Source organism: Streptomyces sp. NPDC047079, assembly GCF_040643755.1.
GTDB lineage: Bacteria > Actinomycetota > Actinomycetes > Streptomycetales > Streptomycetaceae > Streptomyces.
In genome coordinates this window covers 112,452-161,092 of record NZ_JBEYUZ010000015.1, presented here as the reverse complement: position 1 = coordinate 161,092, position 48,641 = coordinate 112,452, and the positions used below count along the sequence as shown (strand labels likewise).

The 48,641-nt window shown below is 71.8% G+C and carries 54 protein-coding genes (1 of these 54 only partly in view); 28 read left to right on the top strand and 26 right to left on the bottom strand.

The features are described from left to right. Positions 1-106 precede the first annotated feature (106 nt). The 4 genes from ABZ823_RS20885 to ABZ823_RS20870 all read left to right on the top strand — a co-directional run bounded on the left by ABZ823_RS20885 (position 107) and on the right by ABZ823_RS20870 (position 3,129). Positions 107-499 carry a glyoxalase superfamily protein gene (locus ABZ823_RS20885; RefSeq protein WP_361662195.1) on the top strand — a complete coding sequence of 131 codons (393 nt, stop codon included), beginning with the start codon at positions 107-109 and terminating at the stop codon, positions 497-499. 60 nt (positions 500-559) lie between these two features. Continuing rightward, positions 560-1,324, top strand: a complete 765-nt coding sequence (locus tag ABZ823_RS20880) for a VOC family protein (protein ID WP_361662192.1) — start codon at positions 560-562, stop codon at positions 1,322-1,324. Between the two features lie 318 nt (positions 1,325-1,642). Beyond that, complete coding sequence (locus tag ABZ823_RS20875) at positions 1,643-2,599, top strand: hypothetical protein (protein WP_361662188.1); 957 nt, start codon at positions 1,643-1,645, stop codon at positions 2,597-2,599. A 71-nt stretch (positions 2,600-2,670) separates the two neighbouring features. After that, the gene (locus ABZ823_RS20870; protein ID WP_361662185.1) at positions 2,671-3,129 is read left to right on the top strand and encodes a nuclear transport factor 2 family protein; all 459 of its coding nucleotides are present in this window, start codon (positions 2,671-2,673) and stop codon (positions 3,127-3,129) included. A 64-nt stretch (positions 3,130-3,193) separates the two neighbouring features. Here ABZ823_RS20870 and ABZ823_RS20865 read toward each other — a convergent pair whose 3' ends face one another. Beyond that, entirely contained in the window at positions 3,194-3,835 is a 642-nt protein-coding gene (locus ABZ823_RS20865) for a MarR family transcriptional regulator (protein ID WP_361662182.1), read from the bottom strand. Further along, positions 3,832-5,469, bottom strand: a complete 1,638-nt coding sequence (locus tag ABZ823_RS20860) for an FUSC family protein (RefSeq protein WP_361662180.1) — start codon at positions 5,467-5,469, stop codon at positions 3,832-3,834. The genes ABZ823_RS20865 and ABZ823_RS20860 overlap by 4 nt, the downstream gene beginning before the upstream one ends. A gap of 171 nt (positions 5,470-5,640) precedes the next feature. Here ABZ823_RS20860 and ABZ823_RS20855 point away from each other — a divergent pair, with 171 nt between their 5' ends. The 4 genes from ABZ823_RS20855 to ABZ823_RS20840 all read left to right on the top strand — a co-directional run bounded on the left by ABZ823_RS20855 (position 5,641) and on the right by ABZ823_RS20840 (position 8,740). Further along, complete coding sequence (locus tag ABZ823_RS20855; protein WP_361662178.1) at positions 5,641-6,186, top strand: DUF5134 domain-containing protein; 546 nt, start codon at positions 5,641-5,643, stop codon at positions 6,184-6,186. Between the two features lie 115 nt (positions 6,187-6,301). After that, entirely contained in the window at positions 6,302-7,237 is a 936-nt protein-coding gene (locus tag ABZ823_RS20850) for a M56 family metallopeptidase (protein ID WP_361662175.1), read from the top strand. A gap of 64 nt (positions 7,238-7,301) precedes the next feature. Then, positions 7,302-8,009 (top strand): phosphatase PAP2 family protein, encoded by a 708-nt coding sequence (locus ABZ823_RS20845; RefSeq protein WP_361662172.1) that lies wholly within the window; start codon positions 7,302-7,304, stop codon positions 8,007-8,009. A gap of 32 nt (positions 8,010-8,041) precedes the next feature. Continuing rightward, entirely contained in the window at positions 8,042-8,740 is a 699-nt protein-coding gene (locus tag ABZ823_RS20840; RefSeq protein WP_361662169.1) for an HAD-IA family hydrolase, read from the top strand. Between the two features lie 19 nt (positions 8,741-8,759). Here the strand turns inward: ABZ823_RS20840 and ABZ823_RS20835 are convergent, their stop codons facing one another. Continuing rightward, positions 8,760-9,005, bottom strand: a complete 246-nt coding sequence (locus ABZ823_RS20835) for a DUF2630 family protein (RefSeq protein ID WP_361662166.1) — start codon at positions 9,003-9,005, stop codon at positions 8,760-8,762. A gap of 371 nt (positions 9,006-9,376) precedes the next feature. Here ABZ823_RS20835 and ABZ823_RS20830 point away from each other — a divergent pair, with 371 nt between their 5' ends. Then, on the top strand, positions 9,377-10,066 hold the full coding sequence (locus tag ABZ823_RS20830; RefSeq protein WP_361662163.1) for a helix-turn-helix domain-containing protein: 690 nt from the start codon (positions 9,377-9,379) through the stop codon (positions 10,064-10,066). A gap of 86 nt (positions 10,067-10,152) precedes the next feature. Here ABZ823_RS20830 and ABZ823_RS20825 read toward each other — a convergent pair whose 3' ends face one another. Next, positions 10,153-10,641 (bottom strand): DUF6214 family protein, encoded by a 489-nt coding sequence (locus tag ABZ823_RS20825; protein WP_361662160.1) that lies wholly within the window; start codon positions 10,639-10,641, stop codon positions 10,153-10,155. 231 nt (positions 10,642-10,872) lie between these two features. On the opposite strand from ABZ823_RS20825, the gene ABZ823_RS20820 reads away from it, so the two are divergent. Together ABZ823_RS20820 and ABZ823_RS20815 are read left to right on the top strand one after the other, a co-directional pair. Then, positions 10,873-12,285, top strand: coding sequence for an FAD-dependent oxidoreductase (locus ABZ823_RS20820; RefSeq protein WP_361662157.1), 1,413 nt, complete (start codon positions 10,873-10,875; stop codon positions 12,283-12,285). An 18-nt stretch (positions 12,286-12,303) separates the two neighbouring features. After that, positions 12,304-13,686, top strand: coding sequence for a nucleobase:cation symporter-2 family protein (locus ABZ823_RS20815; protein ID WP_361662154.1), 1,383 nt, complete (start codon positions 12,304-12,306; stop codon positions 13,684-13,686). Here the strand turns inward: ABZ823_RS20815 and ABZ823_RS20810 are convergent. Then, entirely contained in the window at positions 13,606-13,962 is a 357-nt protein-coding gene (locus ABZ823_RS20810; RefSeq protein ID WP_361662151.1) for a helix-turn-helix domain-containing protein, read from the bottom strand. The two genes, ABZ823_RS20815 and ABZ823_RS20810, sit on opposite strands and share 81 nt — an antisense overlap. Positions 13,963-14,095: 133 nt before the next feature. On the opposite strand from ABZ823_RS20810, the gene ABZ823_RS20805 reads away from it, so the two are divergent. After that, a complete protein-coding gene (locus ABZ823_RS20805; protein WP_361662148.1) occupies positions 14,096-15,175 on the top strand; it encodes an NADH:flavin oxidoreductase/NADH oxidase in 1,080 nt (359 codons plus the stop codon). Between the two features lie 216 nt (positions 15,176-15,391). On the opposite strand, the gene ABZ823_RS20800 is transcribed toward ABZ823_RS20805, so the two are convergent. After that, entirely contained in the window at positions 15,392-15,991 is a 600-nt protein-coding gene (locus ABZ823_RS20800) for a hypothetical protein (RefSeq protein WP_361662145.1), read from the bottom strand. Between the two features lie 318 nt (positions 15,992-16,309). Between ABZ823_RS20800 and ABZ823_RS20795 the strand changes: the two genes are divergently transcribed. The 4 genes from ABZ823_RS20795 (at position 16,310) to ABZ823_RS20780 (ending at position 19,725) form a co-directional block, all read left to right on the top strand. Further along, positions 16,310-17,395, top strand: coding sequence for an exo-alpha-sialidase (locus tag ABZ823_RS20795; RefSeq protein WP_361662142.1), 1,086 nt, complete (start codon positions 16,310-16,312; stop codon positions 17,393-17,395). Between the two features lie 156 nt (positions 17,396-17,551). Further along, complete coding sequence (locus tag ABZ823_RS20790) at positions 17,552-18,229, top strand: uracil-DNA glycosylase (RefSeq protein ID WP_361662139.1); 678 nt, start codon at positions 17,552-17,554, stop codon at positions 18,227-18,229. 273 nt (positions 18,230-18,502) lie between these two features. Continuing rightward, positions 18,503-18,634, top strand: a complete 132-nt coding sequence (locus ABZ823_RS20785) for a hypothetical protein (RefSeq protein ID WP_361662137.1) — start codon at positions 18,503-18,505, stop codon at positions 18,632-18,634. 167 nt (positions 18,635-18,801) lie between these two features. After that, complete coding sequence (locus ABZ823_RS20780; RefSeq protein ID WP_361662134.1) at positions 18,802-19,725, top strand: hypothetical protein; 924 nt, start codon at positions 18,802-18,804, stop codon at positions 19,723-19,725. Positions 19,726-19,803: 78 nt separating this feature from the next. On the opposite strand, the gene ABZ823_RS20775 is transcribed toward ABZ823_RS20780, so the two are convergent. Together ABZ823_RS20775 and ABZ823_RS20770 are read right to left on the bottom strand one after the other, a co-directional pair. Beyond that, on the bottom strand, positions 19,804-20,823 hold the full coding sequence (locus ABZ823_RS20775; protein WP_361662131.1) for a lactonase family protein: 1,020 nt from the start codon (positions 20,821-20,823) through the stop codon (positions 19,804-19,806). Positions 20,824-20,900: 77 nt separating this feature from the next. Then, positions 20,901-22,388: an FUSC family protein gene (locus ABZ823_RS20770; RefSeq protein ID WP_361662226.1), complete on the bottom strand. Its 1,488-nt coding sequence runs from the start codon at positions 22,386-22,388 to the stop codon at positions 20,901-20,903. Between the two features lie 229 nt (positions 22,389-22,617). On the opposite strand from ABZ823_RS20770, the gene ABZ823_RS20765 reads away from it, so the two are divergent. After that, positions 22,618-23,094, top strand: a complete 477-nt coding sequence (locus ABZ823_RS20765) for an Lrp/AsnC family transcriptional regulator (protein ID WP_361662128.1) — start codon at positions 22,618-22,620, stop codon at positions 23,092-23,094. A 169-nt stretch (positions 23,095-23,263) separates the two neighbouring features. On the opposite strand, the gene ABZ823_RS20760 is transcribed toward ABZ823_RS20765, so the two are convergent. Next, positions 23,264-24,055 carry a LysR substrate-binding domain-containing protein gene (locus ABZ823_RS20760; protein WP_361662125.1) on the bottom strand — a complete coding sequence of 264 codons (792 nt, stop codon included), beginning with the start codon at positions 24,053-24,055 and terminating at the stop codon, positions 23,264-23,266. 58 nt (positions 24,056-24,113) lie between these two features. Here ABZ823_RS20760 and ABZ823_RS20755 point away from each other — a divergent pair, with 58 nt between their 5' ends. Then, positions 24,114-24,518, top strand: a complete 405-nt coding sequence (locus tag ABZ823_RS20755; protein WP_361662122.1) for a DUF5997 family protein — start codon at positions 24,114-24,116, stop codon at positions 24,516-24,518. 143 nt (positions 24,519-24,661) lie between these two features. Here the strand turns inward: ABZ823_RS20755 and ABZ823_RS20750 are convergent, their stop codons facing one another. The 6 genes from ABZ823_RS20750 to ABZ823_RS20725 all read right to left on the bottom strand — a co-directional run bounded on the left by ABZ823_RS20750 (position 24,662) and on the right by ABZ823_RS20725 (position 28,412). Continuing rightward, positions 24,662-25,033: a DUF6479 family protein gene (locus ABZ823_RS20750; RefSeq protein WP_361662119.1), complete on the bottom strand. Its 372-nt coding sequence runs from the start codon at positions 25,031-25,033 to the stop codon at positions 24,662-24,664. A 69-nt stretch (positions 25,034-25,102) separates the two neighbouring features. Next, entirely contained in the window at positions 25,103-25,291 is a 189-nt protein-coding gene (locus tag ABZ823_RS20745) for a hypothetical protein (RefSeq protein WP_361662116.1), read from the bottom strand. Then, entirely contained in the window at positions 25,291-26,382 is a 1,092-nt protein-coding gene (locus tag ABZ823_RS20740; protein ID WP_361662113.1) for an iron-containing redox enzyme family protein, read from the bottom strand. The genes ABZ823_RS20745 and ABZ823_RS20740 overlap by 1 nt, the downstream gene beginning before the upstream one ends. After that, positions 26,379-26,618 carry a CDGSH iron-sulfur domain-containing protein gene (locus ABZ823_RS20735; protein WP_361662110.1) on the bottom strand — a complete coding sequence of 80 codons (240 nt, stop codon included), beginning with the start codon at positions 26,616-26,618 and terminating at the stop codon, positions 26,379-26,381. The genes ABZ823_RS20740 and ABZ823_RS20735 overlap by 4 nt, the downstream gene beginning before the upstream one ends. 115 nt (positions 26,619-26,733) lie before the next feature. After that, positions 26,734-27,411 (bottom strand): HemK2/MTQ2 family protein methyltransferase, encoded by a 678-nt coding sequence (locus ABZ823_RS20730; RefSeq protein WP_361662107.1) that lies wholly within the window; start codon positions 27,409-27,411, stop codon positions 26,734-26,736. A 161-nt stretch (positions 27,412-27,572) separates the two neighbouring features. Further along, on the bottom strand, positions 27,573-28,412 hold the full coding sequence (locus ABZ823_RS20725) for an SDR family oxidoreductase (RefSeq protein ID WP_361662104.1): 840 nt from the start codon (positions 28,410-28,412) through the stop codon (positions 27,573-27,575). Between the two features lie 413 nt (positions 28,413-28,825). On the opposite strand from ABZ823_RS20725, the gene ABZ823_RS20720 reads away from it, so the two are divergent. Next, complete coding sequence (locus tag ABZ823_RS20720) at positions 28,826-29,755, top strand: cyclase family protein (RefSeq protein ID WP_361662101.1); 930 nt, start codon at positions 28,826-28,828, stop codon at positions 29,753-29,755. On the opposite strand, the gene ABZ823_RS20715 is transcribed toward ABZ823_RS20720, so the two are convergent. Genes ABZ823_RS20715 through ABZ823_RS20700 form a run of 4 tightly spaced genes read right to left on the bottom strand, consistent with a single transcriptional unit; the run spans position 29,733 to position 34,591 of the window. Further along, positions 29,733-30,902 carry an XdhC/CoxI family protein gene (locus tag ABZ823_RS20715; RefSeq protein ID WP_361662098.1) on the bottom strand — a complete coding sequence of 390 codons (1,170 nt, stop codon included), beginning with the start codon at positions 30,900-30,902 and terminating at the stop codon, positions 29,733-29,735. The genes ABZ823_RS20720 and ABZ823_RS20715 overlap by 23 nt on opposite strands. Further along, on the bottom strand, positions 30,895-33,033 hold the full coding sequence (locus tag ABZ823_RS20710) for a xanthine dehydrogenase family protein molybdopterin-binding subunit (protein WP_361662095.1): 2,139 nt from the start codon (positions 33,031-33,033) through the stop codon (positions 30,895-30,897). Before ABZ823_RS20710 ends, ABZ823_RS20715 begins: the two co-directional genes overlap by 8 nt. Continuing rightward, positions 33,030-34,022 carry a xanthine dehydrogenase family protein subunit M gene (locus tag ABZ823_RS20705; protein WP_361662092.1) on the bottom strand — a complete coding sequence of 331 codons (993 nt, stop codon included), beginning with the start codon at positions 34,020-34,022 and terminating at the stop codon, positions 33,030-33,032. The genes ABZ823_RS20710 and ABZ823_RS20705 overlap by 4 nt, the downstream gene beginning before the upstream one ends. Continuing rightward, positions 34,019-34,591, bottom strand: coding sequence for a 2Fe-2S iron-sulfur cluster-binding protein (locus ABZ823_RS20700; protein ID WP_361662089.1), 573 nt, complete (start codon positions 34,589-34,591; stop codon positions 34,019-34,021). The genes ABZ823_RS20705 and ABZ823_RS20700 overlap by 4 nt, the downstream gene beginning before the upstream one ends. 287 nt (positions 34,592-34,878) lie before the next feature. Here ABZ823_RS20700 and ABZ823_RS20695 point away from each other — a divergent pair, with 287 nt between their 5' ends. The 3 genes from ABZ823_RS20695 to ABZ823_RS20685 all read left to right on the top strand — a co-directional run bounded on the left by ABZ823_RS20695 (position 34,879) and on the right by ABZ823_RS20685 (position 36,990). Beyond that, entirely contained in the window at positions 34,879-35,457 is a 579-nt protein-coding gene (locus ABZ823_RS20695; RefSeq protein ID WP_361662086.1) for a TetR/AcrR family transcriptional regulator, read from the top strand. Positions 35,458-35,653: 196 nt separating this feature from the next. Further along, entirely contained in the window at positions 35,654-36,394 is a 741-nt protein-coding gene (locus tag ABZ823_RS20690) for a class I SAM-dependent methyltransferase (protein ID WP_361662083.1), read from the top strand. Positions 36,395-36,504: 110 nt separating this feature from the next. Next, positions 36,505-36,990: a MarR family winged helix-turn-helix transcriptional regulator gene (locus ABZ823_RS20685; RefSeq protein ID WP_361662080.1), complete on the top strand. Its 486-nt coding sequence runs from the start codon at positions 36,505-36,507 to the stop codon at positions 36,988-36,990. A 380-nt stretch (positions 36,991-37,370) separates the two neighbouring features. Here the strand turns inward: ABZ823_RS20685 and ABZ823_RS20680 are convergent, their stop codons facing one another. After that, positions 37,371-38,021, bottom strand: a complete 651-nt coding sequence (locus ABZ823_RS20680) for an NAD(P)H-dependent oxidoreductase (protein ID WP_361662077.1) — start codon at positions 38,019-38,021, stop codon at positions 37,371-37,373. A gap of 151 nt (positions 38,022-38,172) precedes the next feature. Between ABZ823_RS20680 and ABZ823_RS20675 the strand changes: the two genes are divergently transcribed. The 3 genes from ABZ823_RS20675 to ABZ823_RS20665 all read left to right on the top strand — a co-directional run bounded on the left by ABZ823_RS20675 (position 38,173) and on the right by ABZ823_RS20665 (position 40,598). Beyond that, positions 38,173-38,841 carry a nitroreductase gene (locus tag ABZ823_RS20675; protein WP_361662074.1) on the top strand — a complete coding sequence of 223 codons (669 nt, stop codon included), beginning with the start codon at positions 38,173-38,175 and terminating at the stop codon, positions 38,839-38,841. A 100-nt stretch (positions 38,842-38,941) separates the two neighbouring features. After that, on the top strand, positions 38,942-39,667 hold the full coding sequence (locus tag ABZ823_RS20670) for an NAD(P)H-binding protein (protein ID WP_361662071.1): 726 nt from the start codon (positions 38,942-38,944) through the stop codon (positions 39,665-39,667). A 304-nt stretch (positions 39,668-39,971) separates the two neighbouring features. Continuing rightward, positions 39,972-40,598 carry a GntR family transcriptional regulator gene (locus ABZ823_RS20665; protein WP_361662222.1) on the top strand — a complete coding sequence of 209 codons (627 nt, stop codon included), beginning with the start codon at positions 39,972-39,974 and terminating at the stop codon, positions 40,596-40,598. A gap of 16 nt (positions 40,599-40,614) precedes the next feature. Here ABZ823_RS20665 and ABZ823_RS20660 read toward each other — a convergent pair whose 3' ends face one another. The 3 genes from ABZ823_RS20660 to ABZ823_RS20650 are packed head-to-tail and all read right to left on the bottom strand — an operon-like array spanning position 40,615 to position 42,941. Continuing rightward, the gene (locus tag ABZ823_RS20660) at positions 40,615-40,746 is read right to left on the bottom strand and encodes a hypothetical protein (RefSeq protein ID WP_361662068.1); all 132 of its coding nucleotides are present in this window, start codon (positions 40,744-40,746) and stop codon (positions 40,615-40,617) included. Next, positions 40,743-41,546 carry a carbon-nitrogen hydrolase family protein gene (locus ABZ823_RS20655; protein ID WP_361662065.1) on the bottom strand — a complete coding sequence of 268 codons (804 nt, stop codon included), beginning with the start codon at positions 41,544-41,546 and terminating at the stop codon, positions 40,743-40,745. Before ABZ823_RS20655 ends, ABZ823_RS20660 begins: the two co-directional genes overlap by 4 nt. A gap of 39 nt (positions 41,547-41,585) precedes the next feature. Next, positions 41,586-42,941, bottom strand: a complete 1,356-nt coding sequence (locus ABZ823_RS20650) for an MFS transporter (protein WP_361662062.1) — start codon at positions 42,939-42,941, stop codon at positions 41,586-41,588. Positions 42,942-43,091: 150 nt separating this feature from the next. Here ABZ823_RS20650 and ABZ823_RS20645 point away from each other — a divergent pair, with 150 nt between their 5' ends. Next, the gene (locus ABZ823_RS20645) at positions 43,092-43,778 is read left to right on the top strand and encodes a DUF2848 domain-containing protein (RefSeq protein WP_361662059.1); all 687 of its coding nucleotides are present in this window, start codon (positions 43,092-43,094) and stop codon (positions 43,776-43,778) included. A gap of 74 nt (positions 43,779-43,852) precedes the next feature. On the opposite strand, the gene ABZ823_RS20640 is transcribed toward ABZ823_RS20645, so the two are convergent. Beyond that, positions 43,853-44,275 carry a secondary thiamine-phosphate synthase enzyme YjbQ gene (locus ABZ823_RS20640; protein WP_361662056.1) on the bottom strand — a complete coding sequence of 141 codons (423 nt, stop codon included), beginning with the start codon at positions 44,273-44,275 and terminating at the stop codon, positions 43,853-43,855. Between the two features lie 296 nt (positions 44,276-44,571). Here ABZ823_RS20640 and ABZ823_RS20635 point away from each other — a divergent pair, with 296 nt between their 5' ends. Next, positions 44,572-45,657 (top strand): NAD(P)-binding domain-containing protein, encoded by a 1,086-nt coding sequence (locus ABZ823_RS20635; protein WP_361662053.1) that lies wholly within the window; start codon positions 44,572-44,574, stop codon positions 45,655-45,657. Positions 45,658-45,677: 20 nt separating this feature from the next. Here ABZ823_RS20635 and mltG read toward each other — a convergent pair whose 3' ends face one another. Both mltG and ABZ823_RS20625 read right to left on the bottom strand, forming a co-directional pair. After that, positions 45,678-46,559: an endolytic transglycosylase MltG gene (gene mltG, locus ABZ823_RS20630; protein WP_361662050.1), complete on the bottom strand. Its 882-nt coding sequence runs from the start codon at positions 46,557-46,559 to the stop codon at positions 45,678-45,680. 43 nt (positions 46,560-46,602) lie between these two features. Further along, positions 46,603-48,405, bottom strand: coding sequence for an ABC transporter ATP-binding protein (locus ABZ823_RS20625; protein ID WP_361662048.1), 1,803 nt, complete (start codon positions 48,403-48,405; stop codon positions 46,603-46,605). A 140-nt stretch (positions 48,406-48,545) separates the two neighbouring features. On the opposite strand from ABZ823_RS20625, the gene ABZ823_RS20620 reads away from it, so the two are divergent. Then, positions 48,546-48,641 carry the 5' end (the start) of a MarR family transcriptional regulator gene (locus tag ABZ823_RS20620; protein WP_361662045.1) on the top strand. It continues 375 nt past the right edge of the window, so 96 of the gene's 471 nt are visible here — the first part of the coding sequence; it begins with the start codon at positions 48,546-48,548; the stop codon falls past the right edge of the window.

The window sequence follows — 48,641 nt, the reverse complement described above, 5'->3', positions numbered from 1 at the left end:
ACAACCCAAGACCCTTCACCTGGACGAAGACCGCTGACGAGATCTTCGAACGCCTCACCGGATATCTGAACCGAATCAAAGACTCAGGACACTAGGCTCCGTTCGCATGGTCCACGTACTGAACAGCCGCGTTCTCCTGCGCCCCGCCGACCCCGAGCGCTCCCGCGCGTTCTACGGCGACAAGCTCGGGCTCGCGGTCTACCGGGAGTTCGGTACGGGACCGGAACGCGGTGTCGTGTACTTCCTCGGCGGCGGCTTCCTGGAGGTCGCGGGCCGCGCCGACGCACCGCCCTCCCCCGCGCTGAAGCTCTGGCTCCAGGTGCGGGACGTCGCGGCCGCGCACCAGGAGCTGGCCGGCGCGGGCGTCGAGATCGTGCGACCGCCGGTGAAGGAGCCATGGGGCCTGATCGAGATGTGGATCGCGGACCCGGACGGCACCCAGATCGTGCTGGTGGAGATCCCGGCCGACCATCCGCTGCGCCACCGGCCCGGGATCTGATGCCACCGACAGGGTGGGGGCATAGCCTGCTGAGGGGGCGCGCACGGTGGGAGGCACCCCATGAAGCTCGAGAAGCCGGTGAGCGGCGGACCCTGCTGGGCCGAGCTCGGGACCAGTGACCTGGAGGGGGCGAAACGGTTCTACACCGAACTGTTCGGCTGGCGTCCGGAGACGGACACCCGGCAGGAGGCGCGCGGGTACACGGTGGCCCACCTCGGTGACGCGGCGGTCGCGGCCCTCGCCCCGCTGTACGAGGAGACGCAGCCGGTCGCCTGGAACGTGGCGTTCTCCGTGGACGACGCCGATGCGGCGGCCGAGGCGGTGGAAGCGGCCGGCGGCACGGTGATCCTGGGGCCGCTGGAGGTCCGCGACGCGGGCCGCTTCACGGTCGCCGTCGATCCGGGCGGCGCGGCCTTCCAGATGTGGCAGCCGGGGGCCTTCGCCGGTGCGGGACTGTTCAACGCACCGGGCACCCTCGGCTGGGTGGAGCTGCTGACCCGCGCCCCGGAAAGGGTCACCGACTTCTACACGACGGTCTTCGGCTGGAGCGTGAACGCCTCCCCCGAGTACACACAGTGGGGTATCGACGGCGACGACTTCGGCGGCATGACGACCATGGGAGACGTGTTCCCGCCCGAGGTGCCGACGCACTGGCTCCCGTACTTCGCGGTCGAGGACGTGGACGGCATGGCGTCCGTCGCGATGGACGCTGCCGGCAGCCTCCTCATGGAACCGACATCGGTGCAGAACGGCCCGCGCATCGCCGTCCTGAAGGACCCTCAGGGCGCGGTGTTCGGCATGTACGCGGCCGGTCCCGAGGGCTAGGGGGTTTCGTTTGGATCAGCCCGGGTCCGCGACGCCCGGCACGGCGCCTCGCCGCGTTGTCGGACCACCCGAGTACATCCAGTACGCGGGCGGCCCTCCGCCTTGCGATACACCGCACCGGACGCCGCGGCCTGATCCGAACTGACCCAAACGAAACTCCCTAGGGGGCCGCCTCCTGGCGGATCCGGAGACGACATCCCCCTCGTGATCCCCTCGCGGTCCCCCGCATGGCGGATGCGGATCCGACCTGGGCACGATGTGGCGGGGCGGGCGGTCGACCAGGGTGGGATTCCCACAGGTGCGAGAGGGGGATCCACGATGGACCGGTTGGACCGTGCGGGTCGGCTGGGTGCCTACGGGGCGGCGTTGGTGATGACGCCCTACGTCTTGATCAAAGTTTCGTGGGTGGTCGGGGCGGTCGCGGGGCTGCTGCCGATCGGTGACGGGTTCGGCCTGGCCGGGTGGGTGGTCCTCAATACGGCGACCATCGGCATGGCAGGCCTCGGGATCGTCATGGCCCTCGCTCTGGTGCGGCCCTGGGGAATGCGGTTACCGGGGCCGCTGGTGGCGTTCCTCGCCTGGGTGGGCTCGGGCTTCCTCGTCGCCATGCTGCCGTATGCCGTACTGGACTCGCTGCTGGGCGTGCAGGGCGGCGAGCAGCGACATGGCCACGACGGTGCCGCGATGCCGGGCTGGGAAGCGGCACTGATCCAGACCAGCTTCGTGGGGATGGGGCTGGGCTTGGCCGTCGCCGTGCCCGCCTATCTCCGGCGACGCTGGCCGGAGGTTTTCGCCGGCCGGGTCGGCGACGGCCGGGGAAGCCGGCGCCGGACACTTTCGGCCGTGGGCGTCGGAGCGGCGATCGGCATGGTCTGGCTCTACTGGGCGATCGGCGGCACGGCAGGCGTTGCCCACCCGGCGGACCGAGGTGCCGACTGGCGCCTGCTGTCCGGCATCTGCGGACTGTGGGCGTTCACCGCTTCCGCTGCCACCTGGGCGGTCAGCCGTGGCCGACCCACCCGGCTGCCCCACTGGGTGCCCCTCACGTTCGGTTGGCTGGGGACGGGCTCGTTGTTCGCGTGGAGCGGCTGGAAGCTGCCGCTCACGTTGTACGTGCAGCTGGGGCACCCCGCCGGCACATCGCTGCCGGAGAACCTCACGGTCGCGGCCGTCTTGCATACAGCCGCCGTGGTGGCGGGCACGGTCATGGTGTCGGCCCTCGTCCGCGCTCGTGGAGGCCTCAGGACACCTGACGGCCCCCACCCATCGGTATGACCCGTGTTCGTCCCTCACCCCACCGGTCGCGGGCTTGACCTCAAGTGCGGTTGAGGCAGAAGACTCTGCCCATGACCGCACAGAGGGATCATGCAGAGATCGGCCTGCTCGTCGACCGGTTCTTCCGGACGCTGGACGAGCGGACGTTCACAGAGGGGTGGGCCGACGACTACCTCACCGGGGGCGCGGGCATGGAGACGCCCCTCGGTACATTCCACGGAGCCGAAGCCGTCCGCGCCACCGAGGAGGCGCTCGGCCGCTACGACCGCACCCAGCACCTGGTCTCCGGGGTCGTCGTCGACACGGACACCGGAGCCGACCGGGCCACTGCCTCCTGGAACGCCCTGATGACCCATGTGCACGGTGACGCCACGCGTCGGGAGCACGGGGCCGACGCCGACCCGCTGTTCACCGTCGGCGGCCGTTTCGAGGCCGAGCTGCGACGGACCTCCGGGGGCTGGCGCCTCAGCCATGTCACGGTCCGGCCGATCTGGACCAGGGGGCGCCCGCCCGTGGGGGTGGGCAGCTAGGGGGTTTCGTTTGGATCAGCACGGGTCCGCGACGCCCGGTACGGCACCCGGCGGTGTGACGCGCTCAGCCGCGCGGCGCGCCGAGCCGCCCCTCCAGCTGGACGAGCAACTCCCCGAGCAGCGCGGCGAGTTCCGACTGTTCGTGGTCGTCGAGGCCGGAGAGGACCGCCGTCTCGTACGAGAGCTGCTCGGGCAGGACGGCGTCCACCAGGTCGCGGCCCGCCTCGGTGAGCCGGAGATGGGCGACGCGGCGGTCGCGGGTGTCGACGCGCCGCTCCACCAAGCCGCGTTCGGTGAGCTGCTTGAGGCGCTTGGTGACGGCGGCGCCGGAGGAGAACGTCTCGCGGGCGATCTCGCCGGGCGTCAGCTCATGACCCGTGCGTCGCAGCGTGCCGAGTACGTCGAACTCGGGCCGGGTGAGTCCGGCGCGGCGCAGCGGCGCGTCCTCGGCCTGCTGCAGCAGGGCGGCGCACCGGTTGACACGGCCGATGATCTCCATGGGGCCGGTGGCGATGTCGGGGCGGACGGCGTGCCACTGGCGCACGACGGCCGCGACGGTGTCGCTCGCCCGGCCGCGCCCGGCCACACCCCCGTCCACGGGCCCTGGCCCCGCGGCGCCGGCACTCGCACCGGCGGCATTCCGTCCGCCGGCCTCGTCGTCCGTGTCGCCGTCCGGCGCCGCCGCCCGCCCGTTCGCTGCCGTCATGCCCGTGCGCCTTCCGAGGTGTGCAGTCCCTGCCGTCGTACCGTCGCGGCGAGCGTACGGTGTCCCGCCTGTTCGGCGCGCAGCACCCGCTCCTCCGGCAGAGCGCGCTGCCACCATTCGCCGGCAGCCGCGTCGGCCGCGGCGCGCAGGTCCACCACCGCGGCGGCGAGGCCGCGGCGGGCGGCCTCCAGGGCACCCGGGTCGGGCCGCTCCGCGGCCACCGCGGCGGCCGCGCGCGCACGGGCCCGCTCCAGCGCGGCGAGGGCGTGTTCGATGCGATCGCCGGCGCGCCGGTTGGTGACGGCGACCGCGGCGACGAAGCCGACGAGCGCTCCGACGAGGGTGTCGAGGACGCGGTCGGCCATCAGCGCCCCGGGCTCCTGGTAGCGGGCGAACTCGGTGATGAGCAGGGCCATCGGGGTCACACAGACACTGCCGAGCCAGTAGTTGCGGCTGATCAGCGCCTCGGCGCCGAAGTTGAGGGCGACGCCGCACAGCACGAGGGTCAGCCGGCTGTGGTGGGCGAGCGGGGTGATGGCCGCGAAGAGCAGGACGCCGACGACGTTGCCGACGACGCGCTGGATGCCCCGGCTCCAGGTGAGGGTGACGTTGGCCTGGTAGAGCGAGGCGGCGGTGACCAGTGCCCAGTAGGGGCGGCCGACGCCGAAGGCGAGCGAGGCGTATCCGGCGAGGGCACATCCGAGCGCGGTGCGCAGGGCGAGGGGGGCCAGCGGGCCGAGGCTGCGGTGCAGCGGGCGCGGCGGGCTGTCGAGTTCGGCCTCCACGCCGAGGAGTTCCTCGGCGGCCTCGCCGAGGTCGTCCGGCCGCGGGACGGGTCCGGTGCCCCGCAGGGCGCGGGCCCAGACACGAAGACGCTCGGGGTCACTGTCGGCGGGCGCCGCCAGTGCGACCTCGGCGCGGACGACGAGCCGCTCCAGGGCACGCCGCGGTGCCGAACGGGCCCCGGTGGACAGCAGCGAATGCCAGGCGGTGTGCACGGCGGCCGCGGCGCCGGCCCGGGCGGCGGCCGTACCGGTTTCGGCGAACGTGGCCGCCGCGCTCAGCGCGTGGGCGGTGGCCCGGCGCTCGGGTCCGTGGGGCCGCAGCAGGCCGGGCGCCATACCGACGATCCAGGACCAGGCGCCCGCCGCGACGGCGAGGGCCAGATGACCGGGCACTTGGCCGAGGGTCCCCGGGACGAACAGGGACGCCGAGCTGACGAAGGTGAAGATCACGTTTCCCGGCGGCCCGATCCTGGTCGCGTCGCACAGCACCTTCTGCACGGCCGCGAGCAGGGCCCCCACGGTCACCAGCACCACCGCGTTCGTCGTGAGCGAGGCGGCGAGCAGGGCGACGGCGAGGCCGCCGAGCATGCCGAGGACGACCAGGGCGAGGGTGCGGGCGCGGGCCGCGTACGGGCGGTTGTGTCCGTAGAGGGCGCAGAGCGAGCCCGCCATGGTGTACGCCGCGAGGTCGAGGCGGCCGAGGGCGAGCAGGGTCAGGTTGGGCGGTGCCACCGCGGCGACCACGCTCAGCGCGGGCTTGAACCAGATGTCCGAGGGCCTGCCGAGGCGCAGGAGGCCGGACAGGGGAAGTGGGCGCACATGGGAGGTCGTGGAGGTCGCACTGCTCATGCCCACAAGCTTAACAGGTGTTTTACTAGTAAAAGGGTTGCGCACTCGCGACCCCCGACCTGCATGGCACCTCCCACGCTCCCCCGGCGTACCCCTGTGCGCTCGCTTGCGCACCGTCGGTGACGGGTATGTCCCCGGCGTCCGTCGTGGAGTCGAGCGGGGAGGTGCACAGTGCACGGACCGGCGTCGTCCGGCTGGCCGCTCGTCGCACTGTGTGCGGCAACCGGGGCTTACTGCCTGCTGCGCATGCGCAGCACCGTGGAGGAGCAGCGCCGGGCCGCGGGAGGCGAGGCGCTGATGGGATTCGGCATGGCGGCGATGGCCGTGCCCACGGCGGTCGCGGTACCACCGAGGGGGGTCTGGATCGCCTACGCCCTGGTCTTCGGCGGGGCGGCCCTGCGGGCCCTGTGGGCGGCCCGGACGGGCGCCCACCATCTGCACCACCTGGTGGGGGCCGGCGCGATGGCCTACATGGCTGCGGCGATGGCCGCCTCCCCCGGACACCACGGGCACGGCGGTCTCCCGCCGCTGACCGGAACACTATTGCTCTACTTCGCGGTGTACGTGCTGTGGTCGGGAGTACGCCTGGTGCCGGTCGCCGCGGTGGCCACGGCCGGGGGCGCACCCGCCCTGGGCTGGGGCGACCGTCCCGAACTCGCGCGCGTATGCCGACTGTCCATGGCCATCGCGATGCTGGCGATGCTCTTCGCGCTCTGAGGCGCGCGGGGGCATTGCGCCCCTTCACGGGGCGGCTCAACCAAACCGTGGTGTGCGTCACTTTGATGCGACGGTACGTATCCCGTGGCGCGTCCCGGCTCATAGGCTTCGGCCCATGATGGTCCCCGCGGCACTGTTGCTGCTCGGCGCCCTGACCGCCGTGCTCGCTCCGCGGCTGCTCGCCCGGGCGGACTGGCCGGACCGGGAGCCGGTGGTCGCCCTGTGGGTGTGGCAGTGCGTGGTGGCAGCCGTACTCGTGTGCTGCACGCTGTCGATGACCCTCAGCGCGGCCGCGGCCTGGGCCGCCGTACGGGGCCATGTGTTCGCCTCCGCGCCGCACGGTGTGGTGGACGCCTACGCGCCGGGCACCGGAAGCCCCTGGGCCGCGACGACGGCCGTGACGCTGGCGTGCGGCGGGGTGTGGAGCGCGGCGATGCTGGTCCGGGAGGTCGTACGGGCCCGGACGCGCCGTCGGCAAAGCCGCGCCGAACTGCGCGTACGAGCCCCGCAGTTGCCCGGCGAGGAGCCCGGCAGCGACCGGCTGGTGGTCCTGGAGGGGGAACGCCCGGACGCCTGGTGGCTGCCCGGCGCCACACCCCGGCTGGTCGTCACCACGGCCGCGTTGCGCCGGCTCAAGGGCAGGCAGCTGGACGCGGTGCTGGCCCATGAACAGGGCCACGCGCGGGCCCGGCACGACTGGCTGCTGCACTCGTCGGCCGCTCTCGCCAACGGGTTTCCGCAGGTGCCGGTCTTCGCCGCGTTCCGCGACGAGATGCACCGGCTGGTCGAACTCGCCGCCGACGACATGGCATCACGCCGCCACGGCCGTCTCACCACCGCACTCGCGCTGGTGGAACTCAACGAGGACCGGGGTGTGTTCGGGCCCTGCCCCACCCCGGGGGCCCATGTACCCCAGCGCGTCGACCGTCTCCTCACTCCGCCGGACCGGCTGCCGGCGGCGCAGCGGCTGAGGCTGACGGCGACCGCGGCACTGGTTCCCGTGATTCCGGTGCTGGTGGCGTTCGTGCCGGGGCTGCGGACCCTGGGGTAGCCACCGGTCGCCGGGGCCGGGCGACGGCTTGACCCGGGGCCCCACCCGTCGGCGAGGATGCCGTATGCACCTCGCGCCCGTCCAACCATCGCCCCACCCGCCGAGCAGGCGGACCGCGGCCCTCGTCGCCGCTCCCGCGGCCCTCGCGTCGGTGGTACTGACCGTCCTGGTCGCCGTCTCCTGGCATCCGCTCATGGCGCTCGACGGCACTCTGGCGCGCACCGCGCACCGCTGGGCGACCGACCACCGGGGGCTCACCCGCGCCGCCCGCTTCCTGACGGACTGGGTGTGGGACCCGGCAACCATGCGCGTCCTGTGCGCGGGCGCGGTGGTCTGGCTGCTGTGGCGGCACCGGGCGATGCGGCTCGCGCTGTGGGTGGCGGCCACCTGTGCGCTGGGCGCGCTGGTGCAGAACGCCCTCAAGGCGGCCGTCGGCAGGGCCCGCCCCGTGTGGCCGGATCCCGTCGACTCCGCGTACAACGGAGCCTTCCCCTCTGGACATGCGATGACCGCAACGGTGGTGAGCGGCCTGCTGCTGTGGCTCCTGCACCGGTACGGCGTCCGGCGCGCCGTGTGGCGTACGGCGGTGGCGGCGGCCGTGGTCTCCGTCGTGGGGGTGGGGCTGACCCGCGTGTGGCTGGGAGTGCACTGGCCGTCCGATGTGGTGGGCGGCTGGCTGCTCGGGGCCCTGCTGGTCGCCCTGGCGGTGGCGTCGCACGGGCGGTGGCAGGAGCCCAAGGAGCGCCGCGCACCGCACGGGAGCGGTCCTTGACCCGTGCGCAGGGGTCGCGAAGGATCGACCCCATGGCCTTCAAGGGTGTGCTCTTCGACTTCTCCGGGACCCTCTTCCGCGTCGAGTCGGCCGAGTCGTGGCTGCGCGCCGTGCTGACGGAAGCCGGGCTCGCCCTGCCGGAGGGGGAGTTGGTCCGCGCGGCCGAGCATCTGGAGTCGGTGGGCGCGCTGGCCGGCGGCGCCCCACCCACCGCTGGGATGCCGGACCATCTGGCCGCGCTGTGGGCGGTCCGTGACCGCAGCGCCGCGATGCACCGGGCTGCGTACACCGGCCTGTCACGTCAGGTGCCGCTGCCGGACCCGCGGCTCCATGACGCCCTGTACGACCGCCATATGACGCCGGCCGCCTGGCGGCCCTACCCCGACACGACCGAGGTGCTCGGAACCCTGCGGCAGCGGGGAGTGGCCGTCGGCGTGGTCAGCAACATCGGCTGGGATCCGCGCCCGGTCTTCCGTGAGCACGGTGTCGCCCCGTACGTGGACACATACGTGCTGTCGTACGAACACGGGATCCAGAAGCCGGACACCCGGCTGTTCGCCCTCGCCTGTGACGCGCTCGGTGTCGCCCCCCAGGACACACTGATGGTGGGGGACGACCGCCGCGCGGACGGCGGCGCGGCGGCCCTGGGCTGCGCGGTGCACTTCGTCGACCACCGCCCGGTGGCCGAGCGCCCGGACGGGCTCCGTCCCGTGCTGGACCTGATCGGCTGAGCCGGAACCCCGGCCGCTCTCAGCTCTCGTAGTCCTCCACCTGCGACTCCGGGCGGACGCGGGCGTCGTCCGGGTTCTCGCCGAACTCGGCCTTGGCGCGGCGCTGGCGCAGCAGGTCCCAGCACTGGTCGAGCGCGCGCTCCAGTTCGGCGAGCCGTTCCTGCTCCGTCGCACTGTCGATCCGACCGGACTGCAACGCGTCACGCAGGCCGCGCTCCTCGTCGACCATCGCCGAGATCCGGGTCAGGATCTGCTCTTGGTCCATCTGTGTACGCCTCCTCGGGGACTCTTGCCCACTCTAGGGACAGCTGAGTGCCACTGCGACACATGTCGCGCGGGCCACGAGGGCCGTGAGGGCGTGCAGGGTGGGGAACGGCTTGCGGCGTACGTCCGCCGCCTGCGGTATGGCCACGGCGGTGGCCGGGGCGCCGTCCCCGCCGGAGACGAACCGGAGAAGAACCGGAGAAGAACCGGAGACGGAAGCGAAAGCGGCGATCACCGGCCGTATGCCGGCGCCGCCCTGGACCATCCCCCGCGTGGCCCAGGGCAGACGCCACCCAGTACCGGCCCCGCCGGGGCACGGTCCTGATGCGCTGAGTATAGTTGGCTGACAGCCAGTCAACGCAGGAGTCCAGGATGTCCCCGCGCAGCGCCTCGGTCAATGAAGAATTGCGGCGGCGCTCCCGCGAACGGCTCCTCCAGTCCGCGGTCGAGCTGGTCAGCGAGCGCGGCTACGACGCGACGACGCTCGCCGACATCGCGGACCGCGCGGGCTCCGCCCGCGGCCTGGTGTCGTACTACTTCCCCGGCAAACGACAGCTCCTCCAGTCCGCCGTGCACCGGCTGATGCACCGCACCCTGGAGGAGGCCCTGGAGCGCGAGCCCCGCACCGAGGACGGCCGGGAGCGGATGGCGCGGGCCATCGACGCAATCCTGGGCCTGACGGTTGATCACCCCCTGCTGATGCGTCAGCACATGGCCGGGATGTTGCAGGCGCAAGGGTTCGTGCAGTGCCCCGAACAGCAGCGGCTGGCGGAGCTGTTGGGGGACACGGTCGCCCGGCACGGGTCGACGGACCCCGGCACCGATTACCCGAAGTTGCGGGCCCTGTTGATGGGCGCGGTCTACGCGGCCCTCGTGCCCGGGGCCCCGATGCCGCTGCCGGTGCTGCGGGCGGAGCTGTTCCAATGGTACGGCCTCGACCGGCGGATGGGGTCGCCGCCGGAGTACGAGGGCGGGCGCGAGCCGCACGACACGGACCTGTCGCGGTTCTTCGCGACGGAGAGCCGCAGCCCGGAGAGGAACGGCCAGGGCGACCGGGCTTAGCGAAGCGTCCCCGAGGCGCCCCAGCCATCGGCCGACGCATCCTCAACCACCGGCCGAGGCATCCTGCGCCATCGGCCGACGCGTCTTCAGCCACCGGCTGACGCGTCCGTCCGGCGCCGGGCGTGACGTGGCGTCAGGAACCCGGCGTCGCGCGCACCGCCGATCAGCTTCAGCGATCCGCGGCGGCTGCGGCCCGTCGCGGACATCACCGCGAGCACCGGGTCGATGCCCTTCCCCTGGGCCGCGAGGTATTCCTCGGCGACAAGGCGCATCCCTTCGACGCCGGGCGGCCAGGTGGGGCGGTCGCGGCTCAGGAGTGCCCCGGCGGACTCGGGCGACGGGGCGCAGTCCACGCCGCACGCCCCCAGCAGGGGCTCCTCGATCCAGTCGGCGAGCGCCGTCAGATCGTCGAGGGACAGGGGTGGCTGTGCTCTCACCTCCTCGATGGCCACACAGCCACCGGCCGCCACGGCGAGCACGTCCACCCGTCCCCCGTCGGGCAGATCGACCCGGACGGCGAACCACGACGTGACGCTCCCGCACTCCTGCACTTCCCACGCGGGCCACACGGACACCGGCCCGTCCGAAGGCAAGTCGGATCGAAAGTGATCGGAAAAATCCCCGAAGGACGCTTCCAACATATACGCAACGTAAGCGAGTGATCACATACCATGCGAAGAGCCACGCACGGCAGGGGCCTGCTCCGTACCCCGTCGGCCCAGCGCCGCGACCGCCCCCCTCCCCTCTCGCCGTGCGCGGTGCGATGCTGGAGCCACCAGCGATCTCCTCAGCGAGGGAGTTCCGCCGTGCTGAATGTCGCCGTTGTCGGCTCCGGGCCGAGCGGGGTCTACACCGCCCAGAGTCTTGTCCAGCTGGATCCCGAGGTACGCGTCGACGTCCTGGACCGGCTGCCGTGCCCCTATGGGCTCGTGCGGTACGGCGTGGCGCCCGACCACGAGAAGATCAAGTCACTGCAGAACAACCTGCGCACGGTCCTGGAGCACGAGCGGATCCGGTTCCTCGGCAATGTCGAGGTGGGCACGGGCGGGGTGCCGCCCGCCCGGCTGCGCGAGCTGTACCACGCGGTGGTCTACTGCGTCGGCGCCGCGACCGACCGGCATCTGGGCATCCCGGGCGAGGAGTTGCCCGGCAGCTGGTCGGCCACGGAGTTCGTGTCCTGGTACAGCGCGCACCCCGACTCCGCCGCCGACGGTTTCGTGCTCGGCGCGCGGACGGCCGTGGTGATCGGCGTCGGGAACGTCGCCGTGGACGTGACCCGGATTCTGGCCCGGGGGGCGACGGAGCTGAGCCCCACCGACATGCCGCAGGCGGCGCTCACGGCGCTGGCCTCCAGCAAGGTAACCGAGATCCACATGGTGGGGCGGCGCGGTCCCTCACAGGCCCGGTTCACCACCAAGGAACTGCGGGAGCTGGGTGCCCTGCCGGACACCGAGGTGATCGTGGACGAGGAGGAGCTGGCGCTGGACCCGGCGTACCGCGACCCGTCCGGACTGCCGGCCACCCAGCGCCGCAACGTCGAGGTGCTGCGCGCATGGGCCGCGGCACCCCCGCGGGGCGCTCCGCGCCGGATCCGGCTGAGGTTCTTCCTGCGGCCGGTCGAACTGCTCGCCGCGGGCGACACCTCTTTGATCGAGGGGAGCCGCGAGCTCGAAGGACGCCGGGTGGGCGCGGTCCGCTTCGAACGCACGGTTCCCGACCAGGACGGCGGGATCAAGGGGACCGGGCGCTACGAAGACCTGCAGGCCGAGCTGGTGCTGCGCTCGGTCGGCTATCGCGGGGTTCCTCTGGAGGGGCTGCCGTTCGACGTGAAGAGCGGCACCGTGCCCCATTCTTCGGGACGGGTGCTGCGGGACGGGGCCGTCTCACTGGGCGAGTACGTGGCCGGGTGGATCAAGCGGGGTCCGACCGGCGTGATCGGCACCAACCGGCCCTGCGCCAAGGAGACCGTGATGTCACTGCTCGAGGACACCTCCGGGCTTGTGGACCGTGAGGTGCCCGAGGACGCGCTCCCCTGGCTGCGGGCAGCCGGACTCAGCCCCGTCGAGTGGCCCGGGTGGCTGGCGATCGAGCGGGCGGAGGCGGAGCTCGGGGCCTCGCTCGGCCGGTCGGTGGTGAAGCTCCCGGACTGGCAGTCGCTCATGACCGCCGCGCAGTGCGACACACAGTCGCAACGGGCTCGAAATCAACAACCTGTTTAAGCCGCCTACCGTCTCTCCATGACGACAGCCGTGCATCCCGTGGACGACGTCCCGCCCCTGCGCCAACTCGCCGCTTTCGGCCTCCAGCACGTCCTCGCGATGTACGCGGGCGCGGTGGCCGTGCCACTGATCGTGGGCGGTGCGATGAAGCTCCCGGCCGCGGACCTGGCGTATCTGATCACCGCGGATCTGCTGGTGTGCGGTATCGCCACACTCATCCAGTGCATCGGCTTCTGGCGCTTCGGCGCCCGGTTACCGATCGTGCAGGGCTGTACCTTCGCCGCCGTCTCGCCGATGGTGCTCATCGGGACGAAGGGCGGCGGGCTGCCGGCGATCTACGGCTCGGTGATCGTGGCCGGTCTCGCGATCATGCTGCTCGCACCGGTCTTCGGCAGGCTGCTGCGCTTCTTCCCGCCGCTCGTCACGGGCACGGTGATCCTGATCATCGGTCTCTCGCTGCTGCCGGTCGCGGGCAACTGGGCGGCCGGCGGCCAGGGCGCGCAGGACTTCGGGGCGCCGAGGAACCTGGCGCTGGCGGCCTTCGTACTCGCGCTGGTGCTGGGGGTGCAGCGGTTCGCGCCGGCCTTCCTCAGCCGGATCGCGGTCCTCGTCGGCATCACGGTGGGACTGGCGGTGGCGGTGCCGTTCGGCTTCGCGGACTTCGGCGGGGTGCGGGACGCGGACTGGGTCGGGATCAGCACGCCGTTCCACTTCGGCACGCCGGTCTTCCACGCCTCGGCGATCGCGTCGATGCTGGTGGTGGCGCTGGTGACGATGACCGAGACGACGGGTGACCTGATCGCGGTCGGTGAGATGACCGGGCGCAGGGCCAGGCCTCGGTCGCTCGCGGACGGGCTGCGGGCCGACGGGCTCTCCACGATCCTCGGCGGTGTCTTCAACACCTTCCCGTACACGGCCTTCGCGCAGAACGTCGGCCTGGTCGGGATGACCCGGGTCCGCAGCCGCTGGGTCGTGGCGGCCTCGGGCGGCATGCTCGTGCTGCTGGGCCTGCTGCCCAAGCTGGGCGCGGTGGTGGCGGCGATCCCCGCGCCCGTGCTGGGGGGCGCGGGTCTGGTGATGTTCGGGACGGTCGCCGCGAGCGGGCTGCGGGCCCTGGCCGAGGTGGACTTCCGGGGCAACCACAATCCCACCGTGGTGGCCGTGTCGGTGGCGGTCGGCATGCTTCCGGTCGGCGTGCCGACGGTCTACGCGGGGTTCCCGGACTGGTTCCAGACCGTGATGAACAGCGGGATCAGCGCCGGCTGCCTGACGGCGATCCTCCTGAACGTGCTCTTCAACCACCGTCCTCCGAAGGCCGGTTCAGTCTCCGCCGAGGCGGACGGCCTGGCGGGCGGCGGCCGCGAGGAGGGTGTCGAGGAGCCCCGGGAAGAGATCGTCTAGGTCGTCCCTGCGCAGGCCGTTCATCTTGGCCGTGCCCCGGTAGACCTGCCGGATCACGCCGCTCTCCCGCAGCACCCGGAAGTGGTGCGTGGTCGTGGACTTGGTGACGGGCAGGTCGAAGTCCGAACAGGAGAGCTCGGCGCCGTCGGTGGCGAGCTCTCGCACGATCCGCAGCCGCATGGGGTCGGAGAGGGCGTGCAGCACGGCCTCCAGCCGGATCTCCTCGCGCGCCGGGTGCGGAAGGTCGCGGCTGAGGGTGGGGGCGGCGGGGGTCACGACGGCTCCAGTTCGTGCGGGAGTTCCTCCGGGGCCCTCCATTGTACGAGTGTCATCGTAGTTTGACATCTGCCGTACTACGGCAACTATCGTACGAGTGAACCCACCGGCCCCGCACCGAACGGAGTCCACCGTGAACGCGCTCTTCGAACCCCTCACCCTGCGCGACGTGACCGTCGAGAACCGGATCTGGATGCCCCCGATGTGCCAGTACTCGGCGGCGCCCGAGGGGCCCGCGACGGGTGCCCCCCACGACTGGCACCTCGCTCACTACGCGGCGCGCGCGACGGGCGGCACCGGGCTGATCATCGTCGAGGCGACCGCCGTCTCGCCCGAGGGCCGTATCTCCCCGTACGACCTTGGCCTGTGGAACGACACCCAGACCGAGGCGTTCCGCCGGATCACGCGCTTCCTCGCCGAGCAGGGCACGGTGCCGGGCATCCAGCTCTCGCACAGCGGCCGCAAGGCCTCCACCGACCGGCCCTGGAAGGGCGGGGCGCCGGTCGGCCCCGACGCCCACGGCTGGCAGCCCGTCGCCCCGAGCCCGCTCCCCTTCGACCAGGGCCATCCCGTACCGACCGAGCTGAGCGTGGAGGACATCCGGGCCGTCGTGGGTCGCTTCGCGGACTCCGCGCGCCGGGCCCTGGCCGCCGGCTTCGAGGTCGTCGAGATCCACGGCGCACACGGGTACCTGATCAACGAGTTCCTCTCCCCGCACTCCAACCACCGCACGGACGCGTTCGGCGGCTCGTACGAGAACCGCACCCGCTTCGCGCTCGAGGTCGTCGACGCCGTACGGGAGGTGTGGCCGGACGACAAGCCGGTGTTCTTCCGCATCTCCGCCACCGACTGGCTGGACCAGGGTGGCTGGACGGCGGACGACACGGTGCGCTTCGCGGCCGACCTCCAGGCGCACGGCGTCGACCTCCTCGACGTCTCGACGGGAGGCAACGCCACGGGCGTACGCATTCCGACGGCCCCCGGATACCAGGTTCCCTTCGCCGCCCGGGTGAAGTCCGAGACGTCCCTGCCGGTCGCCGCCGTCGGACTCGTCACCGGCGCCGAGCAGGCCGAGAAGATCCTGGCCAACGGTGAGGCGGACGCGGTGCTCCTGGGCCGCGAACTCCTGCGCAACCCGTCCTTCGCCCGGCTCGCGGCCCGCGAACGGGGCACACAGGTGCGGGTGCCGGACCAGTACCACCGCTCGGTCTGACGGGATCCGACGCCCCCCCGCCGGGGCTCCTCGTGACCCCGGCCCCGGCTCCGACGCGCCCTTGGCTCAGCCGGCGGCCGGGCGCGCATCACCGGGTCCGCCGATCGATGAGCAACTCACCGCGGGAGCGGGCGGCTGCGAGGCGCGACGGTCTGGGCCCGCGCCCTCTTCGAGCCGGCCCTGTTCTGTCCGGCCGGGTCGTGGCCGGGCCCGGGGTCAGCCCGTCTTGCGGCCCCACATCGGGCCGAACCGCGCCCAGGCCGCGTCCCACTGCGCCATGCGACGCCGTTCCAGGCGTTCCCGGAGGATGCGCCCGCTCGTGTACGGAACCGCCGCGACGCCCACGCCGACCAGCACCCCTACCATCGCCGCGCGCATCCCCGCCTCGGACCGGGAGGCGGGCCGGGTCACCAGCGAGCCGTTGCCGTCCGTCCACACGGTGACGGCCGTGCCCGTACGGCTCCCGGCGGCCACCCGTGCCTGGCCGGCGTGGGAGCGGCCATCGGTCCCGGACCAGCGCACGTCAGCCCAGACGCGTCCCGCACCGTACGCACCGGCGCCGGTCGCCTTCGGCGCGTCCTCGGTGAGCATGGCCACAACAGGGCGCCACTGGGTCCGTTCCCGTGCCAGGCCCTGCTCCACGGAGTGCGTCGCCGCCAGCCCCGTCAGCACTCCCCCCACCACGGTCACCAGCCACACCGTCAGCACGAGCCAGGCCTCCAGCGCATCACTGCGGCGCCGCAGCGGATTGCGCCGCCACCGCCACCACCACACCCTGGGACCGCGGAACGTCGTCATCGATGGCAGCAGCCGCATCGACGCCTCCTCCTCACGCAGCACGGATACCCCCCGACCGCCCTCCCATACGGGAACCGGGGCGCCGCTGCTCACGTGAGGTCCGCCGCCCGCCAATCCCCGCCGCCGGTCTCCTCCGCCGATCCCCGCCGCCGGTCTTCCGGGTCCCGAAACGCCGGCGTCGGGCTGCCGGGCCCGGCTCCACGCCCCTGCGAACCTCCCTCCGTCTTCCGGCAACACGGCCCTGACCTGCACCGACAAGGCATCCCGGGGTGACTGTCAGCGCCGGGGTGCAGACTGGCCCGTGTCTGGGACAACGACGTTTCGGAGGTGGTCGACATGGCCGAGGTACTGCTCACCGTGGGCACACGCAAGGGACTGTTCATCGCGCGGCGGCATGGCGGCGCATGGGATTTCGACGACAGTCCGTACTTCAACGCGCAGGCGATCTACTCGGTCGCCATCGACACGCGCGGTGCGGCGCCGCGCCTGCTGGCCGGAGGGGACAGCTCCCACTGGGGGCCGTCCGTCTTCCACTCCGACGACCTGGGCCGCACCTGGACCGAGCCGACCCGGCCCGCCGTCAAGTTCCCCAAGGACACCGGCACTTCCCTGGAGCGCGTATGGCAGCTGCACCCGGCGGCCGCCGAGCCGGACGTGGTGTACGCGGGCACGGAGCCCGCCGCGCTGTACCGCTCTGAGGACCGCGGCGAGAGCTTCGAGTTGGTGCGTCCTCTGTGGGAGCATCCCACCCGCGGCTCATGGGTGCCGGGTGGCGGTGGCGAGGGTCTGCACACGGTGGTGACCGACAAGCGGGACGCGGGGGCCGTGACGGTCGCCGTGTCGACGGCAGGGGTGTTCCGGACAAGGGACGGCGGCGAGAACTGGGAGCCGTCCAACTCGGGTGTGTCGGCGGTCTTCCTCCCCGACCCGAACCCGGAGTTCGGCCAGTGCGTGCACAAGATCGCTCAGGACGCGGCGGCCCCGGACCGGCTGTATCTGCAGAACCACTGGGGGGTGTACAGAAGCGACGACGGCGGCGCGCACTGGACGGACATCGGGAGCGGGCTGCCCTCCACGTTCGGATTCGCCGTGGCCGCCCATCCGCATCGCGGGGGCACGGCGTATGTCTTCCCGATCAACGCGGACGCGGATCGGGTCCCGGCCGGCCGCCGCTGCCGCGTCTTCCGGACGGAGGACGCGGGCAGGAGCTGGGAGCCGCTCACGGCGGGCCTGCCCGGCGAGGACCACTACGGCACGGTGCTGCGGGACGCCCTGTGCACGGACGACGGAGACCCCGCGGGGGTGTATTTCGGCAATCGCAACGGCGAGTTGTTCGCGTCGGCGGACGACGGCGACAGCTGGCAGCAACTCGCGTCCCATCTGCCGGACGTGCTGTGCGTACGGGCCGCGGTGATCGCCTGATCCGACACCGGCAGTGCAACAACCCTTGCGAGGAAGGACTAGCGCTCTGTCAGATCCGCCCGCTCTGTGCCGCGTTCATGACCCGTACGATCATTCCCGGTCACCCTCGGGCCACCGGTTGATCGTCGGCGCGCGCCCGGCAGTAGGGTGACGCCCGTGGCACCACGACCGTTGCATGAGATCCTCGAACCCGGCTGGGCGAAGGCCCTTGAGCCCGTGGCCGAAAGGATCGCCGAGATGGGCGACTTCCTGCGGGCGGAAATCGCCGCGGGGCGCACCTACCTCCCCGCGGGGGCGAACGTTCTGCGGGCCTTCCAGCAGCCCTTCGACGATGTCCGCGTCCTGATCGTCGGACAGGATCCGTATCCGACACCGGGACACGCGGTGGGACTGTCGTTCTCGGTCGCTCCGGACGTCCGTCCGCTACCGGGCAGCCTGATCAACATCTTCCGGGAGCTCAGCACCGACCTGGGCCTGCCCCAGCCGTCCAACGGCGACCTCACCCCCTGGACCCAGCAGGGCGTGCTGTTGCTCAACAGGGCGCTGACCACGGCCCCGCGCCGTCCCGCGGCACACCGGGGCAAGGGCTGGGAAGAGGTCACCGAGCAGGCGATACGGGCACTGGCCACGCGGGGCAAGCCACTGGTGTCCATCCTGTGGGGCCGTGACGCCCGCAGTCTGCGGCCGCTGCTGGGCGATCTGCCCTCGGTCGAGTCCGCGCACCCGTCCCCCATGTCGGCGGACCGGGGCTTCTTCGGCTCACGCCCGTTCAGCCGCGCCAACGACCTGCTGCTCAGGCAGGGCGCACAGCCGGTGGACTGGCGTCTGCCGTGACGCCCCGGCACTGGCGGGTCTGCCTGCGGCACCGGCGCGCCGGTGCCGCAGACCGTTCGCGCCGTGCACTCGGTAGGTTCCGGCCTACGGGTCGCCCCTGCCCCGTGCGACATCTGCCGGAGCAACTCCTGCCGCCGGCGGAGCGGTTGCGTCCCGACAGGCGGTGCTTCCGGAGCCCATGACGGGCGGCCCGGCGTTCGGCGTGGCTGCCCTGCGCGGGCGGAGGCGCTGACCGGCAGTCGCCGAGTCGCCCTGACCGGTGACCTGTTCCCCATGGGCGACCCGATCCTCGTACCCCCGGGAGAGGACGGCTCCGTGCGGAGCGCGCTCGCGCTCACGGACGAGGCGCCCAAACTGCCGTACGACGAACGACTGCTGTACGCCGTGACCGAAAAGGGTGAGTGATCCCCCTTGCGGGGAGTGGGGCGTTGCGATGGGTGCACGACGGGTATGTCACACGGTATCGATCACTTCTCACCGGTACGTAACTCACCAGACAAAACCGGACGGAAACCGCTCACCTGCACCCTCCCCGAACAGGGGAGCCCACAAAGCCAGTAGCATGCGGCGCCATGAGCTCCCCCACTGGGCCCGCATCCGGCCTGCCTGTACGAATGCCGCGACCCCGCCAGCCGGGGCGGCACCGCCGTCCCGAGCCGCTGGCGGCCCCCGAAGGCGCGCCCGCGCTCGTCCTCGCGGTGCCGGGCACGCCCAGCGCCGCCACGCGCAGCCTCGCCGAGGAGGTCGTGAGCATCGCGCGTTCCGAGCTGCCCGGCCTGGATGCCCGGATCGGTTACGTGGACGGGGACGGGTCCGAGTTCCCCGCGCTCCAGTCCGTCCTCACGCAGACCGCCGAGGAGCGCACCGCCCGCCACGAGCAGGCGATCGCCGCCGGCGTGGAGACCAAGGAGCCCGAGGGCCCCGTCGCCGTCGTGGTGCCCCTGCTGGCCGGGCCGGACAGCGCACTGCTGCGCCAGGTCCGCCAAGCCGTGATGGACAGCCGTGTCGCGGCCGATCTGACCGATGTGCTCGGTCCGCACCCGCTGCTCGCCGAGGCGCTGCACGTGCGCCTGTCGGAGGCCGGTCTGGCCCGCGCCGACCGGGCCCGTCTGTTCACCGTGGCGACGGCCGCGGACGGCATCATCCTCGCGTCCGTGGGCGGCGAGGAGGCCGTGCAGGCGGCCGGGATCACGGGCATGCTGCTGGCCGCGCGGCTCGCCGTGCCGGTGATGGCGGCGGCGCTCGACCAGGAGGGTTCGATCACCGCTGTCGCCGAGCAGCTGCGCTCCGCGGGTTCGCAGCAGCTGGCGCTCGCCCCGTACCTGATCGGTCCGGAGCTGGAGGCCGGTCTGCTGAACGCGGCCGCCGAGGAGGCGGGCTGCCCCGCCGCCGAGGCCCTCGGCGCATACCCGGCCATCGGCAAGCTGGCACTCGCCAAGTACATGACGGCGCTGGGTATCGCCCCCCAGCAGCCGCAGGGCGCGCCGGTCCGCTGAGCCCCGCGCAGGAGCACCTTGTACGACCAAGGGCCCGCTACCCTCACGGGGCGGGCCCTTCGCCTTGCGGCGGTCCGGTCAGCCGAAGACGACGCAGGAGGCCGCCGGCGCCTCCACCGAGCCGCCCCGCCGCGGCAGGCCCGTCTCCCGGTCCGGCGCGAACCAGGTGACGTTCCCGGACCGCTCGTTGGCGACATAGAGGAAACCCTCCGACAGGGCGAGCGCACGCGGCCATGCGCCGCCGCACGGCACCGCGGCCACCGGCCGCAGCCCGGCGCCCTCGACGGCGAGCACGGACAGCAGGTCCTGCCCCCGGGTCGCGGTCCAGACGAAGCGCCCGTCGGGTGAGACGACGATCCCCGACGGGTAGGCGTCGCCCACAGGCCGGTCCGGCAGCACGGACGTCTGGCCGACCGGCCGGAGAGCTCCGGCCCCGGCGTCCCAGCGGCAGACGGTGACGGTCGGCGTCAGCTCGTTGAGGACGTAGGCGTGGTTTCCGTCCGGATGGAAGGCCAGATGGCGCGGCCCGGATCCGGCGGGCATAGGGATCTCCCGATGCAGCCGCACGGTGCCGTCCCGAAGCGCGCACACGCGGACGGAGTCCGTGCCGAGGTCGACACTGACGACCCAGCGGCCGCTCGGGTCGGGCTGCACCTGATGGGCGTGGGGGCCCTCCTGCCGTTGCGGAACGGGCCCGGAGCCCTGGTGCCGGAGCACGCCGGACGCGCTGTCCGCCAGAGCACCACCGGCGAGGAGGGGAACGGCGGTGACGCTGCCGGAGCCGTAGTCGGCGGTCAGGAGATGACCGGCGTGCAGGCTCAGGTAGGTGGGACCCCTGCCGACGGGGACCGGCGGGCCGGAGGGTTCGAGCCGGCCGCCGTCGAGGCGGTACGCGGCGACCGCGCCGTCGGGTGCCTCGCTGACCGCGTACAGCATGTCCCCGGACAGGGCCAGGTAGGAGGGATCGGGCAGCCCGCTCAGGACGTCCAGGACGGTCAGTGCTCCGCTGTCCGGATCCACGGCCGCCGAGAGGATGCCGCGCCCTCCCGCCGTCGTGAACGAGCCGATGTACGCCCGCCGTCCACCGCCCTCTGCCACTGCCGTCCCCTCTCGCCGACGCTCTGACGGGACGACGGTAGCAGCAGGTCTAGACCAAGGGGTCGGCGGACGGGGAGTCAGGCCTGGGCCGGCGAGGCGCCGCGCAGTGGTGCGGCCAGCGCGAGCAGGGCGCGTTCCAGGCCGTGGAGGTGGCCAAGTGCCTGCTCGGCGCCCGGGTGGTGGCCGCGGGCACTCACATGCGCCGGGAGGACAGGCTCGGGGACCGCGCCGAGCAGCGCCTCCACCGCGGCCTCGACACGGAGGCAGGCAGCCGTGAGGCGGGCGTCGTGCGAGGCGTCCGGATGGGCGGCGACGGCCACCAGGCCGCGCGTCTCGCGGGCGCAGATGTCGAGCAGGGCCAGCACCTGGCGGGCCCGGGCCTTGCGGGCCCGTAGTGGACTCAGCGGGTGCACGAGCGGCGCGAGGGCCTGCCGTGCCCGCTGCAGCAGTCCTTCCAGTTCGGCGGCGCGGGGGGCGGGGTCCGCCTCCGTGTCGCCCGCGAGCCTGTGTGCCGCCGCGGCGGTGCAGCCGTGCACGGCGTGCACGGCCCGGCCCACCCATCGGTCGGTGACCGCGTGGGTGGTGATCGGCAGGACGAGCGCGACGGCGAGCGCGGCCCCGAGGGCCCCGACACCCGTCTCGGCGAGGCGCAGGACGAGCAGCCCGGGGTGCAGGACACCGAGCAGGCCGTACAGCAGGCCCGCCATGACGGTGACGAAGAACATCATCCAGCTGTAGGACGGCGCCGCCGTGTAGAAGATCCCGAACACGCAGACGGCGGTGAGCAGGGCCGTGGGTGCGGGGGCGCCGTGCAACGGCACCGCGACCAGCAGCCCGGCGACGATGCCGGTCACCGTGCCGACGACGCGCCGGAAGCCGCGGACCAGGGTCTCGCCGCGCGAGGCGGTGTTCACGAAGATCCACCACGCCGTACCGACGGCCCAGTACCAGCGCTCGTGCGACAGCACCTCTCCCATGGCGGCCGCGAAGGCGCAGGCGGCCGTCGCCTGGAAGGCCTGCCGGGTGACGGGCCGGGCCAGTCCCCGCCCGTCGAGCGGCGCGGGCACGGCGGGCAGGGGCCTACGGCGCTCGACGCACCACAGGCCGAACCGGACCGCCGCCGCGAGGGCCAGTGACAGTGCCACGGCCGCGGACAGCTCCGGCAGCAGGTCGGGCACCGCGCGCAGGAACTGTGCGGTGAAGAACATCATGAAGGCGAAGATGCCGAGTGCGTTGCCCCGCGGTCCCCAGCGGCGGGCGTACACACCGGCGAAGACCACCGCGAGCCATGCCGTGTCCCGCGCCGCCGGCAGGGCGTGCAGGATGGTCGCGAGCGCGAGGACGGGCAGTCCGACGGCGGGGAGCAGCGCGGTGGTGACCGCCTGGCCACGCACCGTCGAATCGGCGACCGTGAACAGTGCGAGGAGTGCGGCGAGCCCACCGGTGATCGAGGCGGGCAGGGGCAGTCCGGCCGACGCGCACACGGTCACGGCCAGGCCGACGCCGAGCACCGCGCGCAGTGAGACCCGCAGCCGGAACAGCCCCGGATCCGGGGCCATGAACATCTTCTTCACCGTCGGGAATCCGCCCCCTGCATGTCTACGTCTCTTCAGGACATGGGAATGGCGCCGCGGGCACGGTTTCCGGCTTCGTCACCGGTTCCTGCGCTGCGCGGCGCCATTGATACGCACAAGGAAAGCATCAGCAAGGCAGTGGCTCAAGCGGACCCTCATCCACAGAGCCATTGGTACAGTCGTGAAAGATCCAGTGGCGTGGAAGGGAGGCCAACGGACCATGGCCGTGGACGCACTCGACACCCGCATCCTGCGGCTGCTGCTTCAGCAGCCGCGCACCAGTCTTCGCGAGTACGCGCGGATCCTGGGCGTCGCGCGCGGCACACTTCAGGCCCGGCTGGACCGTCTGGAGCGCGAAGGGGTGATCACCGGCACGGGCCCCTCCCTGTCCCCCGCCGCGCTCGGCCACCCGGTGCTCGCTTTCGTACACATCGAGGTCACACAGGGACACCTGGACGACGTGGGTGACGCGCTCGCGGCTGTGCCGGAGATCGTGGAAGCGTTCTCGATCACCGGGGGCGGCGATCTGATGACACGGGTAGTGGCGCGGGACAACGAGCACCTGGAGGACGTCATCCAGACGCTGATCAGCCTGCCGGGGGTGGTCCGCACCCGCACGGAGGTGGCACTGCGCGAGCGCGTGGCGCACCGGCTGCTCCCGCTGGTGGAGTCGATCGGCCGCACGGCCACGACCTGACCGCCCCGGCCCCGCCTGCCACCACGACCTGACCGCCCCAGTCCTCTCTGCCACCGCGGCGGACCCGCCGGTGCGCGGCGGGAAGGCCCGTTTCACGGCGCGCACGGCCCGCGACCGGCCGCGGATGCGGTCCGAGGCCGAGCGTCCCAGCGGTTTCGTCGGCGTGCGTCTACGAACGGCGGCGGGGCTTGCCGCGCCGGCTGCCCTGGGTTCCGCCGGAACCGCTCCGTGTGCTCCTGCCCGGCGTCTTGCCCGTTTTCCCCGTCTTCCCCGCCGCGGGCTGGCGCCTGGCACCGGCCGCGTCGGGGCGTCCGCGTCCCTGTTTCGGCTGCGCGGCGGCCTGAGCCGGAGTGCGCCCCCGGGTGCTGTTCACCGTCCGCCCGCGGACGATCCCGATGAAGTCCTCGACCAGGTCCGTGGTCGCGTCCTCGGGCCAGGAGAGGGCGACGCCCGACTCAGGGGCGTCAACCACGGTGCGGTAGGTCAGGTCCCGGCGGTGGTACAGACGCGCCAGCGACTGCGGGACGACGAGCAGGCCCACTCCTGCCGCCACCAGTTCGATCGCGTCCTCCGTCGTGGCGGGCCGCTCGAACGCGGGAAGTCCCGGTGGCTGCTCCCAGCCGAGGACGTCGTCGAGGGGGTGGAACACGACCTCGTCGGCGAGGTCCGCGGTGGACACCTCCTCCACGGCGGTCACCACATGGTCCTTGGGGACCACGACGACCGTCGTCTCGGTGTAGAGGGGGATCGCGCTGAAGAAGGTGCGGTCCACGGGCAGCCGCACGAGCCCCGCGTCGGCCGCGCGGTCCCTCAGCACAGCGGGGGCCTCCGCCGCCGGCACCTGGAGCAGGGTCAGGGGGACGTCGGGCAGGCGCTCCTTCCAGATCCGCACCCACTTGGCGGGCGTCACCCCGGGGACGTACGCGAGCCGGAACGAGGGGGATGCTTCCGAGCCTGTCACCCCGCCAGGTTACCGGGAGTGGTCAAAGGGCCGACACACGGCCGATAGTCTGGACACCATGAAGTCGCACCAGACCACCCAGACGATGAAGCCCGCGACCGCGGCGAAGAAGCTGGGTGTGTACCTCCCCGCCACCCCCGCCGAGTTCCAGGAGGGTGTCGTCTCGCGAGCCGAGCTGAACGAGCTCCAGGCGAATCCGCCGGAGTGGCTGCGCGAGCTGCGACTCAACGGCCCGCACCCCCGCCCGGTCGTGGCGGCGAAGCTGGGCGTGTCGATCGCCGGTCTCGCGCGGGGCGGGGTCACTGAAGCGCTTACCACCGAGCAGATCGAGGCACTCAAGCAGGACCGCCCCGAGTGGCTGGAGAAGGAACGCGCCACCCAGGCCGAGGTCCGCAAGGAAGCCGCCCGGATCAAGAAGAGGGACGCCGAGCGCGCCGCGCAGGACCCCGGCGCACGTCCCTGACATCCGGCCTCGATCCCGCCTGCGTCCGTCCCGTTCCCGCCCACGCCCTCCCGGGCCACCGCCTCCCCGCGCACCGAGCGAGGGGCCCGGCGAGTGTTCGCCGGACCCCTCGCACGACCGATGCCCGCACCAGGACCCGCCGGTCAGGTGGTGCCGGAGCCGCCGCTGCCGAAGGAGCCGCCGGAGCCGCCGCTCCAACGGGGGCGCTGCTGGCCCTCGCTGCGTTTGGTCCCGGTGGAATGGAGTTCGTGCGGGGTCAGACGTTCGCTTTCGTCCTCGGCCCGGGGCACCTCGTTCGGCTCCCTGACCTCCCGGGACTCCATCACGGGACCGCCCGGCGGCGGCTTGGGCTGCTCGGAGGGCCGCGGCGGGGCGGGTTCGCGGCGACGCACCCGGATGCCGAGCCGGACCGCCCAGATCAGGGCACCGGCGATCACGAGGCCGCCGAGGAAGGCCCCGAGCACGGCCCACGCGGCATTCGAGGCGGCGAGCGTTTCCATGGAGATCGTCATCATGGCGCCCGGGTACCCGTGCCCGGCGTTTGAACACGTCACCGGCACCCGGATACCGCCGCACGCCCCTGCTCAGGGAAACAGCGCGATACCGAGGACGACCAGCACGACCACCAGGGCGACGATCGCCACGATGGCCCAGGGCCCGCGGTGCTTGGCCGGTGCCTTGGGCTTGCCCCCGCGGGGCCGGTCCTCCTCCAGAGCCGGGCGGGCCGGACGGTCGCTCCTGTAGAACTCCTCGTCGTGTCGCTGTTCCGCCATCACCACTCCTTCGCAACGTCCCCGTCTGCATCTCGCCGGGCGGGTTCCCCGACGAGGCCCGGGGAATCCGCCCGGCCGGGCGGCAGCGCCCCGGTGCGCAGAGCCGTGCGTCCACCGCGCCAGTCCGCGAGGAGGCGTGCGGCAAGCCGGTCCTCGAGGAAGCCGGTGGCCCGGATGCCGAAGACGACGTCCGCCTCCAAGCCGGGCTCACTCTCCAGCAGGCCGCCGATCACGTCGTGGCGCACGACCTGCTCGTGGACGGCGTCCGCCACCACGTGCTCGTCGTAGAAGCGCACGGCCGCCTCGCCCGCGCCGACCCGGCGCAGGGCCTCGGCCAGTCGGCGCGAGCCTGGGGACGAGGTCACCTCCACGGCCGCGAAGTGGCCAGTCAGCGCGCCTCTGAGACTGCGGTGCAGGCCGAACAGCGACATCAGGTTGACCGTGGCGAGCAACTCGGCGGGGGCGGCCTCCAGGTAGTACCCGTAGGCCGTGCGGAGCCCCAGGTCCTCCATCAGGTCCGCGAAGAGGCCCGCGTGGATCTCGTCGGCCCGTCCCGCCCCGAACTCGTCGAATTCCACGGCCGCCATGGCCGCCTTGGCCCGGCCGTGCAGCCGGGGGATCACCCAGGCGTGCGGGTCGGCCTCCTTGAGGTGGTACAGCGACCGCAGTGCCGCGTACTCCCGCAGATGCTCCAGCCGGCCCTCGTTCCTGAGGAAGTGGGAGACGCCGGTGCCGTCGTCGCCCACCGGTTCGACCTGGAGTTCGTCGAGGGCCTCGTGGGCGCCGGTGTCGACGGGGACGTCGGCCCGAAGGGCGGTCAGGAAGCGCTCCTCGAGGGCGCGGCGGAAGGCGAGGAGCGCGGGATCCCATTCGCGGTCGTCGTCTACTCCGTCGAAACCCTGGTAGTGCAGTTCGTACAGTACGTACAGCGCGAGCTGGAGATCCTCCCCGTATGGATCGCCCTCCTGCGGCGGGACGGTCGACGGCGGGATGCCCTCGCGCAGTGCGGTCACCACCGCCTGTGAGAGCGGTCCCCTGGCGTGCGGCAGGGGCGGGCTGTACCGGCGTGGTTCGATCCGCGTGATCGTCACTCGTGCGTCTCCCTTCCTGCGGGTCCGGCATCGTCCGCCGGCTTCCCACGGCGGCGGTGGCTGGTGTCGCACCACGGATAGGTGCGGCTGCGCCGACAGGTGCAGACGGCCACGACGAACCGGCGGCTCACCACCGGCTCGCCGTCCGGGCCGGTGATCTCCACCGGCCCCTCGATCAGCAACGGACCGTCACGGTCGGCGCGGATGCGGCAGACGCGCTCGCGTGCGCGCGGCACAGCCGGCCGCTCTTCGTACGGGCCGGCATCGCGCTCGCGTGGCGCTGTCCCGCACTCGCAACTCGGCGCTCCCTCACACCCGCACGGCCCGGTCTCCGTCTCGCGCGGCACGGTCTCACGTTCGTACGGCACGGATGACCACCAGCTCTTCCACCATGTCGTCGGCGGTCAGGCCGCGCTGCCGCAGCCAGCCCAGCCGGGAGAGCAGTACCCGCCCGTAGGGCACCATCGCGCGGTCGGTGACGGTGGCGCTCAGTCCCGCGTCGGCCAGCCGCGCGAGCGTGTGCTCCACTCCGGACAGCGCGGAGTGCACCACGAGGAGGACACCCTCCGGGCGCAGTAGCGTGGTCGCCGCATCGCAGATGCGGTCCAGCAGCATACGGCCGTCCCGTCCGGCGTCCCAGGCACGGGCGGCGCCCCGGGGAGCCGCCCGTCCGGGGGACGGGACGTACGGCGGGTTGCTGACCACGAGGTCGAAACTGCGTCCGCGCACCGCGGAGGTGAGGTCACCGCGGCGCACGCTGATGTTCTGACGGCTGAGCAGGGCGTTCACACGGGCCGCGAGCACCGCCCGCCAGGAGATGTCGACCGCGGTGACGCGTGCGCCGAGCCGTGCTGCCTCCAGGGCGAGTGCCCCGGTGCCGGTACCCAGGTCAAGGACGTCCGCCCCTGGGGCGATCTGCTCCCGCCGCAGGGCCCGGGCCAGCAGCCAGGTGTCCTGTTGGGGTTCGTACACGCCCGGTGGAACCCACGCTGGGGACTGCGGGGTCGGACAGTGGGTTTCGACGGTCATCGGCTCCTCCGTGGACGACACGCAGCCCCGAGTCCCCAGCTGTGTCTGATCGACACGTGGAGCCGAAGGAGGCGCCGATCACATGCGAAAGGCCGTCTTGGTCCCGCCCGCGGCGGCGGGCGGAAGGCGGAGGGCGGCGCAGCGCCGTCGGCCTCGCGCCGTCACCCTCCGGTGGCGAAGCCGGGGAACAGGGTCATACCGCCGTCCACGTAGAGGGTGGTGCCCACGACGTAGTCGAGCAGGTCGGAGGCCAGGACGGCGACGGCTCGCGCGACGTCCTCCGGCTCGCCAACCCTGCCGTACGGGATCAGCTCAAGCAGCTTCGCCTCCGCCTCGGGGGTGTCCCAGGCGCTGCGGTTGATGGGCGTGCGGATCGCGCCGGGCGCGACCCCGTTGACCCGGATCTTGTGCGGGGCGAGCTCCTGGGCCATGGTCTCCATCAGCATCAGGACGCCGCCCTTGGAGGCCGCGTAGTTCACATGGCCCGCCCAGGGGATGATCTGGTGCACCGAGCTCATACAGATGATCTTCCCGGCGGACGACGACACCTCGGGGACCACACCCCTGCGCAGGAACTCCTTGGTCGCCTCCCGTGCGCAGAGGTACTGCCCGGTGAGATTGACGTCCAGGACCTTCTGCCACTGCGCGAGGGTCATGTCCGTGAGGCGGGCGTCCCGCTGAAGACCGGCATTGGCGACCAGGATGTCGATGGTGCCCAGCTCCTCCACCATGCGGGACACCATGCCGACGACCTGGTCCTCCCGGGAGACGTCCGCCTCGTGGGCGTAGGCGCGCACCCCGCAGGCCTCGATCTCCCCCACCACCTGGTTCGCGGAGTCGGCGTCGGAGACGTAGTTGACGACGACATCGGCGCCCATCCGGCCCAGACCGATGGCGGTCGCCCTGCCGATCCCCGAGTTGGCGCCCGTGACCAGCGCCTTCTGCCCCTTCAGGAGCGGAAGACGCTCGGCCTTGCGAGCCTCGTCCACGCTGGTGCCCACGCCTGCCTCCGTCGCTGCTGCCTCGGAACACGGCCGGAACCGGCCCGGTCCTCCGGACCACCCGTCACCACACCACTGACCACCCCCGACCACACCACTTCGGGTGGCACTCGACTCGGCGCGAAACCCGACTCCGCCGCTGCTTCACTCCTTCGGCGTTGTGCGGGCGGCCCGTGCGAAGGGCGGTGGGGCGGTGGGGCGGTGGCCTTCGGAACGGCAGTGGGACGGTGGCCCACCTCGGCCGCGACCGTCTCCACTCGCCGCGCGTACCGACATCTCATGGGTCACATTGGGAACATGGATCGCTATCCGCCGATCGCCGATCCCGGGCTGGTGGGTGATCTGCAGACCGCCTCTCTGGTCTCCGCACCGCCGGAAGACGAGGAAGCATTCCCATGGCGCATCACCCCGGTATGAGCGATCCTCTCGCCTTCGGCCTGGAGGACTTCCAGGCGCTGTACCGGCGCCTGCACGCCTCGGCCGGTGCCGATCCCGGCCCCAGAGGGGCTCTGGATCGCATCACTGGGGACCTCATACGACAGGCGGCGGGCGAAGTCCGCACCGGGCGCACGGTGTCCATGGCCGCGCCGGTGGAAACGCGCCAGGAGCCGGACTGCCCCGAACCGGCCCGGCACTGGCTGACCGCCCCGGCCCCACCCGAATCACCCGCCGACGGGCTGCACTTCGCCAGGGACCGACTGACGATGAACGTGCACAGCAACGTCGACAGCCACCTCGACGCACTGTGCCACGTCATCTGGGAAGGAACCCTGTACGGCGGCACTCCCCCGAGCACCCTCACACCGTCCGGGGCCACCGCGCTCTCCGTCGACCTGGCAAGCGACGGCATCGTCGGACGCGGAGTCCTGCTGGACATCCCCTCGCTGCACGGTGTGCCGTGGCTGGAACCCGGCACCCAGGTGACCACCGAGGACCTCGTGGCCGCCGAATCCGCCCAGGACGTCCGGGTGGGTCCGGGCGAGCTGCTGTTCGTACGCGTGGGCCACCGCAGGCGCCGCAGGGCCTTGGGGCCCTGGGACACCGCACAGGCGCGGGCAGGTCTCCACCCCACCGCGATGGAGTTCCTCGCCGAGCGGGACGTCGCCGTTCTGGGCTGCGACAGCAACAGCGACGCCGCGCCCGCCACGATTCCCCAGGTCGCCTTCCCGGTCCATGTCCTCGCGATCCACGCCATGGGCATCCATCTGCTGGACTACCTGCAGTTCGAGGACCTCACGCCGCTCTGCGCCGAACTGGGCCGCTGGTCCTTCCTGTGCGTCGTCGCCCCGCTCAGGGTGCCGGCGGCCACCGGATCCCCCGTCAACCCGATCGCGATCCTGTGAAGGGGGCACTTGCCGCGACGCTCCCGCGCCGGCTCCCGTCGCGGTGGATGGGCGTCCCCGAGCCGGTCAGCGGGTTACCGGTGCCTCCCCGCCGTGCCGCCACGATCTCCGACGCTATGGACAGGGCGGTCTCCTCGGGCGTACGGGCGCCGAGATCAAGACCGATGGGCGACCTCAGCCGGGCCAACTCCCGCCCGCTCACGCCCGCTTCACGCAGCCGCCTGGTCCGGTCCTCGTGGGTGCGGCGCGAGCCCAAGGCGCCGACGTATGCGATCGGCATCCTCAGGGCCGCCTTCAGTAGCGGTACGTCGAACTTGGCGTCGTGGGTGAGCACGCACAGCACGGTACGTCCGTCGGTCGCGGTGCGCTGGAGATAGCGGTGCGGCCAGTCCACCACGATGTCGTCGGCCTCAGGGAAGCGGGCCCGCGTGGCGAAGACGGGTCGGGCGTCGCACACGGTCACGTGGTAGCCGAGGAACTTGCCCACCCGCACGAGCGCCGCGGCGAAGTCGATCGCGCCGAAGACGATCATGCGGGGTCGCGGCGCCCTCGACTCGACGAACAGCGTGAGACCGCCGGGGCAGTGCGATCCGTCCTCCGAGAGGTCGACCGAGCCGGTGCGGCCGGCCTCGAGCAGGGCCTGGGCCTCGGCCGCCGCCGTCCGGTCCAGTTCCGGGTGGCCCCCGAAACCGCCTTCGCGGGATCCGTCGGACCTGACCAGCAGGGCTCTGCCGACGAGTTCGGCCGGGCCCCGGGCGATCCGTGCGAGGGCCACCGGGTCGTCCGCCACGACCGCCGACAGCGCCGAGCGGAACACCGCCCTGGCAGGCGATCGCTCATCGACGGGGGTGACCAGGATGTCGATGACGCCGCCGCAGGTCAGTCCGACGGCGAAGGCGTCCTCGTCGCTGTAGCCGAACCGCTGGAGTACGGTCTCGCCGTCGCTCAGCGCCTGCCGGCACAGCTCGTACACCGCTGCCTCGACACAGCCGCCGGAGACGGAGCCGATGGCCGTTCCCTCGCTGTCGACGGCGAGGGCGGCGCCGGGGTCGCGCGGCGCGCTCCCACCGACGGCCACCACGGTGGCCACGGCGAAGGACCGGCCCTGCCCGGCCCAGCGGTTCAGCTCCTCGGCGATGTCAAGCACGCGTCGCTCCGGTACCGGCCGACAGGACGCGGTCGGGCCGGATGGGCAGGCTCCGGTGGCGGACCCCGGCCGCGTGCCAGACCGCGTTGGCGATCGCCGCCGCGGCGCCCACGATGCCGATCTCGCCGATGCCCTTGATCCCGACCGGGTCGTCCGGGTCCGGATCGTCGATCCAGTCCGCCTCGATGAGCGGCACGTCCGCGTGTGTGGCGACGTGGTAGCCCGCGAGGTCGGCGCCCACATGGCCGCCCGAGGCCGGGTCCCGGACCGCCTCCTCGTGCAGGGCCATGGAGATGCCCCAGGTCATGCCCCCGACGAACTGGCTGCGGGCGGTGAGCGGGTTGACCACGCGGCCCGCCGCGAAGATGCCGAGCATGCGCCGGACCCGTACCTCGCCGGTGGTCATGTCCACCGCGACCTCGGCGAACTGCGCCCCGAAGGAGTGCCGTTCCTTGGTGGCGAGGGCCCTGATGGCCTCGGCGGTGTCCGACCGTACCGTGATCCCCTCCGGTGGGATGCCGGCGCCGAGGGCGAGCCGTTCCCGAAGTTCACCGGCGGCGATCGTGACGGCCCAGGCCCATGAGCGGGTGCCCATCGAGCCGCCGGCGATCATCGCGGGTCCGAAGTCGCTGTCTCCGATGCGCACCCGGACGCGGTCCGGCGTCACGTCGAGGGCGTCGGCGGCGACCAGGGTGAGCGCGGTCCGTGCGCCCGTCCCGATGTCCGAGGCGGCGATGCGCACGGTGAAGGTACCGTCCGGCTCCGCCGTGAGGGCCGCCGTGGACGGTCCGGCCCCCGACGGGAAGGAGGCGGCCGCGGTGCCGGTGCCGAGCAGCCAGCGTCCGTCGCGCCGCAGCCCGGGGCGCGGATCCCGGTCCGCCCAGCCGAACCGGCGGGCGCCCTCCCGGAAGCAGGCGAGCAGATTGCGGCTGCTGAACGGCAGTCCGGACACGGGGGCACGCTCGGGCTCGTTGCGTGCGCGCAGCTCGATCGGGTCGATGCCGCACTTCTCGGAGAGTTCGTCGAGCGCCGCCTCCAGCGCGAACGACCCCGGTGCCTCGCCCGGCGCCCGCATCCAGGTCGGGGTCGGCACGTCGAGCCGTACGACCCGATTGGCCGTGTGGTGGGCGTCGGCGTCGTACATCACCCGGGCCGGTCCGGCGGCCGGCTCGACGAATTCGTGCACGGTCGAGGTGAGGTTCAGGCAGCTGTGGTCCAGCGCGCGCAGCCGTCCGTCCGCGTCGGCGCCGAGCCTGACCCGCTGGGTCGTGGGGCTGCGATAGCCGGCCAGGGAGAACATCTGATGTCGAGTCATGACGACCCGTACCGGGCGCTGCAGGACGGTCGCGGCCATCACGGCGGCCACTTGGTGGGCCCGGACGCCCTTGCTGCCGAAGCCTCCGCCGACGTGCTCGGACCGCACCCGCACCGAGGCCGGGTCGAGCGAGAACAGTTTCGCGAGGTCCCCCGCGACCCAAGTGGTGCCCTGGTTGGAGTCGACGACTTCGAGCCGGCCGCCATCCCAGTGGGCCGTCGCCGCGTGGGGCTCCATCGGGTTGTGGTGCTCCTCGGGGGTGGTGTACTCGGCGTCCACGACGACGGTGGACGCCGAGAGCGCGGACTCCAGATCACCCTTCTCCGTCACTGCCGGCATATGGCCGTCCACCGGGTAGGCGTCCGGGCGCGCGGCGGAGAAGGCGACGTCGTGGGGCTCCTGCTCGTAGTGCACCACGAGCGCTTCGGCGGCCTCCCTGGCCTGCTCGGAGGTCTCGGCGACGACCAGCGCGACCGGCCAGCCCCGGTGCGGCACCCGGTCGTGCTGGAAGAGGGCCGCGCTCGGGTCCGGCTTGACTCCGAGCAGGCTGACGTAGTCGCTGTCGACGCGTGGGGCGTTCTCGTGGTGCAGGACGGTGAGGACGCCCGGCATCTCGAGGACGGGGGCGGCCTCGACGGCGCGGACGCGGCCACGGGTGACGGTGGACAGCACCAGCCAGCCGTGGGCGAGTTCGGCGAAGGGGATCTCCCCCGCGTAGCGGGCGGCTCCGGTGACCTTGTCCCTGCCCTCCACCCGGGTGTGCGCGGTGCCGACGGAGCTCCGCGCTGTCGTGGTGCCGGTCGTGGCGGTGGTCATCGGGTGGCCTCCTCGGCGAGTTCGGTCAGCACGGCCACCACGAGATTGCGCATCAGCGTCACCTTGTACCCGTTGTGGGGCAGCGGCCTCGCCGCCGCCAGTTCGGCGTCCGCGGCGGCGGCGAACCTCTCGGCGTCGGCCGGTGCCCCGGTCAGTACCCGCTCGGCCGCCCGGGCCCGCCACGGCCGGGAGGCCACCGCCCCGAAGGCCAGGCGTGCCTCACGCACGACGCCGTCACGGACGTCCAGCGCGGCGGCGATCGAGCCGATCGCGAACGCGTACGAGGCGCGCTCGCGCACCTTGCGGTACCGCGAATGGGCGGCTACCTGGGCGGGCGGCAGCGTGACGCCGGTGATCAGCGCGCCCGCCGGCAGGGCGGTCTCCCGGTGCGGGGTGTCGCCCACGGGCAGATAGAACTCGGTGAGCGGCAACTCGCCCCGCCCGTCCATGGTCTCGTACGAGACGACGGCGTCGAAGGCCGTCAGTGCCACGCCCATGTCCGAGGGGTGGACGGCCACGCAGTGGTCGGAGGCGCCCAGGATGGCGTGGTTGTGGTGCACACCCTCCAGGGCGGGGCAACCGCTGCCGGGAAGGCGCTTGTTGCAGGGGCCGGTCGCGTCGGTGAAGTAGCCGCAGCGGGTGCGCTGGAGGAGGTTGCCGCCGACCGTGGCCATGTTGCGCAGTTGCCCGGAGGCGCCGGCCAGCACCGCCTGCGCGAGTGCCGGGTAGCGGCGGCGGACTTCGGGATGGGCCGCGAGGTCGCTGTTGGTGACGGTCGCGCCGATCCGCAGGCCGCCGTCCGGCGTCGACTCGACCCGGTCCAGGGGAAGTTCACGCACGTCGACGAGGCGAGCGGGCCGCTCGACCCCGGTCTTCATCAGGTCGACGAGGTTGGTGCCGCCGGCGAGGAAGCGCGCGTCCGGATCGGCGCCCAGCAGCGCGACCGCTCCCGCGACGTCGGACACCCTCTGATAGCCGAACTCCCTCATGCGACCGCCTCCGTGGCCTCGCCGGTCTCTGCCTGGACGGTGGCCGCCCGGGCGACGGCCTGGACGATCGACACATATGCGCCGCACCGGCACAGGTTGCCGCTCATCCGTTCCCGGATCTCGTCGGCCGTCAGCGGCGGTGGGCCCGCTTCGGGCCGTACGTCGTCGGTGACGGCGCTGGGCCAGCCCGCCGCGTGTTCCTCGATCACCGCGATGGCCGAGCAGATCTGCCCGGGTGTGCAGTAGCCGCACTGGTAGCCGTCGAAGTCGAGGAACGCCTGCTGGACCGGATGCAGCCGCTCGCCCTCGGCGATCCCTTCGATGGTGGTGATCTCGCGACCCTCGGCGGCCACCGCGAGGTGCAGACAGGAAACAGCACGGCGCCCGTCCAGCAGAACCGTGCACGCACCGCACTGTCCCTGGTCACAGCCCTTCTTGGTACCGGTCAGATCGAGACGCTCGCGCAGTGCGTCGAGCAGGGTGGTGCGGTGGTCGACGGTCAGCGTGTGCTTCTCGCCGTTGATGTTCAAGGTGATGGCGCTGTGCGTCGACGAGGGGGCTGGGGCCATGATCAGCCTTCTTTCGCATCCGGTAGCCGGAACGCGTATCTGCGGGGCGGCCCGGCAGGCACACGATTCAGGAGACGGGGAGAGCGCTGGTACGGGTGGGGCACTTCGGGATCGTGCGCGAGGCACGGCAGGAAAACCGGCGACGACGGCCCTCGGCCGCTGGCGCCGGCCGTGTCCGTCGCTATGGTGGAGCCAACCGGACAGCTGTCCGCGTCCATGGTGAAACTTAACGGACAGCTGTCCGCTTAGCAAGACCGGGTTCGGCCGGAAGCCGGAGAGGAGGACGAGTGCAGCACAAGAAGGACGCGCCTCAGCGCTCGGACGCACAACGCAATCGCGAGCGCATCCTCGGAGTGGCGCTGGCCGAGCTGACGCGCTGCGCGGATGTCCCGCTGAGCGTGATAGCCAAGAAGGCGGGCGTCGGGCAAGGCACTTTCTACCGCAACTTCCCCAATCGCGAGGCGCTCGTCCTGGAGGTCTACCGCTACGAGATGCAACAGGTCGTCGACAGCGCGGCCCAGTTGCTGGACGGCCGGGAACCCGACCAGGCCCTGCGCGAGTGGATGGACCGGCTCGCCGAGTTCGCCATGGCCAAGGCCGGGCTGGCCGACGCGATCCGCCAGGCCACCAGCGTCGCGGGCACCCCGGCGAAGCCGGGAAACGCCCGGGTCACCGCCGCGGCCGAGCTCCTGCTCCGTGCCAACGAGGAGGCGGGCACCATCCGCCCGGGCGTCACCGCGGACGACTTCTTCCTGGCCATCGGCGGCCTCTGGCAGATCGACCCCAGCGGCGAGTGGCAGCCGCGGGCCAACCGCCTCCTGAACCTCGTCATGGACGGCCTGCGCGCGGGAGCACCGGGGCGGTGAGCGCCGCCGCGCCCACTGCCTGAGGTACGCCGAAGCATGCGCCGCTCGGTGGGCGTCACGCCGGGCGGAAATCCGCCGGGCGCGATGTGACTGGCACCCGCCCACTCGCCCACCGGCCCCCGGACCGCGGTGGTCGGGGCCGCTGGAGGGTAAATACGTGGACAGCGCCTCGCCGCGCCCTGCAAAGTGGCCCTCCGTGACGAGTAGTGAGCTGTGGACCCGTGCGACCGCCGACCGCTACGACGCCGAGGAGAACGAGAGTTCCTCGGCCGCTGTTCTGGGACCGACTCTCGACTTCCTCACCGAGCTCGCCGGAGACGGCCGGGCGCTGGAGTTCGCCATCGGAACCGGACGAGTGGGAGTCCCGCTCCGGGAACGCGGCGTACCCGTGGTGGGCATCGAACTGTCCCCGCACATGGCAGCGGTCCTGCGGCACAAGGTCGACGAGGACACGCTCCCGGTCGCCATCGGAGACATGGCCACCACTGTCGTCCCCGGCGAGTTCACCCTGATCTATCTCGTCTACAACACGATCTCGAACCTGCTGACGCAGGACGAGCAGGTCGAGTGCTTCCGCAACGCCGCACGTCACCTGGCGCCTGGCGGACGATTCGTCATCGAGTTGGGCGTGCCGCCGCTGCGGCTTCTGCCGCCCGGGCAGGTCGCGGTGCCGTTCGACGTCTCCGAGCGGCATCTCGGCTTCGACACCTTCGACCTGGTCGAGCAGATCCTCGTCTCGCACCACCTCACCCGCGACGGCGAAGACGGCCGCTACCGCCGCGACAACTCCCGGCACCGTTACGCATGGCCGGCGGAACTCGACCTCATGGCACGGATCGCGGGGCTCGAGCTGGAACGGCGTGTCGCCGACTGGGACGGGGCGCCGTTCACCCAGGACTCCGCCAAGCACGTCTCCGTGTGGCGCAAGCCGACCTGAGAGGACCGCTGGGTCGATGCCGACGCCTGCACTCCGATACCAACGGGGGCGCAGCGGGCGTAGCCATTTAGTTTCAAGCGATACCGTATCGAATGAAGTAGTCTGGCTTCATGGCCGCTGACGTTCCTCACCGAACCACCGCCTCGCATGCGACCGACCGCCCCGGGGATACGTCGCCTTTCGCTCTCGGCCTGCTGCTGCGCCGGGCGCACTGGCGCGCGGCCGCGGTGATGGGGGAGGCGCTTCGGCCGCTCGGCATCGAGTTGCGGCATTTCGCGGTGCTGATCGAGCTGGTCAATCACGGGCCCACGGTGCAGCGCGACCTGGCGGCTGCGACGGGGTCGGACAAGGCGGGAATCATGCGGGTCGTGGACGACCTGGAGCGGAAGGGTCTAGCCGTACGCAAGGCGGTTCCGGGGGACCGGCGAGTGCGGGCAGTGGAGATCACCCCTCAGGGGCTGGAGCTCTTCGATGCAGTCCATATGGCGGCGGAGCCGCTCGCTGAGCGTCTGGTTGCCGAACTGGGGCCCGGCGAGCCCGAGAAGCTGACGGATCTACTGACCCGGCTTGCCCATCCGGCAGACGACGAGGCGTAAGCGCGCCCGCGCAGCGGTTGTCGGCCGCGTCGGCGCCCTTGGTCTCATGCGGCTTCCGCGGCGAACCCGGCCTTGAGGGCTGTGGCCATCGTCGCTGCGCGCCGACCCGACGGCGGGCGGCTGGTCAGGGCTTCGTTGCCGACGGGGCCGAGTCGTCCGCGCGGGTGCCGCGCCGTGGCCGGTTGTTGCCTTTCGCCCTCGCCGAGCGTCATCGTCGTCCCGATGCGCGCCTGCCGAAAGGCCGGACACCGGCCGCCATCAAGGCCGGGCCACCTGCCCCCGGGTGCAGGCCGGCACGGGACCGTCTGCGAGGGCGCACGCGCCGAGGACGCCGTGTGACCTCCTGGGTGGGGCGTCACACGGCGTCCACGGGCCCGGGGTTAAGCGGCGAGGCGCTCCGCGAGTTCCTTGGCCTTGGTGGTCGCGTCCTCGAAGGCGCGCTTGCGGGAAGCCTCGTAGAGAGGGACCAGTTCCGTCATGGCCGCATTGCGGGGGGCCATGGTGAGTTCCGGGACGATGAAGTCGAGATCCAGGCCGAGGGTCCCCTTGAGGACGACCTCAAGGTAGTTCTGTACGAACTCGTAGCCCGCGCGCGGGGTACCCGGCGCGTAGGAGCCGCCGCGGCTGGCGACGACAACAACCGGGGTGCCCTGGGCGGAGGGGGTCTCGCCCGCGGTGCGGCCGAGCAGAAGCACGCTGTCCAGCCACGCCTTGAGGGTCGAGGGGATCGTGAAGTTGTACATGGGGGCGCCGATCAGGACGGCGTCCGCCTGCTCCAGCTCCTCGATGAGCGTCACGCGCGCGGCGAACGCGGCGGACTGCTCCGGGGTGCGCTCGGACGGGGTGGCATAGCCGGCGGACCATGCGTCGGCGGTGATGTGCGGGACGGGGTCGGCGGCGAGGTCGCGGTAGATCACCGTGCCCTCGGGGTGCTGTTCCTCCCAGGTCTTGCGGAAGGCGGCTGTGACCGAACGGGACGAGGACGTCCCGCCGGGGAACACGGACGAGTCGATGTGCAGCAGCGTGGTCATGGACTTTCTCCAAGGTGCAGGGCCCGAGGCAGGGAACCGAGGGCTGGGGATTGACACGCGACAACAGATAGTTTCACTCGAGACGGTATTGAGTGATACCATGTCGAGTGTAACGAAGATAGGGCCACTGAGCAGATGGAGGCGCGCGATCATGGACGTCTACGAGGCCGTCACGAGCCGACGGGCGGTGCGCGCGTTCACCGACAGGCCCGTCCCGAGGCGGACGCTGGAACGGGTACTGTCCGCTGCGGCCTGGGCGCCGTCCGGATCGAACATCCAGCCGTGGCACATCTACGTGCTGACCGGCGCACCGCTGGCCGAACTCAAGAAGCGCGCCGGCGAGCGCCTGGCCTCGGGTGATCCCTGGGACGAGCCGGAGTACGAGCAGTACCCGCCCGCACTGAAGTCCCCGTACCGCGCGCGCCGATCCGCCTTCGGCGAGCAGCGCTACGGCGCCCTCGGCATCCCGCGCGAAGACCTGGAGGCGCGCCAGCGGGCCGCCGCTGCGAACTGGAACTGCTTCGGCGCCCCCGCCGCCCTGTTCTGCTACATCGACCGCGGCATGGGCCGACCTCAATGGTCCGACGTCGGCATGTACCTGCAGACCGTCATGCTGCTGCTCCGCGCCGAAGGGCTGCACAGTTGCCCACAGATGGCCTGGGCGAAGTTTCACAAGACCGTCGCGGAGGTCCTGTCACCCCCGGACGAGCTCATCCTGTTCTGCGGCATGTCGATCGGGTTTGAAGACGTCACGGCAAGTGACCCTCGTGTAGCCCGGGCTCCACTCGACGAGACGGTCACGTTCGTCGACGGCCGCTGACACGACCCGGCCTCAGTCGACCCAAGGTGTCATCTCTTGTCGCGCCCACATAGCAGCTCACCTGCCATGTTGCGCATACAAAACCAACGAAAGGTGTGTCATGAAGATCGCAGTCATCGGTGGTACCGGGCTGATCGGGTCGCAGGTCGTCAAGATTCTGACCGCCACCGGTCACGAGGCGGTACCGCACTCGAAGTCCACCGGAGTCGACGTCATCAGCGGCCAGGGACTCGATGAGGCGGTGGCGGGAGCCGACGTCGTCGTCAATCTGACGAACTCCCCGACCTTCGACGAAGCCTCCCTGGCCTTCTTCCAGACCTCGATGGACAACCTTCTGGCCGCGGCCCGGAAGGGCGGCGTCGGCCACTTCGTCATCCTCTCGATCGTCGGCGTGGACCAGGTGCCGGAGCTGGACTACTACCAGGCCAAGGTGCTCCAGGAGAAGCTCCTCGCGGCCGGGCCGATCCCCTACTCGATCGTCCGGGCGACGCAGTTCATGGAGTTCATGGACGCCGTCCTGTCCTGGACCGCTGACGGCGACACCGTCCGGTTGCCCGCCACGCCCATCCAGCCGATCGCCGCAAAGGACGTGGCCGCCGCGGTGGCGGAGGTCGCCGCGGGCACCCCGCTGAACGGCGTCCGCAACATCGCCGGTCCCGAGATCTTCGCCCTGGACGAGCTGGGCCGGATCACCCTGTCCCACAAGGGCGACAACCGCACCGTCGCCACCGACCCCACCGCCGGCATGTTCGCCGTCGTCAAGGGCGACGTCCTCACCGACAAGGACGCCCACCTCGCCCCCACCCGCTACACCGACTGGCTCTAGTGCCCCGGCACCAGAAAGCGCACGGGACGGCGCACAGGGTGCTCCTCGCACCTCAGCGCCACCGCCGTCCCCGCCTCCGCCGTCCACCCTGCGGGCAACAGCGCTCCCCCATGGCGACTACCAGCCCGCGCAGGACCGGCACGAACAGGAAGACCCATGTTCGGACGGTCCCGCCGCGGCGGCTCTTAGAACCGGCCGCCGGGAAACCGGCCGCCGAGGAACCAGCCGCCCGGCGGGCCTGCTGTGGGCGGGCCCTCGTGGTAGCTTCCGTATACAAGGTGTATGCGATTCTCTGGGGGTAGTGGTGGCGTCCGGTCGGGAGAAGGCGTACGCGTACCTCAAGGAGACGGTGCTGACGGACCCGGCCATGCAGGGCGAGTTCCTGTCCGAGCAGGACATCGCCGACCGGATCGGTGTCTCCCGCACCCCGATCCGGGAGGCGCTGTTGCTGCTCGCGGCCGAGGACCTGGTGGAGCTGGTGCCCAAGCGCGGGGCACGGGTCGCCCCGCTGTCGGGGCGGGAGATCAGGGAGCTCATGGAGCTGCGGGGAATCGTCGAGCGGTATGCGGCGCAGCAGGTCGTCGGCGCGGACCGGGCTCCGGTCCGCGAGCTGGACGAGCTGCTGGAGCGACAGCGGCTACTCGGCAGCCCGGAGCAGGCCAAGGAGTTCATCGACGTCGACCACCTCTTCCACGCCACGCTCGTGTCAGCCGTGGGCAACGCCCTGCTCGACCGGCACTACGACGGGCTACGCAGCCGCCAGGTCCGGGCCGGCGTGGTGGCGCTCTTCAATCAGCAGGGCCGCCAGGAGGCGGTGGTCGACGAACACCAAGCGATCTTGGACGCGCTGGCCGCCGGCGACGCGGAGGCCGCGTGCGCCGCGATCGACAACCACCTGCAGTCGACACTCAAGGTGCTGCTCGCGGGCTGACGCGGCGCCTGCCGGTTCAGCGGCGGGGGGAGGTGCCGAGACCGGCGGTCCAAGGTCCGGCGGGCAGCAGGAACTCCACCTCCGGCCCTTCGGCAAGAAGCTCCCGCTCCGGCTCGCTCGACTTGCAGTCCCGCACGGCTTCGCTCATCGCCACACCTCCGGGCGGCGGTTGGCCAGGACCGACGTCTTCTTGCGGACCGCCGGTACCTCAGCCGGGTCCACGTCGGCGACCAGGAGTGCGGGCTCCGCGCCGAGGGCGTGCCGTACGGTCCCGTCGGGGCCGACGAGCCTGCTGTGGCCGATACCGGTGGGTGCCGCACCCGTGGCCACGGTTCCCCGGGTCGCCGGGTCCGCCTGGCCGACGGCCGCGACCCACAGCGTGGCGTCCAGGGCGCGGGCGCGCACCAGCAGCTCCCACTGATCGAGCTTGCCCGGCCCGGCACCCCAGGACGCCGCGAGTAGCGTGGCCAACGCGCCCGCGTCGGCATGGGCCCGGAACAGCTCCGGAAAGCGCACGTCGTAGCAGGTGGCCAGGCCGAACCGGATGCCCTCCACGTCGATCGTGACGACCCTCGATCCGGCGGCCACGGCGTCGGATTCGGCGTAACCGAAGGCGTCGTAGAGGTGGATCTTGTCGTACGACTCCTCGACGCCGGGTCCGGTGGCCAGAAGGGTGTTGGCCACCCGGCCGCCGGAAGCGGGGGTGAACATGCCCGCCACGATCACGGTGTCCGCGGCCTTGGCGATGGCGCGCACCGCGTCGGCCCACGCGCCGTCCAGTGGTTCGGCCAGCGGCGCCAGAGGCGTGCCGAAGCAGGCCATCGACGCCTCAGGGAAGACGACGACGCGGGCGCCGGCCTGTACGGCGCTACGCGCCCCTTCCTCGATGAGTTCGAGATTCTTCGCGGGGTCCGGGCCGGAGACGAGCTGGCTCAGGGCGATACGCACGGTGGGTTGCCTTTCGGTGAGGGGCGCGCGGTGCCGGCGTCACTGGAAGGGGGTGGCGGGCTCGGCCTCCGGGGCAGCCGCCTGCCATGTCTCCTCGCGCTCGGCGTGCGCGGCATCCCTGCCCAGGCACAGGCCCACGAGAGTCACCACCGCGGTGGCGGCGATGTACAGCGCGAGGGGCACCCAACTGTCGTAGGAGCCCAGCAGGGACGTGAACAGCAGCGGGGCCACCGCGCCGCCGATGAGTCCGGCGAGGGTGTAGGCCAGCGACGAACCCGTGTAGCGCAGCCGAGGCGAGAACTGCTCTGCCACGAAGGCCGCCTGGGGCCCGTACATGAAGGAGTGGATGGCCAGTCCGACCACGACGCCGAGCGCCAGCGGGAGCCAGCCGCCGTCGGCCGTCAGGAAGAAGACGAACGGCCACACGCCCGCGGCGACGGCGGAACAGCCGTACAGCAGACGTCGGTTGACCCGGTCGGACAGGGCTCCGGCCAGCGGGATCAGGAAGACCTGGAGTGAGGAGCCGACGAGTACGGCCGTCAGGGCAGAGCCGCGTGACATGCCGAGCCGGTCGGTGGCGTAGGTGAGGACGAAGACGGTGAACATCGCGTACAGGACGTCGGGGGCGACCCTGCTGAGGATCGCGGCGGCCAGGGCCCGGCGCTGGGTGGTGAGCACCTCGCGAATCGGCGCCTCGGGGCGGCTCTGCTCGGCCTCCATCGCCTTGAAGACCGGGGTCTCCTCCAGTTTCGCCCTGATCCACAGGCCGAAGGCGACCAGCACTCCGGACAGCAGGAAGGCCACCCGCCAGCCCCAGGCCAGGAACTGGTCCTCCGTCAGCAGCGCGCCGAGGGCGGCCAGGACACCATTGGCCAGGAGGTTGCCCGCGGGCGGGCCGACCTGGGCGGCGGAGGCGTAGAAGCCGCGGCGGCGCGGATCGCCGAACTCGCTGGACAACAGGACGGCGCCGCCCCACTCGCCGCCGACACCGACGCCCTGCGCGAAGCGAAGCACGACCAGGGCGGCGGGGGCGGCGACACCGGCGGTGGCGTATGCGGGGAGCACACCGATAAGGACGGTGGCGGCCCCGATGAGGACCAGCGTGGCGATGAGCACCTTCTTGCGGCCGATCACGTCGCCGAGCCGGCCGAAGAGAAAGCCGCCGAGCGGGCGGGAGACATAGCCGACCGCGTAGGTCGAGAACGCCAGGAGGGTTCCGGTGAGGGGGTCCTTGGAGGGGAAGAAGAGGTCACCGAAGACCAGTGCCGCGGCGGCGGAGTAGACGGCGAAGTCGTACCACTCGAGAGCGGTGCCGGTGAGGCTCGCGAAGAACGCGCGGCGGATGCCGGAGCGGTCGGCGGGCGGCTCGCTCTCGCCGTGCTGGGTGCCTTGCATGGTTCCCTTCCTTGCGTCGGGGAGGACGTTTCCTTGCGTCGGGGAGGAGGTCAGCCATCGCCCTTCCGGCATACTTCTTGTATACAGGTCGTATGCGCAACCCCTGCGCCGGAAGTCGACTGTCCGAAACCCGTACCTCTGGGAGTGCCCATGGCCGTGCTGACCTTCGAACTGCCCGACGGAACCACCCACGATGTCGAGGTGGTGCACCTGCTCAACGCCGGGTACGCCGGGCGCAGCCAGGACGACGTCGCCGCCCATGTCGCGGAACTCGCCGAGCTCGGTGTGCCCGCCCCGACCGTGACTCCGGCGCTGTACCCCGTCTCGCCCTACCTCGCCCAGCAGACGGACCGTGTCGCCGCCCAGCACCCGCGCACCTCCGGCGAGGCCGAGTGGGCCCTGGTCGTCGCGGCGGACGGGGAGCTGCTGCTCACCGCGGCCTGCGACCACACCGACCGCGCCCTCGAAGCGCACGGCGTGGCCTGGAGCAAGAACGCGGGACCGGACGTGCTCGCCCGGCGCGCCTGGCGCCTGACCGATGTGGAGTCACGCATCGACGAACTCACCCTGTGCGCCTGGGTCACCCACGACGGGACGGAGACCGAGATCCAGCACGGCACCCTGGCCGAACTCCTCACTCCGGGCTACTGGGCGGACGTACTGCGCTCGCGCGGCTGCCTGACGCCCGGCACCGTACTCGTCTCGGGGACGATCCCCATGGCCGACGGGGTGAACCAGTTCGCGGACGGCTGGCGCGTGGAGCTGGGCGATCCGGCCACGGGCGACGTCATCCGCCTCGCTTATGACGTGGTGCCGATGCCCGAGCCCATCGGCTGACGCGGTGGCGCTCCTCCTCACCCCAGGGGCACTCGGTGGGGCGGAAACCGACGCTACCTTCTCCTCATCGGGCATCAGCCCAGGAAGCTCAGCCGCACCTGACGGTTGGGATTGTCCCTGTTTGTGTCCACCAGACACACCGACTGCCAGGTCCCGAGTTCGAGGCGGCCGCCGACGACCGGCAGGGTCGCGTGGGGCGGGACGAAGGCCGGGACGACATGGTCGCGACCGTGGCCGGGGCTGCCGTGGCGGTGCTGCCAGCGGTCGTCGGCCGGGAGCAGCGTATGCAGCGCGGCGAGGAGGTCGTCGTCGCTGCCGGAGCCGGTCTCGATGATCGCCACTCCGGCGGTGGCGTGCGGTACGAAGACGTTCAGAAGGCCGTCGCGGCCTGCCGCCGCCTCGCGCAGGAAGGCCTCGCAGTCCCGGGTGAGATCGACGACCGCCTCCCCGGAACCGGAGGTGACGTTGAGGACGCGGGTGCTGAAGACATCGGACATGTCTTCATCCTGACCCGTGTCACCGGGTCCACACCCGGCCGATCGTCCGTCCGGTGGTACCCGGTGCCATTCCACGAGACAGCGTTGACGGCGCACGGCCCACGGTAAGGACGGTACTGAAGCTCATCCCGCGCAGGGTGGAGTTCGCCGACTTCACGGACACCCGGGGGACGGCCGGCACGGGCCGCGTCGCCCTGTCAGGCGGCTCGGCCTGGTCGGGAGGCACGCCGCTGTTCGTGGCGGGCGCGCGCTGAGCGCCCGGGAAGATGCCCGGCCCCGGCGCGGTTGGTGCAACCGTGAACAACAGCGAAGTGCACGAAGTCGAGGTGGTCGTCATAGGCGCTGGTCAGGCCGGACTGTCCAGCGCCTATCACCTGCGGCGTGCCGGTTTCGAGCCGGACCGCGACTTCGTCGTGCTCGACCACGCTCCCGGTCCGGGCGGCGCCTGGCAGTTCCGCTGGCCCTCACTGACGTTCGGCAAGGTCCACGGGATGCACGCGCTGCCCGGCATGGAGCTGACGGACGCGGATCCGGGACGGCCGTCGTCCGAGGTCGTCAGCGAGTACTTCGACCGCTATGAGCACACCTTCGACCTGCGCGTACGGCGGCCGGTCGACGTCTGGGCCGTGGGCGAGGGCACGGGCGGGCGGCTGCTTGTCGAGACGTCTGCCGGGACCTGGGCGCCGCGGGCGCTGATCAACGCGACGGGTACCTGGGACCGGCCCTTCTGGCCGCGCTACCCCGGCCAGGAGACCTTCCGGGGCCGGCAGTTGCACACGGCCCAGTACCCCGGTCCGCAGGAGTTCTCGGGACAGCGGGTGGTCGTCGTCGGTGGGGGCGCGTCCGGTACCCAGCATCTGATGGAGATCGCCCCCCGTGCCGCCGCGACCACCTGGGTGACCCGGCGTCCCCCGGTGTTCCGGGAGGGGCCGTTCACCGAGGAGGTGGGGCGGGCGGCGGTCGCGCTCGTGGAGGAGCGGGTGCGGCAGGGCCTGCCGCCGCGGAGTGTGGTGTCGGTGACCGGGCTGCCGCTCAACGACGCGGTCCGGCAGGCGATCGCAGACGGGATCCTGGACCGGCAGCCTGTGTTCGACCGGATCGTGCCGGACGGCGTGGAGTGGAACGGCGGGCGCCATGTGGACGCCGATGTGATCCTGTGGGCGACCGGCTTCCGGGCGGCGATCGACCATCTCGCCCCGCTGCGGCTGCGCGAGCCGGGCGGCGGGATCCGGGTCGAGGGCACGCGCGCGGTCTCCGACCCGCGGATCCACCTGGTCGGATACGGGCCGTCGGCCAGCACGATCGGTGCCAACCGGGCCGGACGCGCGGCCGTGCGTGACATCAGGCGACTGCTGGCAGGAGAGGCGGCCGTCGTGGCCTGAGGGAGCGGAGGCGGCGGTCGTCACCGCTGGCCGCTTCCGCCGCCCGCTCCGGCGTCGTACGGTCCGCGAGGCCTCTGCCGCGCGGCGCGCAGCCGGTTGAATTCGGCGACGTTCCGCTGCTGCTCCTCGTAGCTCGCCGTGAACCGCGTGTCGCCCGGCTTGACCGTGACGAAGTACAGCCAGTTGCCCGGTGCCGGATTGAGGGTCGCGCGCATCGCGTCCTCACCGGGATTGGAGATCGGCGTCGGCGGCAGGCCCATGCTCCGGTACGAGTTGTAGGGGCTGTTGATCTTCGTGTCTCTCACGGTGGTCTTCAGCGTGGAGCGTTTCAGCGCGTAGTTGAGGGTGGAGTCCATCTGCAACGGCATGCCCCGCTCCAGGCGGTTGAAGACCACCCGGGCCACCTTGGCCATGTCGGCCTTGGTCGCCGCCTCGGCCTGCACGATGCTGGCGATGGTGACGGCCTGGTAGCCGGTCAGGGCGTGGCGCTGGGCGCCGGCGGTGATCGTGCCGCCGCCGAACCTCTTGTTCGCGGTCTCGACCATGTGCCGCAGCACGGACTGCGGGGTCGCCCGCTCGGGGAGGGGATACGAGGCCGGGAAGAGGTACCCCTCGGGGTTGCCCCGGGCGTCTCGCGGCAGCTTGAGGTGAGCCTTGGACAGGGACTTCCGCGTCGAACCCGGCGGCAGCCGCAGGGCCTTGTCCACAGCTGCGTATACCTGGCCCGCGCGCCAGCCCTCCGGGATCACGAGGCCGACGTGCGGGGCCTTTCCGTCGCTGAGCGGCGTCACCAGCGGCACCGTCACGGCGGTGGCCGCCACGGCGAAACCGGCCGCGACGAGGGCGGCCCGGCTCCGACGCGTCAGTCCGGTCTGCTTGCGTGGCGGAGAGGTCGTCTGCATGGGCGCACAGTAACCCGCCAACCGTCAAAAACCTGGCATATCGTCATCTTGTCGGCTCCAGTCGGGCGTCCCGCCGGAGGAGGTCCGCATACCGGCCGTCGAGTTCCAACAGCTCCTCGTGCGTGCCCCGTTCGACCGTGCGCCCGGAGTCGAGGACCACGATCTGGTCGGCCCCCCGGATGGTGGACAGCCGGTGAGCGATGGTGAGCGTCGTCCGGTTGGCCGAGAGGGCGTCGATGGCTTCCTGGACCGCGTGCTCGGTACGGGTGTCGAGCGCGCTGGTTGCCTCGTCGAGAATGAGGACCGGCGGATCGCGCAGAATGGTGCGGGCGATGGCGAGCCGCTGCTTCTCGCCGCCCGAGAAGCGGTGTCCGCGCTCACCGACGATCGTGTCGTACCCGTCGGGCAGTGCCGCGATGTGGTCGTGGATCTGGGCCGCCTTCGCCGCCGCGTACAGCTCCTGGTCGGTCGCGTCCGGCTTCGCGAAGCGCAGGTTGTCGGCGACCGAGGCGTGGAAGAGGTACGTCTCCTGGGAGACGACGCCGACCGCGCGGGCGAGCGTGTCGAAGTCCAGGTCCCGGACGTCGACTCCGTCGAGGGTGACCCTCCCGCCCGTCACGTCGTACAGCCGCGGCACCAGATAGCTGAGCGTGGACTTCCCGGAACCGGTGGGGCCGACGACGGCGAGGCTGGTGCCCGCCGGGACGGTGATGTCGATGTCCTTGAGGATCGGGCCGCTCTTGTCGTCGTAGTGGAACTCGACGTCCTCGAAGCGGATCTCACCCTTGATCCGGTCGAGACCGACCGGCTCGTCGGGCTCGGTGATGTCGATGGGCAGGTCGAGGTACTCGAAGATGCGCTGGAAGAGCGCGAGCGAGGTCTGGATCTGCACGCCGGTGGACAGCAGGCTGACGGTCGGGCGGAACAGGCCCTGCTGGAGCGAGACGAACGCGACCAGCGTGCCGATCGAGATGGAGGGACCGCCGAGCTGGAGTGCCATGCCTGCGGTCCAGTAGATGACGGCCGGCATGGCGGCCATGACGATGGTGATCACGGCCATGCGCCAGCGGCCCGCCATGTTCGACTTCACCTCGAGGTCGACCAGGCTCTCGGACTCGCCGGCGAAGGACTTGGTGAGCGAGTCGGCGCGGCCCATGGTGCGGCCGAGCAGGATACCGCTGACGGAGAGCGACTCGGTGACGGTGGCGGCCATGGCGGCCATCTGCTTCTGGCGCTGGGTGGCGATCTTCTTGCGTTCGTTGCCGACGCGTCGGCTGATCCAGACGAACAGCGGCAGCAGAAGCAGTGAGACGACGGTGAGCCGCCAGTCGAGGGCCACCATCGCGACGATGGTCGCGACCACGCTGGTGAGATTGGAGACCAGGGAGGTCGCGGTGGAGGTGACGGTCGCCTGCATGCCGCCGATGTCGTTGGCGATGCGGGACTGGACCTCGCCCGTGCGGGTGCGAGTGAAGAAGGCGAGCGACATGCGCTGAAGCCGGCCGTAGACGGCGGTGCGCAGGTCGTGCATGACGCGCTGGCCGACCGTGGTGGAGATGAGGGTCTGCAGCACGCCGAAGACGCTGGTGACGACGGCGCTCAGGATCATGCCGAGGGCGAGCAGGCTCAGCAGTCCGGTCCGGCCCTGCGGAATCGCGACGTCCAGGGTCTCCTTGAGCAGGAACGGTGTGGCGACCGAGACCAGCGACGAGGCGCCGACCAGCAGGCCCACCACGGCGAGCCGACCGGTGTACGGCTTGAAGAGTCTGAGGATGCGGCGCACCTGCCGCGGCTGTTCGGACGAGTTGCCGAAGGACGGCGTCCAGGCGGGTTGATCGGGATGCATGGGCTCCTACGGAGGTCGGGCAGCGCTCGGGGATGCGACGACGCTGCGGGCTGGTGGCGGTGATCAGGAACGCTCGTTCACGGATCCTAGCTCATTGTTACCTATACTCACAATGAACGGCGCCCTGATATTGTTCCCGTATGACCCTCGCCGACCCTGACGGCCTGCTCGCCGAGCAACTGCTGCGGCTCACCCGCCGCGTCCACCGCATCCAGAAACGCCATCTGGAGCGGTCC

What these genes read in the sequence shown, in the direction of transcription:
- ABZ823_RS20885 (WP_361662195.1), top strand. Translation starts at nt 107, where the DNA reads ATGGTCCACGTACTGAACAGCCGCGTTCTCCTGCGCCCCGCCGACCCC.
- ABZ823_RS20880 (WP_361662192.1), top strand. Translation starts at nt 560, where the DNA reads ATGAAGCTCGAGAAGCCGGTGAGCGGCGGACCCTGCTGGGCCGAGCTC.
- ABZ823_RS20875 (WP_361662188.1), top strand. Translation starts at nt 1,643, where the DNA reads ATGGACCGGTTGGACCGTGCGGGTCGGCTGGGTGCCTACGGGGCGGCG.
- ABZ823_RS20870 (WP_361662185.1), top strand. Translation starts at nt 2,671, where the DNA reads ATGACCGCACAGAGGGATCATGCAGAGATCGGCCTGCTCGTCGACCGG.
- ABZ823_RS20865 (WP_361662182.1), bottom strand. Translation starts at nt 3,835, where the DNA reads ATGACGGCAGCGAACGGGCGGGCGGCGGCGCCGGACGGCGACACGGAC.
- ABZ823_RS20860 (WP_361662180.1), bottom strand. Translation starts at nt 5,469, where the DNA reads ATGAGCAGTGCGACCTCCACGACCTCCCATGTGCGCCCACTTCCCCTG.
- ABZ823_RS20850 (WP_361662175.1), top strand. Translation starts at nt 6,302, where the DNA reads ATGATGGTCCCCGCGGCACTGTTGCTGCTCGGCGCCCTGACCGCCGTG.
- ABZ823_RS20845 (WP_361662172.1), top strand. Translation starts at nt 7,302, where the DNA reads ATGCACCTCGCGCCCGTCCAACCATCGCCCCACCCGCCGAGCAGGCGG.
- ABZ823_RS20840 (WP_361662169.1), top strand. Translation starts at nt 8,042, where the DNA reads ATGGCCTTCAAGGGTGTGCTCTTCGACTTCTCCGGGACCCTCTTCCGC.
- ABZ823_RS20835 (WP_361662166.1), bottom strand. Translation starts at nt 9,005, where the DNA reads ATGGACCAAGAGCAGATCCTGACCCGGATCTCGGCGATGGTCGACGAG.
- ABZ823_RS20830 (WP_361662163.1), top strand. Translation starts at nt 9,377, where the DNA reads ATGTCCCCGCGCAGCGCCTCGGTCAATGAAGAATTGCGGCGGCGCTCC.
- ABZ823_RS20815 (WP_361662154.1), top strand. Translation starts at nt 12,304, where the DNA reads ATGACGACAGCCGTGCATCCCGTGGACGACGTCCCGCCCCTGCGCCAA.
- ABZ823_RS20800 (WP_361662145.1), bottom strand. Translation starts at nt 15,991, where the DNA reads ATGCGGCTGCTGCCATCGATGACGACGTTCCGCGGTCCCAGGGTGTGG.
- ABZ823_RS20795 (WP_361662142.1), top strand. Translation starts at nt 16,310, where the DNA reads ATGGCCGAGGTACTGCTCACCGTGGGCACACGCAAGGGACTGTTCATC.
- ABZ823_RS20785 (WP_361662137.1), top strand. Translation starts at nt 18,503, where the DNA reads ATGGGCGACCCGATCCTCGTACCCCCGGGAGAGGACGGCTCCGTGCGG.
- ABZ823_RS20780 (WP_361662134.1), top strand. Translation starts at nt 18,802, where the DNA reads ATGAGCTCCCCCACTGGGCCCGCATCCGGCCTGCCTGTACGAATGCCG.
- ABZ823_RS20770 (WP_361662226.1), bottom strand. Translation starts at nt 22,388, where the DNA reads ATGTTCATGGCCCCGGATCCGGGGCTGTTCCGGCTGCGGGTCTCACTG.
- ABZ823_RS20765 (WP_361662128.1), top strand. Translation starts at nt 22,618, where the DNA reads ATGGCCGTGGACGCACTCGACACCCGCATCCTGCGGCTGCTGCTTCAG.
- ABZ823_RS20755 (WP_361662122.1), top strand. Translation starts at nt 24,114, where the DNA reads ATGAAGTCGCACCAGACCACCCAGACGATGAAGCCCGCGACCGCGGCG.
- ABZ823_RS20750 (WP_361662119.1), bottom strand. Translation starts at nt 25,033, where the DNA reads ATGATGACGATCTCCATGGAAACGCTCGCCGCCTCGAATGCCGCGTGG.
- ABZ823_RS20745 (WP_361662116.1), bottom strand. Translation starts at nt 25,291, where the DNA reads ATGGCGGAACAGCGACACGACGAGGAGTTCTACAGGAGCGACCGTCCG.
- ABZ823_RS20730 (WP_361662107.1), bottom strand. Translation starts at nt 27,411, where the DNA reads ATGACCGTCGAAACCCACTGTCCGACCCCGCAGTCCCCAGCGTGGGTT.
- ABZ823_RS20720 (WP_361662101.1), top strand. Translation starts at nt 28,826, where the DNA reads ATGAGCGATCCTCTCGCCTTCGGCCTGGAGGACTTCCAGGCGCTGTAC.
- ABZ823_RS20710 (WP_361662095.1), bottom strand. Translation starts at nt 33,033, where the DNA reads ATGACCACCGCCACGACCGGCACCACGACAGCGCGGAGCTCCGTCGGC.
- ABZ823_RS20705 (WP_361662092.1), bottom strand. Translation starts at nt 34,022, where the DNA reads ATGAGGGAGTTCGGCTATCAGAGGGTGTCCGACGTCGCGGGAGCGGTC.
- ABZ823_RS20700 (WP_361662089.1), bottom strand. Translation starts at nt 34,591, where the DNA reads ATGGCCCCAGCCCCCTCGTCGACGCACAGCGCCATCACCTTGAACATC.
- ABZ823_RS20685 (WP_361662080.1), top strand. Translation starts at nt 36,505, where the DNA reads ATGGCCGCTGACGTTCCTCACCGAACCACCGCCTCGCATGCGACCGAC.
- ABZ823_RS20680 (WP_361662077.1), bottom strand. Translation starts at nt 38,021, where the DNA reads ATGACCACGCTGCTGCACATCGACTCGTCCGTGTTCCCCGGCGGGACG.
- ABZ823_RS20675 (WP_361662074.1), top strand. Translation starts at nt 38,173, where the DNA reads ATGGACGTCTACGAGGCCGTCACGAGCCGACGGGCGGTGCGCGCGTTC.
- ABZ823_RS20670 (WP_361662071.1), top strand. Translation starts at nt 38,942, where the DNA reads ATGAAGATCGCAGTCATCGGTGGTACCGGGCTGATCGGGTCGCAGGTC.
- ABZ823_RS20660 (WP_361662068.1), bottom strand. Translation starts at nt 40,746, where the DNA reads ATGAGCGAAGCCGTGCGGGACTGCAAGTCGAGCGAGCCGGAGCGGGAG.
- ABZ823_RS20650 (WP_361662062.1), bottom strand. Translation starts at nt 42,941, where the DNA reads ATGCAAGGCACCCAGCACGGCGAGAGCGAGCCGCCCGCCGACCGCTCC.
- ABZ823_RS20645 (WP_361662059.1), top strand. Translation starts at nt 43,092, where the DNA reads ATGGCCGTGCTGACCTTCGAACTGCCCGACGGAACCACCCACGATGTC.
- ABZ823_RS20640 (WP_361662056.1), bottom strand. Translation starts at nt 44,275, where the DNA reads ATGTCCGATGTCTTCAGCACCCGCGTCCTCAACGTCACCTCCGGTTCC.
- mltG (WP_361662050.1), bottom strand. Translation starts at nt 46,559, where the DNA reads ATGCAGACGACCTCTCCGCCACGCAAGCAGACCGGACTGACGCGTCGG.
- ABZ823_RS20625 (WP_361662048.1), bottom strand. Translation starts at nt 48,405, where the DNA reads ATGCATCCCGATCAACCCGCCTGGACGCCGTCCTTCGGCAACTCGTCC.